This window comes from Nocardiopsis suaedae (assembly GCF_027706745.1).
GTDB lineage: Bacteria > Actinomycetota > Actinomycetes > Streptosporangiales > Streptosporangiaceae > Nocardiopsis_A > Nocardiopsis_A suaedae.
The window spans coordinates 1-50,954 of sequence record NZ_JAQFWP010000052.1 but is presented as its reverse complement, the minus strand read 5'-3'; the positions used below and the strand labels follow the sequence as shown (position 1 = coordinate 50,954).

Annotated in this window: 42 protein-coding genes; 18 read left to right on the top strand and 24 right to left on the bottom strand. The window is 73.9% G+C overall.

Going from position 1 to position 50,954, the window contains the following annotated elements; translation table 11 throughout:
- Nucleotides 1–91 precede the first annotated feature (91 nt).
- Nucleotides 92–1,573, top strand: a complete 1,482-nt coding sequence (locus tag O4U47_RS22830; RefSeq protein ID WP_270679990.1) for a S28 family serine protease — start codon at nucleotides 92–94, stop codon at nucleotides 1,571–1,573.
- Nucleotides 1,574–1,642: 69 nt separating this feature from the next.
- On the opposite strand, the gene O4U47_RS22825 is transcribed toward O4U47_RS22830, so the two are convergent.
- Both O4U47_RS22825 and O4U47_RS22820 read right to left on the bottom strand, forming a co-directional pair.
- Complete coding sequence (locus tag O4U47_RS22825) at nucleotides 1,643–1,984, bottom strand: hypothetical protein (protein ID WP_270679989.1); 342 nt, start codon at nucleotides 1,982–1,984, stop codon at nucleotides 1,643–1,645.
- A complete protein-coding gene (locus O4U47_RS22820; protein WP_270679988.1) occupies nucleotides 1,981–3,420 on the bottom strand; it encodes a sensor histidine kinase in 1,440 nt (479 codons plus the stop codon). The genes O4U47_RS22825 and O4U47_RS22820 overlap by 4 nt, the downstream gene beginning before the upstream one ends.
- A 277-nt stretch (nucleotides 3,421–3,697) precedes the next feature.
- On the opposite strand from O4U47_RS22820, the gene O4U47_RS22815 reads away from it, so the two are divergent.
- The gene (locus tag O4U47_RS22815) at nucleotides 3,698–4,159 is read left to right on the top strand and encodes an SSI family serine proteinase inhibitor (protein ID WP_270679987.1); all 462 of its coding nucleotides are present in this window, start codon (nucleotides 3,698–3,700) and stop codon (nucleotides 4,157–4,159) included.
- A gap of 94 nt (nucleotides 4,160–4,253) precedes the next feature.
- On the opposite strand, the gene O4U47_RS22810 is transcribed toward O4U47_RS22815, so the two are convergent.
- The gene (locus tag O4U47_RS22810) at nucleotides 4,254–5,558 is read right to left on the bottom strand and encodes a ricin-type beta-trefoil lectin domain protein (protein ID WP_270679986.1); all 1,305 of its coding nucleotides are present in this window, start codon (nucleotides 5,556–5,558) and stop codon (nucleotides 4,254–4,256) included.
- A gap of 587 nt (nucleotides 5,559–6,145) precedes the next feature.
- Between O4U47_RS22810 and O4U47_RS22805 the strand changes: the two genes are divergently transcribed.
- Genes O4U47_RS22805 through O4U47_RS22790 form a run of 4 tightly spaced genes read left to right on the top strand, consistent with a single transcriptional unit; the run spans nucleotide 6,146 to nucleotide 10,078 of the window.
- On the top strand, nucleotides 6,146–7,444 hold the full coding sequence (locus O4U47_RS22805; RefSeq protein ID WP_270679985.1) for an extracellular solute-binding protein: 1,299 nt from the start codon (nucleotides 6,146–6,148) through the stop codon (nucleotides 7,442–7,444).
- Nucleotides 7,445–7,452: 8 nt separating this feature from the next.
- Nucleotides 7,453–8,400: a carbohydrate ABC transporter permease gene (locus O4U47_RS22800; protein WP_270679984.1), complete on the top strand. Its 948-nt coding sequence runs from the start codon at nucleotides 7,453–7,455 to the stop codon at nucleotides 8,398–8,400.
- Entirely contained in the window at nucleotides 8,400–9,251 is an 852-nt protein-coding gene (locus tag O4U47_RS22795; protein WP_270679983.1) for a carbohydrate ABC transporter permease, read from the top strand. The genes O4U47_RS22800 and O4U47_RS22795 overlap by 1 nt, the downstream gene beginning before the upstream one ends.
- On the top strand, nucleotides 9,248–10,078 hold the full coding sequence (locus O4U47_RS22790) for an IclR family transcriptional regulator (protein ID WP_270679982.1): 831 nt from the start codon (nucleotides 9,248–9,250) through the stop codon (nucleotides 10,076–10,078). Before O4U47_RS22795 ends, O4U47_RS22790 begins: the two co-directional genes overlap by 4 nt.
- A gap of 12 nt (nucleotides 10,079–10,090) precedes the next feature.
- On the opposite strand, the gene O4U47_RS22785 is transcribed toward O4U47_RS22790, so the two are convergent.
- From O4U47_RS22785 to O4U47_RS22775, 3 genes are all read right to left on the bottom strand, one after another.
- Nucleotides 10,091–10,837 (bottom strand): TIGR03943 family putative permease subunit, encoded by a 747-nt coding sequence (locus tag O4U47_RS22785; protein ID WP_270679981.1) that lies wholly within the window; start codon nucleotides 10,835–10,837, stop codon nucleotides 10,091–10,093.
- A complete protein-coding gene (locus O4U47_RS22780; RefSeq protein ID WP_270679980.1) occupies nucleotides 10,834–11,907 on the bottom strand; it encodes a permease in 1,074 nt (357 codons plus the stop codon). The genes O4U47_RS22785 and O4U47_RS22780 overlap by 4 nt, the downstream gene beginning before the upstream one ends.
- 386 nt (nucleotides 11,908–12,293) lie before the next feature.
- Nucleotides 12,294–13,751 (bottom strand): alanine/glycine:cation symporter family protein, encoded by a 1,458-nt coding sequence (locus tag O4U47_RS22775; RefSeq protein ID WP_270679979.1) that lies wholly within the window; start codon nucleotides 13,749–13,751, stop codon nucleotides 12,294–12,296.
- Nucleotides 13,752–14,101: 350 nt separating this feature from the next.
- Between O4U47_RS22775 and O4U47_RS22770 the strand changes: the two genes are divergently transcribed.
- Entirely contained in the window at nucleotides 14,102–14,812 is a 711-nt protein-coding gene (locus tag O4U47_RS22770) for an alpha/beta hydrolase (protein ID WP_270679978.1), read from the top strand.
- 631 nt (nucleotides 14,813–15,443) lie between these two features.
- On the opposite strand, the gene O4U47_RS22765 is transcribed toward O4U47_RS22770, so the two are convergent.
- Entirely contained in the window at nucleotides 15,444–16,757 is a 1,314-nt protein-coding gene (locus tag O4U47_RS22765; RefSeq protein WP_270679977.1) for a DEAD/DEAH box helicase, read from the bottom strand.
- A 4,037-nt stretch (nucleotides 16,758–20,794) separates the two neighbouring features.
- Here O4U47_RS22765 and O4U47_RS31330 point away from each other — a divergent pair.
- Nucleotides 20,795–21,574: a CHAT domain-containing protein gene (locus O4U47_RS31330; RefSeq protein WP_408639013.1), complete on the top strand. Its 780-nt coding sequence runs from the start codon at nucleotides 20,795–20,797 to the stop codon at nucleotides 21,572–21,574.
- Between the two features lie 629 nt (nucleotides 21,575–22,203).
- A complete protein-coding gene (locus O4U47_RS22755; protein ID WP_270679975.1) occupies nucleotides 22,204–22,599 on the top strand; it encodes a DUF2203 domain-containing protein in 396 nt (131 codons plus the stop codon).
- A gap of 160 nt (nucleotides 22,600–22,759) precedes the next feature.
- On the opposite strand, the gene O4U47_RS22750 is transcribed toward O4U47_RS22755, so the two are convergent.
- The 6 genes from O4U47_RS22750 to O4U47_RS22725 all read right to left on the bottom strand — a co-directional run bounded on the left by O4U47_RS22750 (nucleotide 22,760) and on the right by O4U47_RS22725 (nucleotide 29,729).
- Nucleotides 22,760–23,413 (bottom strand): MBL fold metallo-hydrolase, encoded by a 654-nt coding sequence (locus O4U47_RS22750; RefSeq protein WP_270679974.1) that lies wholly within the window; start codon nucleotides 23,411–23,413, stop codon nucleotides 22,760–22,762.
- Between the two features lie 8 nt (nucleotides 23,414–23,421).
- Nucleotides 23,422–24,213 (bottom strand): enoyl-CoA hydratase-related protein, encoded by a 792-nt coding sequence (locus tag O4U47_RS22745; protein WP_270679973.1) that lies wholly within the window; start codon nucleotides 24,211–24,213, stop codon nucleotides 23,422–23,424.
- A gap of 20 nt (nucleotides 24,214–24,233) precedes the next feature.
- Complete coding sequence (locus O4U47_RS22740; RefSeq protein WP_270679972.1) at nucleotides 24,234–24,722, bottom strand: peroxiredoxin; 489 nt, start codon at nucleotides 24,720–24,722, stop codon at nucleotides 24,234–24,236.
- A 77-nt stretch (nucleotides 24,723–24,799) separates the two neighbouring features.
- A complete protein-coding gene (locus O4U47_RS22735; protein WP_270679971.1) occupies nucleotides 24,800–25,930 on the bottom strand; it encodes an alkaline phosphatase family protein in 1,131 nt (376 codons plus the stop codon).
- 32 nt (nucleotides 25,931–25,962) lie between these two features.
- Nucleotides 25,963–26,556 (bottom strand): DUF5998 family protein, encoded by a 594-nt coding sequence (locus O4U47_RS22730; RefSeq protein ID WP_270679970.1) that lies wholly within the window; start codon nucleotides 26,554–26,556, stop codon nucleotides 25,963–25,965.
- 455 nt (nucleotides 26,557–27,011) lie between these two features.
- The gene (locus tag O4U47_RS22725) at nucleotides 27,012–29,729 is read right to left on the bottom strand and encodes a bifunctional acetate--CoA ligase family protein/GNAT family N-acetyltransferase (protein ID WP_270679969.1); all 2,718 of its coding nucleotides are present in this window, start codon (nucleotides 29,727–29,729) and stop codon (nucleotides 27,012–27,014) included.
- 239 nt (nucleotides 29,730–29,968) lie between these two features.
- On the opposite strand from O4U47_RS22725, the gene O4U47_RS22720 reads away from it, so the two are divergent.
- Nucleotides 29,969–30,871 carry a carbohydrate kinase family protein gene (locus O4U47_RS22720; protein WP_270679968.1) on the top strand — a complete coding sequence of 301 codons (903 nt, stop codon included), beginning with the start codon at nucleotides 29,969–29,971 and terminating at the stop codon, nucleotides 30,869–30,871.
- Nucleotides 30,872–30,946: 75 nt separating this feature from the next.
- On the opposite strand, the gene O4U47_RS22715 is transcribed toward O4U47_RS22720, so the two are convergent.
- The 8 genes from O4U47_RS22715 to mbhE all read right to left on the bottom strand — a co-directional run bounded on the left by O4U47_RS22715 (nucleotide 30,947) and on the right by mbhE (nucleotide 39,317).
- A complete protein-coding gene (locus tag O4U47_RS22715; RefSeq protein ID WP_270679967.1) occupies nucleotides 30,947–33,109 on the bottom strand; it encodes a RecQ family ATP-dependent DNA helicase in 2,163 nt (720 codons plus the stop codon).
- 80 nt (nucleotides 33,110–33,189) lie between these two features.
- Nucleotides 33,190–33,576: a monovalent cation/H(+) antiporter subunit G gene (mnhG, locus tag O4U47_RS22710; protein ID WP_270679966.1), complete on the bottom strand. Its 387-nt coding sequence runs from the start codon at nucleotides 33,574–33,576 to the stop codon at nucleotides 33,190–33,192.
- On the bottom strand, nucleotides 33,563–33,841 hold the full coding sequence (locus O4U47_RS22705; protein ID WP_270679965.1) for a monovalent cation/H+ antiporter complex subunit F: 279 nt from the start codon (nucleotides 33,839–33,841) through the stop codon (nucleotides 33,563–33,565). Before O4U47_RS22705 ends, mnhG begins: the two co-directional genes overlap by 14 nt.
- The gene (locus tag O4U47_RS22700) at nucleotides 33,838–34,428 is read right to left on the bottom strand and encodes a Na+/H+ antiporter subunit E (RefSeq protein WP_270679964.1); all 591 of its coding nucleotides are present in this window, start codon (nucleotides 34,426–34,428) and stop codon (nucleotides 33,838–33,840) included. Before O4U47_RS22700 ends, O4U47_RS22705 begins: the two co-directional genes overlap by 4 nt.
- A complete protein-coding gene (locus O4U47_RS22695; RefSeq protein WP_270679963.1) occupies nucleotides 34,425–35,945 on the bottom strand; it encodes a Na+/H+ antiporter subunit D in 1,521 nt (506 codons plus the stop codon). Before O4U47_RS22695 ends, O4U47_RS22700 begins: the two co-directional genes overlap by 4 nt.
- Nucleotides 35,942–36,319: an NADH-quinone oxidoreductase subunit K gene (locus tag O4U47_RS22690; protein ID WP_270679962.1), complete on the bottom strand. Its 378-nt coding sequence runs from the start codon at nucleotides 36,317–36,319 to the stop codon at nucleotides 35,942–35,944. The genes O4U47_RS22695 and O4U47_RS22690 overlap by 4 nt, the downstream gene beginning before the upstream one ends.
- Nucleotides 36,316–36,915, bottom strand: a complete 600-nt coding sequence (locus tag O4U47_RS22685) for an MnhB domain-containing protein (RefSeq protein ID WP_270679961.1) — start codon at nucleotides 36,913–36,915, stop codon at nucleotides 36,316–36,318. Before O4U47_RS22685 ends, O4U47_RS22690 begins: the two co-directional genes overlap by 4 nt.
- Complete coding sequence (gene mbhE / locus O4U47_RS22680) at nucleotides 36,912–39,317, bottom strand: hydrogen gas-evolving membrane-bound hydrogenase subunit E (RefSeq protein WP_270679960.1); 2,406 nt, start codon at nucleotides 39,315–39,317, stop codon at nucleotides 36,912–36,914. The genes O4U47_RS22685 and mbhE overlap by 4 nt, the downstream gene beginning before the upstream one ends.
- A 483-nt stretch (nucleotides 39,318–39,800) precedes the next feature.
- Between mbhE and O4U47_RS22675 the strand changes: the two genes are divergently transcribed.
- From O4U47_RS22675 to cds1, 4 genes are all read left to right on the top strand, one after another.
- On the top strand, nucleotides 39,801–42,293 hold the full coding sequence (locus tag O4U47_RS22675) for a DNA gyrase/topoisomerase IV subunit A (RefSeq protein ID WP_270679959.1): 2,493 nt from the start codon (nucleotides 39,801–39,803) through the stop codon (nucleotides 42,291–42,293).
- A gap of 61 nt (nucleotides 42,294–42,354) precedes the next feature.
- Entirely contained in the window at nucleotides 42,355–42,861 is a 507-nt protein-coding gene (locus O4U47_RS22670; protein WP_270679958.1) for a beta-class carbonic anhydrase, read from the top strand.
- A 165-nt stretch (nucleotides 42,862–43,026) separates the two neighbouring features.
- Entirely contained in the window at nucleotides 43,027–43,353 is a 327-nt protein-coding gene (locus O4U47_RS22665; RefSeq protein WP_270679957.1) for a tetratricopeptide repeat protein, read from the top strand.
- A 131-nt stretch (nucleotides 43,354–43,484) separates the two neighbouring features.
- Nucleotides 43,485–44,615, top strand: coding sequence for an L-cysteine desulfhydrase Cds1 (gene cds1 / locus O4U47_RS22660; protein WP_270679956.1), 1,131 nt, complete (start codon nucleotides 43,485–43,487; stop codon nucleotides 44,613–44,615).
- 66 nt (nucleotides 44,616–44,681) lie between these two features.
- On the opposite strand, the gene O4U47_RS22655 is transcribed toward cds1, so the two are convergent.
- Together O4U47_RS22655 and O4U47_RS22650 are read right to left on the bottom strand one after the other, a co-directional pair.
- The gene (locus O4U47_RS22655; RefSeq protein ID WP_270679955.1) at nucleotides 44,682–45,413 is read right to left on the bottom strand and encodes an RDD family protein; all 732 of its coding nucleotides are present in this window, start codon (nucleotides 45,411–45,413) and stop codon (nucleotides 44,682–44,684) included.
- A 208-nt stretch (nucleotides 45,414–45,621) separates the two neighbouring features.
- Nucleotides 45,622–47,727 carry a DNA gyrase/topoisomerase IV subunit B gene (locus O4U47_RS22650; protein WP_270679954.1) on the bottom strand — a complete coding sequence of 702 codons (2,106 nt, stop codon included), beginning with the start codon at nucleotides 47,725–47,727 and terminating at the stop codon, nucleotides 45,622–45,624.
- Between the two features lie 417 nt (nucleotides 47,728–48,144).
- Here O4U47_RS22650 and O4U47_RS22645 point away from each other — a divergent pair, with 417 nt between their 5' ends.
- Complete coding sequence (locus O4U47_RS22645; RefSeq protein WP_017624129.1) at nucleotides 48,145–48,375, top strand: DUF7455 domain-containing protein; 231 nt, start codon at nucleotides 48,145–48,147, stop codon at nucleotides 48,373–48,375.
- Nucleotides 48,376–48,493: 118 nt separating this feature from the next.
- Here the strand turns inward: O4U47_RS22645 and O4U47_RS22640 are convergent, their stop codons facing one another.
- Complete coding sequence (locus tag O4U47_RS22640; protein ID WP_270679953.1) at nucleotides 48,494–49,219, bottom strand: GNAT family N-acetyltransferase; 726 nt, start codon at nucleotides 49,217–49,219, stop codon at nucleotides 48,494–48,496.
- Between the two features lie 105 nt (nucleotides 49,220–49,324).
- Here O4U47_RS22640 and O4U47_RS22635 point away from each other — a divergent pair, with 105 nt between their 5' ends.
- From O4U47_RS22635 to yaaA, 3 genes are read left to right on the top strand one after another with little or no spacing between them, the layout of a single operon-like run.
- Nucleotides 49,325–49,540, top strand: coding sequence for a type II toxin-antitoxin system VapB family antitoxin (locus O4U47_RS22635; RefSeq protein WP_270679952.1), 216 nt, complete (start codon nucleotides 49,325–49,327; stop codon nucleotides 49,538–49,540).
- The gene (locus O4U47_RS22630; protein ID WP_270679951.1) at nucleotides 49,537–49,965 is read left to right on the top strand and encodes a PIN domain nuclease; all 429 of its coding nucleotides are present in this window, start codon (nucleotides 49,537–49,539) and stop codon (nucleotides 49,963–49,965) included. Before O4U47_RS22635 ends, O4U47_RS22630 begins: the two co-directional genes overlap by 4 nt.
- 10 nt (nucleotides 49,966–49,975) lie before the next feature.
- Nucleotides 49,976–50,773 (top strand): peroxide stress protein YaaA, encoded by a 798-nt coding sequence (yaaA, locus tag O4U47_RS22625; RefSeq protein ID WP_270679950.1) that lies wholly within the window; start codon nucleotides 49,976–49,978, stop codon nucleotides 50,771–50,773.
- Nucleotides 50,774–50,954 lie beyond the last annotated feature (181 nt).

Below are 50,954 nucleotides of genomic sequence, written 5' to 3'. Positions count from 1 at the left end.
TGCCCCCCCCCACCGCGCCTGTCTAGGTTGGCTTGCGGTCGGGCGCCGACCGCGCACCGGCCGGACCGCCACCCGGACCATGAGGTGCCCCTTGCGCAGACCATCCCCCCGCCTCGGTGCCGCCGCGGCCGCCACAGCGGCCCTGCTCGCCGGTTCCCTCCTCGCCCCCGCCCCCGCGGCGGCCTCCCCGGCCTCCGGCCCCGCCGCCGAGCGGCCCGCCCCCTCCTCCGGAGACGTCCTGGACCGACTGCTCGCCATCCCCGGGATGCGGCTCATCGAGGAGAAGCCCGCCGAGGACCACCGCTTCTTCGTTCTCGCCTACACCCAGCCGACCGACCACGGCGACCCCGGCTCCGGCACGTTCGAGCAGCGCCTGACCGTGCTGCACCGGGGCGCCGACCGGCCCACCGTCTACTCCACCTCCGGGTACGACCTGCCCGCGGACCCCGAGCCGTCGCGCTCGGAGCCGACCCGCATCGCCGACGCCAACCAGGTGTCGCTGGAGTACCGCTACTTCGGCGAATCGGTCCCGGACACCGGGAACGACTGGTCGGCCCTGACGACCGGACAGGCCGCCGCCGACCAGCACCGCCTGTTCACCGCGCTCGAACCCCTCTACCCGGAGGAGTGGATCTCCACCGGCGGCAGCAAGGGCGGCATGACGGCCGTGTTCTACGAACGCCTCTACCCCGGCGACATGGACGGGGTCGTCGCCTACGTCGCCCCCAACGACGCCGACCGGCCCGGCGACACCGCCTACGAGCGCATGCTGGAGCGGGTGGGCCCGCGGGAGTGCCGGGAGGCGCTGAAGGCGGTCCAGGTGGAGACCCTGGAGCGGCGCGAGGAGATGGCCGGGCGCTACGAGGAGTACGCCGAGCGCCGCGGCGCCACCTTCGACCGGATCATGGGGTCGGCCGACAAGGCGCTGGAGGCGGTCGTCCTCGACCTGCCGTGGGGCTTCTGGCAGTACGGCGACACGGCGGACTGCGCGTCCGTGCCCTCGCCCGACGCGTCGGACGAGGAGCTGTGGACCTGGCTGGACGAGGTGTACGGGTTCGCGTTCTTCACCGACCAGGTGGTGGAGCGGTACGCGCCGTACTACTACCAGGCCGGGACCGAGCTGGGGGACCCGCGCCCCCGCGCGCCGCACCTGGACCGCCTGCTCCGCTACCCCGGCCTGGACGCGCGCGACCACGTGCCCGCCGAGGTGGAGATGGGCCCCTTCGACCCCGCCCTGACGCGGGGGACGGACCGGTGGGTGCGCAAGCGGGCGGAGAACATGCTGTTCGTGTACGGGGAGAACGACCCGTGGAGCGCGGAGCGGTTCCGCCCCGGCCGGAGGACCGAGGACAGCCACCTGTTCGAGGCGCCGGGGGCGAACCACTACGCGTCCATCTCGTCGCTGGCGCCCCGGGACGAGGCGGCGGCGACGGCGGCCGTGCTGCGGTACACCGGCGTCGGCGAGGAGGCGGACGGCGAGGCGATCGCGCCCTATGACGCCGAGCTCGACGGCCGGGGCGAACGCGGGCGCGGCGAAGAGGAGGCCGTGCCGACCCCGCTGCCGCGCATGTGAGGCCGTGCCCGCCACGGCCGCGCCCGGTGGCGGCGGGGTCCGCGCAGAGCGGACTCCGCCGCCCTCCCCTTACTCCTCCTCGCGGCGGATCCGGACCGCCTCCCCCTCCGGGCCGTCCGGTTCGCCGTCCTCGTAGTCGTTGAGCGGCGCGTCCCGCTCGCCCCTGCGCCTCTCCTCGGCCACCTCCTCGGAGATGCCGAGCTCTCCGGGGTCCTCATCGTCCTCGCCCGACACCTCCAGCTCGCCCTCGGGCGGGTCCTCGATGTAGCGCTCCCACAGGCCGACGTCGACCTCCTGCTCGTCGTCGCCCATCTCCGCCTCGCGCCGGTCCTCCTCGCGCCTCTCCCGACGGAGCCGCTCGTCGTCCCCGCCGAACCGCTCGGACTCCCACTCCGGGCCTCGCTCGGTCATCGCCCGTCCTCCCCATCGGCTTCCGTGCTTCCCGTACCGCCTCTATCCGCCGCGGCCCCGGCCGACGCGTCCCCGGCCAGCGGCAGCCGCATCACCAGCACCGCCCCGCCCAGCACCGGACTCGCGCCCGCGGTCAGCGTCCCCCCGCCCGACTCGGCGACCTCCCGGGAGATCGCCAGGCCCAGCCCCGACCCGCCCGGGTCCCTGCGCCGCGACTCGGCCAGCCGGGCGAACCGCTCGAAGACGCGCTCCCGGTCGGCCTCGGGGATGCCCGCCCCGTCGTCGTGCACCTCCATGACGGCCGTGTCCCCCTCGGGGCGCACCACCACGAGGACGTGCGCGCGGGCGTGCCGCTCGGCGTTGGCCAGCAGGTTGGTCAGCACCCGCCCCAGCCGCACCCGGTCGCCGCGCACCCGCGCCCCGGGCGACAGGTCGGTGCCCACCTCCACCGCCGACACCCGGCGCTCCGCCTCCGCCAGCACCAGCTCCGCCAGGTCGACCTCGGTGGCCCCGGCCGCCACGTCGGCGTCGAGCCGGGCCAGTTCCAGCAGGTCGCCGACGATGCGCTGGAGCCGCTCCACGTCCTGCAGCAGCCCCTCGAGCGAGCGCCGCGCCGCCCCGGGCTCGGGGTCCGGGTCGGCCAGCTCCACCTCCAGCCGGGTGCGCATCCCCGCGATCGGGTTGCGCAGCTCGTGCGAGGCGTCGGAGACGAAGCTGCGCTGGCGGTTCATCGCCCGCTCCAGCCGGTCGAGGGTGGCGTTCCCGGTCCGGGCCAGCCGGACGAGCTCGTCCCCCGTGGTGGGGATGCGCAGCCTGCGCCCGAGGTCGCCCGCGGACAGCCGCTCCAGGTCGCGGCGGATGCTCTCCACCGGCCGCAGCGCCCGCCCGGCGCCGCGCCACGCCATCCATCCGGTGGCGGCCAGCACCAGCACGCCCACCCCCGCCAGGCCGAACTGGAGGAGCGGCCCGGCGGAGCCGCGGGAGTAGGCCACCGCGGTGTAGACGATGACCGGGCCGTAGGGCTCCGAATCGGTCTCGATGCCGACGGTGCTCAGGCACTCCTGGTCCCTGCCGTCGGGGCACACGCTCTCCTCCACGAGGAAGTCGCCGTCGTCGGGCCGCGCGGAGATCAGCGGGGGGTCGCCCTGCACGGCCGCGCTCGCCGCGACCACCTCGCCCGCGGAGTCCACCACCTGGATGCGGAGCACTCCGGCGGTGGGCGGGACGGCGCCCTCGTACCCCTGGCTCTCGATGCGGGTCGCGACCTGGCGCGCCGCGGCGCCGGCCCGGTCGAAGCGCGCCCGCTCGCTCTCGTGCTCCACCCCGACCCCGACCAGGGCCAGGGCCAGCGCCAGCGGCGGGGTCACGATGAGCAGCGATCCGGCGGTCGCCCGCCCCCGGATCGAGCGCGGCCGCAGCCGCCGCCACATGCCCATGGGAACCCGCCCCTCGACCGACCGGCCCACCGATCGTCGCAGGAGGGGTTCGCGGCCCCGCACAGGACACGGGTGACGGAATGGGGGTTTTGTCGAGCTTTTACCGCCGACGGACACGCGGTGATTTCTCCGAATCACCGGCGCACAGCACATAGTCACGGTTCAATGACGGGCGGTAGTGGTCGCGCGCCGTGGACGGAGGGCGCGCGGCCACCGCGGCCCGGGCGTCGCGCCGGGCCGGACGCAGACCACTCATCAGACGAGGAAGAGGACAGCGATGCCGAACCTGAGGACGAGAACGGCCCTGGTGGGACTGGCCGCCGCGGGGACCGCCGCCCTGGCCGCCGCATCCCCGGTGCAGGCCGCCGGGCCGGACGGGGAGACGCAGAAGATCCACGAGGCGCAGGGGATCCTCGAAGCGCAGGAGGGCGGCGGCCCGGCCGCGCGCATGGTCCTGGAATGGGAGTACGGGGACGGTTCGGGCGGCGGGAGGGTGACCCTTCGCTGCCACCCCTCGGGCGGCTCGCACCCCGACCGCGCCGAGGCGTGCGAATCCCTGACCGAGGCGGGCGGCCGCTTCGAGCGGCTGCCCGACACGGGCGAGCCGTGCACGATGGAGTACCGGCCGGTCGTGGTCTCGGCCGAGGGGACCTGGTTCAAGCGCCCGGTCGACTACACCGAGACCTTCGGCAACCTGTGCAGGGCCAAGGTCGGCACCGACCGGGTCTTCGACTTCTAGGTCCTGTGTCGATGATCTCGACGAAAGTGCTGTCGTTCCGGCGGATTTGGCAACCCTTTCGTCGAGATCAACGCCTGGGAGGCGCCGCGAACGGTCAGGCGGGCACCGTCCACTGCTGGTTCTGGGCCCCGTTGCAGGTCCAGATCTGCAACCGCGTGCCGTCGGCGAGGCTCCCGCCGCGCCCGTCCAGGCACATCCCGGACCGCGGGTTGCGCAGTTCCCGCGTGGCCGGGGAGTACGTCCATGTCTGGGCGCCCGTTCCGTTGCAGTCCCACAACTGCACGTCCGTCCCTGCGGTGGTGCCGCCGCCCGCGACGTCCATGCACTTGCCGAAGGCGCGGACCGTCCCGTCGGCCGCCATGGTCCACTGCTGGGCCTGGTTGCCGTTGCAGTGCGCGACCTGGATCGGCGTCCCGTTGGCGGTGTCGGCCCCCGCCACGTCCACGCAGATGCCGGTGGGTGCGGTGATGGTGCCGGTCGGTTCCCCGGATCCGGCGCCGTTGTCGTAGACGCGGACGTAGTCCACGAGCATCCGCTGGGGGAACCGGGTGGTCTCGTCGGGGTAGCCGGGCCAGGTGCCGCCGACCGCGACGTTGAGGATCATGAAGAACGGATGGTCGAAGACCCAGCGGTCGCCGCCCAGGTCGGCGGGGGTGAGGGTCTGGAAGGCGACGCCGTCCACCGACCAGGTGATGGCGTCCGGGGTCCAGTCGACCGCGAAGACGTGGAAGTCGTCGGCGAACGCCCGCCCCTGGGGGTGGGCGTAGGAGGCGCCGATGCCCTCCCCGCCCGAGTAGCCCGGTCCGTGCACCGTGCCGTGGACGAGGCGGGGTTCGCGGCCGATGTTCTCCATGATGTCGATCTCACCGGAATCGGGCCAGGGGGTGTCGGGGAAGTCGTCCCCGAGCATCCAGAACGCGGGCCAGATGCCCTGGCCCTCGGGGATGCGGATGCGCGCCTCGAAACGTCCGTAGGCGCGCTCGAACCGGTCCTGAGTGGTCATCCGGGCGGAGGTGTAGGAGCCGTCGCTCTCCCTGCGCGCGGTGATGGCGAGGTGGCCGTTCCCGTCGAGCGCGGAGTTGGCCCGGCTGGTGGTGTAGTTCTGGAGTTCGGCGTTGCCCCATCCGTGGTCGCCGGTCTCGTGGCGCCACTTGGCGGGGTCGGGAGCGCTCCCGGCGGGCCCCTCGAACTCGTCGGACCAGACCAGGTCGCCGGGTGCGGCCTGCGGTTCCGGTGCGGACGGGGACGCGTGGGCCGTGCCCGGCTGCGCGGCCGGCCCGACGAGCGCCAGGACGGCGACGGCGGCCGCCGAGAGGACGACCGCGCCCGGGCGGCGCCGCGCGCGGGGCCGACGGGACCGGAGGGTTCGGGGACTTCGGGGGGCGATGGTCGGGTCCATCCGACGGCTCCAAACTGCGTACCCGGGCCTCGTGTTCGGCCTCCACTGCGTGGGGCCGTGCGCGGGTCGGCCCGGCTCGGCTGGGGGGGGAGGGGGGAAACATCGCGGGACCCATTCAGGTGACCGCGTGCCACCGGGACATCACGGAATGAATGGATGGCAAACCATACAGACTCCCCCAGATCGCGACAAGGGGGTTCGAAGAACGTATGGAAACGCTCCCACAGGGCCCTCGGGACACGTGCGAGGTTCCCAGGACCCGCCGCCCGGCCGACGGGCGCGAGCGGGGCACCGGCCCCGCCGCCACCGCCCCCTCCGCGGACCGCGACCAGGGCACCATCCGCCCTGCCGAGCCCACCAGCGCCGGTCACGGCTTGGGAGCCCGCGCACCCCCGCCTTCCCGCCCCACCCCCGGGGAGCCCAGACAGCACCGCCGTGACCTGCGTCGTCGTGCATAGTCGCCCCCCACTTGTGCACTGCACAACATTGAGCCCACCCTCTTCTGGGGATCTGTACACCTTCCTTACATTCATGGGCCACCGGCCTGTTCCGTCCGGTCTCACCCTTTTCCCCCGAAGGAGAACCCGATGCGACCAACCCGCCCGGTCCGCGCGGCCGCCCTCGTCGGGCTCGCCGCGGTACTGGCCGCCTGCGCCCCGGCCCAGACCGACGGCGCCTCCTCCGGCGCCGATGAGATGGAGGGCACCCTCCGCGTCTGGCTGTTCTCCGAGGTCGACCAGGAGCCCAAGGAGGCGGTCGTCGACGAGGCCGTCGCCGAGTTCGAGGACGCCCACGACGGCGTCACCGTGGACGTGCAGTACATCCCGGTCGACACCCGCGCCGAGCGCTTCCGCGCCGCGTTCAACGACCCCTCCTCCGCCCCCGACGTCGCCGAGTACGGCAACACCGACCTGGCCGGGTACGTCGAGGCCGGCGGCTTCCTCGACGTCACCGAGGACCTGGCGGACTGGGAGGGGCACGCCGACATCGCCGAGGACGTCGCCGCCACCGCCCGGGTCGGCGACGGCACCTACGGCGTGCCGTGGTTCCTCGGCGCCCGCGCCCTCTACTACCGCACCGACGTCTTCGACGACCTCGGCCTGGAGCCGCCCGAGACCCTGGAGGAGGTCGTGGAGGCCGGGCGCACCGTCCGGGAGGAGGACCCCGACATGCTCGGCGTGTCCACCGGGGGCGCCTACACCTACGGCTTCCTGCCCTTCGTGTGGGCCCACGGCGGCGAGATCGCCGAGGAGGACGGCGGCACCTACACCTCCGCCATCGCCTCCGACGAGGCCAAGGAGGGCCTGGAGCTCTACTCCCGGATCCTCTCCGACGAGGTGTGCCCGCCGCAGACCTGCGCCGAGATGGGCGGCAACGACAGCGTGCAGAACTTCGTCGCCGGGAACGCCGCCATGACCATCGGCGGCAACTTCAACCTCAAGGCGGTCCAGGAGAGCGACATCGCCGACGACGCCGCCGTCGTCCCGCTGCCGGGCACCGAGCCGGGCAGCATCGCCCCGGCCTTCGCCGGCGGGAACAACCTGGGCGTCCTCGCCGGGACCGACAAGCGCACCCTGTCGGTCGCGTTCATGAGGCTCCTGGCCGGCAAGGAGTACCAGCGCCGGATGTACGACGCGATGGGCAACCTGCCCACCTTCACCGACGTGCGCGAGGAGATCGCCGCCGAGGACGAGGAGATCGCCCCGTTCATCGAGACGATCGACGCCGGGACCCGGTTCGTGCCCGCCACGGGCGCCTGGGCCGCCATCGACGCCGAAGGCGTGCTGCCCACCATGGTGCAGCGGGTGGCCTCCGGCGACGCGGACGTGGACGAGGCCGCCGAGGAGGCCTCCGCCTCCCTCGACGAGGCCTTCGCCGGGGAGTGACCCGACGCATGGGCCTGCTCGCACCCGCACGCCGGGGCCCGGGGGCCGCCTCCCCCGGGCCCCGGCGCCGCTCCCTCGAACCGTGGATGTACCTCGTGCCCGCCCTGGCGGTCCTGGGCACGCTGCTCGTCTACCCGCTGTACCAGCTCGTCCTGGTCTCCTTTTACGACTACCGCCAGCCGCAGGTCACCGGCGCCGAGCCGCTGCGCTTCATCGGCCTGGAGAACTACGCCGACCTGTTCTCCGATGCGCGGTTCTGGGAGGTGCTGGGCAACACCGTCGTCTTCGCGGCCGCCTGCGTGGTGGGCACGCTCGCCGTCGGCGGGGGCCTGGCGGTCCTGGCCACCCGCCTGTCGCCGTGGGTGCGCACGCTGCTGTTCCTGGCGGCGCTGGGCGCCTGGGCCACCCCGGCGGTCACCGGCAGCGCCGTGTGGCTCTTCCTGTTCGACCCGCTGCTGGGGCCGGTGAACCAGGCCCTGGCCGGGCTGGGCCTGGAGGGCTTCACCGGGCACTCGTGGACCTACGGCAAGTGGTCCGCGTTCGGCCTGGTGTGGTCCCAGGTGGTGTGGTGCTCGTTCCCGTTCGTCATGGTCACCCTCTACGCGGGCATCCGCGCGATCCCCGAGGAGGTGATCGAGGCGGCGCGGCTGGACGGCGCCTCGACCGGCAGGATCGCCCTGTCGGTGATGCTGCCGATGCTGCGCCCGGCCATGACGATCGTGACCATCCAGTCGATCATCTGGGACTTCAAGATCTTCACGCAGATCTACATCATGACGGGCGGCGGCGGGATCGCCGGGCAGAACCTGGTGCTCAACGTCTACGCCTACCAGCAGGCGTTCGCCTCCAGCCAGTACGGGCTGGGGTCGGCCATCGGCGTGGTCACCACCGTGCTGCTGCTGTTGATCACCCTGCTGTACCTGCGGACCCTGCGCCGCCAAGGGGAGGTGCTCTGATGCGAGGCGTCGCGACGCTGCGCCGGATCCGCACGGACGGCGCCGGGCTGCTCATCGCCGGTGCGGTGGCGTTCCCGCTCTACTGGATGGTGCTGTCGGCCCTCAAGCCCCGCACCGACCTGGAGGCGGGCGACCCGAAGCCCTACACCCTGGAGCCGACACTGGACTCCTTCCGCCGCGTGCTGCTGGTGGACGGGTTCGGCCAGTACCTGCTGAACAGCCTGCTGGTGGCGGCCGTGGTGGTGGTCTTCTCCACGCTGTGCGCCTTCCTGGCGGCGGTGGCGCTGACCCGGTACCGGTTCCGCATGCGCACCACCCTGCTGATCATGGTGATCACCGCGCAGATGGTGCCGGTGGAGGCGCTGACCATCCCGCTGTTCTTCCTGATGCGCACCATCGGCGGCGCGGTGCCCGGCCTGGGCCTGAACCACCTGGGGTCGCTGATGCTGGTGCACACCGCGTTCGCGGTTCCGCTGGCGATCTGGATGCTGCGCGGGTTCGTCGCCGCGGTCCCCCGCGAGCTGGAGGAGGCCTCGTGGCTGGACGGCGCGGGCAGCCTGACCTTCGTCACCCGGGTGCTGTTCCCGCTGACCGCCCCCGGGGTGGTGGCCACCAGCATCTTCTCCTTCATCATGACCTGGAACGACTTCCTGTTCGCCCGCACCTTCATCATCTCGGCGCAGGAGAACCAGACACTGCCGATCGCGCTGCTGTCGTTCTTCAAGCCCGACGAGAACGACTGGGGAGGGATCATGGCCGGGTCGGTGCTGATGACGCTGCCGGTGCTGGTGTTCTTCCTGTTCGTGCAGCGCCGACTGGCCTCGGGCCTGGGAGGAGCCGTCAAGGGATGACCGCCGAAGCCGCCCCCCGCCGCAACGCGTCGGTGTCGCTGCGCCGCGCCCTGGCCATTCTGGAGTTCGTCCGGTCCACCCCCGCGGCCAGCGGCGGGGCGACGCTGACCCAGCTCGCCGAGGGGGTCGGGGTGAACAAGAGCTCGGTGCTGCGGCTGTCGGCGCCGCTGCTGGAGGCGGGCCTGCTGGCGCGCGACCGGGACAGCGGCCGGTTCCGGCTGGGCCCGGCGGCGCTGTCGCTGTGGCAGGCCTACCTGGACCAGCTGGACCTGCGCTCGGTCGCCTCGGACCACCTGCGGCACCTGATGCGGCGCACCGGGCACACCTGCCACCTGGTGCTGCTCGACGGGCACGACGTGGTGTACGCCGACAAGGTGGAGAACACCACGACCGTGCGGATGGCCTCCCGGATCGGCGCGCGGATGCCCGCCCACCGCACCGCGGTCGGCAAGGCGATCCTCGCCTTCGCCCCGCCCGACCTGGTGCGGGACGTGCTGGACGAGGGGCTGGCCGCGGCGACGGCGCGCACCGTCACCGACCCGGAGGTGTTCGTGGAGGAGCTGCGGCGGGTGCGCGAGCGCGGCTACGCCATCGACGACCGGGAGAACGAGCCGGAGGTGCGGTGCGTGGCCGCCCCGGTGTTCGACCACAACCGCGACCCGATCGCCGCGATCAGCGTGTCGTCGCTGGTGAGCCGCCTTCCGGCGGCGCGGGTGCGGCATCTGGGCCCCCAGGTGGCGGCGGTGGCCGCGCGCATCTCCGCCGACCTGGGCGCCCCCGCGGCGCCGCTCCCGCGTGGGCCGGGCGCCGCACCCGGGCGGGAGTGACGGGGACCCGCCCTACTCGTAGGGGTCGGGCGGGTTCTCCACCTCTTCCATCTCCTCGACGGTGAACCGGTGGTCGCGCACCTCCTGCAGGTCGCCCTCGGGCTCGTCCCACGTGCCGCGCACCCGCCACCAGCTGTCCTTCTCGGGGGCGGGCTCGTCGGTGATGAGCACCCGGTTGACCACCGCGTCGGCGGCGCAGCACGCCATTTCCAGCCGGGCCAGGTACCACCCCTCGCCCTCCGGATTGGGCACGGTGAACCCGGTCAGCTCGATGGTCTTCCCGGACATGGTGCGCTCCTCGTCGGTCCAGGCCCGCGAGACGAACTCGCGCATCTCCAGCTCCACCGGGCCGTCCCCCGCCTCGGCGAAGGGGTCGTCGCGGTACTCGCTGAGGTCGACCCGGTCCGGCGCCGACGAGGCGCCCTGGGCGCTTGCGGTGTAGGCGCCCAGGGCGGGCGGGGCCACCACGAACACCGACACCACGGGCAGCAGCAGGAGCCAGGCCACCCGGGGCCCGCCCTCGGCGCCGTGGCCGTGCCCGCAGGCGGCGGCGTCGTCCGCGTCGGCGCCCCGGGCGGCCGCCCGGAGGTCGGCGGCGATCACCAGGACGCCGAGGACCACCAGCACGGCCCCCGCCGCGATGAGGAAGGGGCGGAAATAGCCCTGCACGTAGTTCAGGTACAGGTCGGAGGCGAGCGTGGTGCCCAGCGCCGCGGCGCCCAGCAGCACCAGGACCAGGCCTTGCGCGATCCGGTTCACAGGAGCAGCCCTCCGATCAGGAACGTGAACACCAGTGCGGCGGCGAGGGTGAGGGGGACGAACCGGCGCACGAAGCCCCAGCCGAACGTGCCCGCCTGCAGGGCGATGAGCTTCAAGTCCACCATGGGGCCCACCACCATGAAGGCGAGCTGGGCGGTCGGTGAGAACGCGTTGAGGCTGGCGGCGACGAAGGCGTCGGCCTCGGAGCAGATCGACAGCAGGATCGCCAGCACCGCCAGCACCAGCACGCCGACGACGGGCAGGTCGCCGACACCGTTGACCCATTCGCGCGGGACGGCGACGTTGAGCGTCGCGGCGGCGATGGCGCCGACGACGAGGAAGCCCCCGGCGTGGATGAGGTCGTGCACCATCGAGTCGCGGAAGACCTCGGCCTTGGTGGCGTCGGGGGCGTGGGAGTTGCGCGGCGGGCGCAGCCAGTCGGTCTTGCCCAGGCGCGCCCAGATCCAGCCGACGACCACGGCGGCGCCGAGCGAGGCGAGCAGCCGCGCCACCCACACCTCGGGGCGGCCGGGGAAGGCGACGGCGGTGGCCACGAGCACCACCGGGTTGATGGCGGGGGCGGCCAGCAGGAAGGTGAGCGCGGCGGCGGGGGCGATGCCGCGCTTGATGAGGCCTCCGGCGATGGGCACGGAGGCGCATTCGCAGCCGGGCAGCACGGCGCCGGACAGCCCGGCCACGGGGACTGCGGCCATCGGGTTGCGCGGGATGAACCGGCGGTAGAAGGAGGCGGGGACGAACGCGGTCAGGGCCGCCGACAGGGCGACGCCGAACACCAGGAAGGGCAGCGCCTGGAAGGAGATGGCGGTGAAGACGGTGGCCCAGGCGAGGAAGGCCTCGTGCTCCATGCCTCCGGCGAGCCAGGCGTTGGCCGCGGCCATGGCGGAGATGAGGACCGCGAAGAGCCAGACGGTCGCGGCGCGCCGTGGGCCCCGGGGGCGCCCCCATTCCGGCGGCGGGAGCTCGTCCCCGGAGCCGTCCCAGTCCGCGACGATGGAGTCGCCGAGTGAGGAGGCCGGCGGCCGGGACGGGCCCGGTGGGCTGTCGGACACGTGTGCACTCCGTATCGGGTGGGCTGGTGCCGCGGTGCGGCGCGCGGTACCCGGCGCATGCTACCGAAAACGGTTATCGTCCGCGCTCAGGGAGGCGGCGCGTTCCCGCGGCGCCCGTCGGTCGTGTGTGCGCGCCCGCTGGGCCGGGGGCGGTCGCCGCGGCCGGTCATCGTCGACCCGCGCGGCCCGCACTCCGCCGGGGCGCGGTGGGGGTGGGCACGAGGGTACCGGGTCCGCGGCCCGGAATGTGGGCCTTCCCCGGAATCAGCGGCCCGTCGTCGGCGTCCCCGGTGTCCCCGGCGTCCCTGCACGCGAACGGCCCCGGTCCGCGTCGGGACCGGGGCCGTACCGAGGCCGGGGCCGTGCCGGGTTCGGCGGGGCGGTGCCTAAAGGCGGTCGCCGGGCTCGCTGGCCAGGTCGGTCTCGCTCTCCCAGCACTGCACGCCAGCGACGCCGGGCAGGCGGTCGCGGGTGAACACCGGGTCGCGCCCCTCCTTGCGCTGGGCGGTGTAGTCGCGCAGCAGCAGGAAGGCGATGCCCGCCAGCGGAGCGATCGCGATCAGGTTGACCGTGGCCATGACGCCCTGGAACACGTCGGCCATGGTCCACACCAGGTCCAGCGGGGCGACCGCGCCCGCGAACACCATGGCCAGCACCAGCACCCGGTAGCCGACCATGACCCCGTTGGAGGCGGACATGAAGCGCAGGTTGGACTCGCCGTAGTAGTAGTTGCCCAGCACCGAGGTGAAGGCCAGCAGGAACAGGATGACGGTGAGCGCGTGCACCGCCCACACGCCCAGGTTGGCCTCCAGGGAAGCCTGGGTGAGCGAGGCGCCCTCGCGCTCGCCGTAGGAGGGGTCGGCGACCAGCACGATGAAGGCGGTGATGGAGCAGATCAGCAGGGTGTCGAAGTAGACGCCCAAGGTCTGCACCAGGCCCTGCTTGACCGGGTGGCTGACGGCGGCGGTGGCGCCGGCGTTCGGGGCCGACCCCAGGCCGGCCTCGTTGGAGAACATGCCGCGGCGCATGCCCTGCACGATGGCGGCGCCGATGCCGCCCGAGACGAACTCGCGGGCGCCGAACGCGCCGGAGACGATGTCGCCGAGCACCCGCGGGATCTGGTCCAGGTTCATGGCGACCACGACCAGGCCGATGACCAGGTAGGCCAGGGCCATGACGGGCACCAGCAGCTGGGCGACGTGGGCGATGCGGCGCACGCCGCCGAAGATGACCGCGGCGACCAGGATCGCCAGCACGACGCCCACGCCCCACAGCAGCCCCGGACCGGCCTCGACGCCGAAAGCGGCCACGGAGCTGGAGATGGAGTCGGCGATGCTGTTGGACTGCACCGAGTTGAAGATGAAGCCGAAGGTCACGGTGATGACGACGGCGAACACCAGGCCCATCCAGCGGGCGCCCAGGCCGTACTGCATGTAGTAGGCGGGGCCGCCGCGGAAGCCGGTGCGGTCGCGCACCTTGAACAGCTGGGCCAGGGTGGACTCGACGAAGGCGGCCGAGCCGACCAGGAGCGCCATCAGCCACATCCAGAACACGGCGCCGGGGCCGCCGAGGGCGATGGCGGTGGCGACGCCGACGATGTTGCCGGTGCCCACGCGCGAGGCCGCGGAGATGGCGAAGGCCTGGAAGGAGGAGATCGCCTTCTTGCCGTCGGCCGCCGTGGGCGGCTGCCCGCGCAGCACGCGGAACATCTCGGGGAACAGGCGGATCTGCACGACCCCCGAGCGCACCGTGAAGTAGACGGCGAGGAGGAGCAGGAAGGGGATGAGCAGGTAGCCCCAGAACACATCGTTCACGGAGACGATGGCGTCGTTCAGTGCGTCCACGCGGTGGAGTTCTCCTTCGAGGCGGGCACGGCGCACCGCCCGGGGTTCCCGGGTGGAGGCTGTGCGGCCGGCAGCGACGGTGCGGCCGCCCGATGGGGAGGCCGGCGCGAGCGGCGGCCCCCGGATCCCCGTGGGCGTCCACCGCTTCCATCATGGGTGCGCAGGGCGTTCGACCTGATCACCGACACGCTGAGCGATACGGGGTGACCCCGCACACAGGAGACTGTACACCCGAATCAGACTTTTCACTCACAAGGGCATATACCTCGGGATTCCCCTGGTGGCGGGTTACCGGGGCACGGCGCGCGGGAACCGCTCCCAGCACAGGACGGCGAGGGTGAGGAGCGGCTATGGACGGCGACGGCGCCTCCCATCTCGGACACGGGCGGAGCTGGGCCTGCGTCGGGCTGATGGTCGCCGGGTTCACGGGCGGCGGGGTCGCGCTGGCGTTCGGCCCGGCGTGGCCGTGGGTGGCGGTGGGCGCCGCTGTGTTCGTGCTCGGGGGGTGCCTGGCGCTGGCGCTGGGGATCATGGACGACACGGTGACCGAGGAGCAGCTCGTCCACGACGCCGGCGGGGAGGGGGCGCGGGCGGCGGACTCCGGCACCGACCCGGAGGAGCCGACGGCCTCGTACGCCGCGGAGGCCGCCGGCGGCTCTTACGTCACGGACGGCACAGACGGTTCAGGCGCCGCCGGTACGCCCGCGGTGGACGCATCCCCCGAGGCCGGGGGCCCAGACCCCGCGGCCCCAGGCGGGGAACCCGGCGACGTGTCCGGTGAGGCGCCCGATGACGCGTCCGCACCCCAGGCCGACGCGGCGCCGCCGCCCCCGCGCGAGGAGGCGACGCCGGAAGAGCTGGGACGGTTCTGCCTCGCGGCCATCCGGCGGGAATTCGGCCCGCCGGGACGGTCCCCCGAAGGCGACCACATGAGGTGGAGGGTGCAGGACGCGGTCTGGCGCCTGAGGGACCTGCCTCCTGAGGAGGGCGAGCACGAGGATGCCCGCAGGTCCCTGGCGGAGGTGCATCAGCGGTGCGTGGAGTTCGGCACCGGTCGCTGAGCGCGCACCCGGCATCTCCAGGCGAGAGGCACCGGCCACACCGTCGGAGCGCCACAGCCTCCCCCGGTCCGGGCGGGGCGCGTCCATTGGAGGGACGCCACTCCCATCCAGCCAGGCCGACACGGTCGACACGGCCTGAGGACAGGGCGGACCGCCAATAGCTCCGCGAGGGCCCCTCGGGCCGCCTCGACAGCTCAACAACACCGAAAGGTCAACGCGACCAGCACCCAAGTCCCGCTCGCACAAGGCCCCGAACACAGCCCCAGAGACCCCCACAGTCACGGCCGTCCAACGGACGCCCCCAGCAACCTCCAGGTCAGACCACCACGGGACCTGGGCACCGGCGACGCCCCTAGGTTCTGTCTGGAGTTCCCCTCGCCCGGCCCCTCCGTCGCTGATCTCGGGGAAGTCGGGCTTATGGCGGCGCTCTTAAGCCCGACTTGCCCGAGATCAACGGGGACAGGCCCTAGGAGCATCGTCCCCCTCCAATCAGGGCAGCGCCCTGACCAGCGTCCTGCCCGTGGGCGGACGGCCTTCGGCCGTCCGCCGACAGCGGCCACTGCCGCCGGAGGTCACGCCACGCGTCCGGCCACCATCGGCGCCGGTCCCCGCCGGAGGGGCCCCGGCCCGGTCAGCCGCCGGAGCGGCGGGCGCCTTCGCGGCCTCCCCTGGGACGGCGGCCGTTTTCGGGGCCGTTGCGGCGCGGACCCCGCCGAGGGCCGCGGCGGCGCGGGCGCTCGGGCTCGGGCGGCTCCACCCACGGCACGCCGGAGGGCTGCTGCGCCCCGGTGACCTCGGACAGCAGGTCGTCGCCGGGGTTGACCAGGTGCTGCTCGGCCTGCACCCCGGCCTCACCGAGGAGGCGGCGCGCGACCCGGCGCTGGTTGGGCTGGACGATCGAGACCACGCGGCCGGTCTCGCCCGCGCGGGCGGTGCGCCCGCCCCGGTGCAGGTAGTCCTTGTGGCCGTTGGGGAGGTCGACGTTGACCACCAGGTCGATCCCGTCGACGTGGATGCCCCGGGCTGCCACGTCCGTGGCGACCAGGGCGCGGATGCGGCCGTCGCGGAACTTGGCCAGGGTCTTGCTGCGCACGCTCTGCGACTTGCCTCCGTGCAGCGACGCCGCGGGGACCCCGGACCCGGCCAGGCGCTCGCTGATGGTGTCGGCCCGGTGCTTGCTGCGCACGAACAGGATGGTGCGCCCGTCGCGGGCGGCGATCTCGGTGACGACCCGGTCCTTGTCGCGGGGCAGGACCCGCAGCAGGTGGTGGTCCATGGTGGCCACGCGCGCGGTCGGCGGGTCCACCGAGTGGGTCGCGGGGTCGGACATGTAGGCGCGGACGAGCTTGTCGACGTCGCCGTCGAGGGTGGCCGAGAACAGGAGCGTCTGGGTCTCGGGGCGGACCCGGTCGAGCAGGTCGCGGACCTGCGGGAGGAAGCCCATGTCGCACATCTGGTCGGCCTCGTCCAGGACCAGGGCCTCCACCGCGCCCAGGTCGCATGCGCCCTGATCGATCAGGTCGGTGAGGCGGCCGGGGGTGGCGACGAGCAGGTCGACACCGCGTCTGAGGGCGGTGATCTGCCGACCGTAGGGGGTGCCGCCGACGACGTCGCCGATGTACGCGCCCACCGCGCGGGCGTAGGGCATGAGCGAGTCCCGGACCTGGTGGGCCAGCTCGCGGGTGGGGACCAGCACGAGGGCGCGGGGCCGCTTGGGGGCGGCCCGCCGGGCGGAGGCGCGGACCAGCAGCGGCAGCCCGAAGGCCAGGGTCTTGCCCGACCCGGTGCGCCCGCACCCGAGCACATCGCGCCCGGAGAGGGCGTCGGGGATGGCGGCCGCCTGGATGGGGAACGGCCGGGTCACACCGTTGCGCTCCAGTGTCCGCACCAGCGCCTCGGGCAGGCCGAGGCCGTCGAACGCAGGGCGCGCCGCAGTGTCCGTCAAGTGGCGTCTACCTTCCTCGTCGAAACGGCGACGTTCCGGGGAAGGCCCCGCACCGTGCGGGGTGGCACGGGAGGACGGCCGAGCGGACGCGCCGGATGCCGCGCCTCGGAGCCGGAGTCCGGCCGGGCGCCGAGCGGCCCGGCGCGCCGGATGCGCGCAGTGAAGATCGACCGCCGGGGAGCAGCGTACTAGAAGGCCCCAGGCCGCACGCCCCGGCCCCGTTCACGGAGGTGGACGGGAGGTGATTCGCGCGGTTCGGGAACGTTCACCCCACAGGCCGTCCGGCCGCCGCGGCCGGCGGCCCCTCGGCCCGACGCCACGACCGGCGGTCTTCGTCCCGACATCACGACCGGCGGCCCCGCCCGGAAAGCGCCGGAAGGCCCGGCTGGTCCTCCGCCCCCGGGCGTGTGCGTGGTCACCGTGACGGGCGGCGACGACAGAAGCCCGGTGGTTCCCCGGGCCTGCTCGCCGAGCGCCGGGCTGCTCGCGGTCCGGGGTGGGCGGCGGCTCGGCCGGTACCCCGCTCCGGGCTCCAGCCGGGTGGCGGGTCGGCGGGGTGCCAAGTGGAGGGCAGCAACGACGCAGGTCAGCGGACCTACCGGTAGCGCTGTCGACCGCCGGGCGCGTGCGTGGTCACCGTGATTAGCGGCAACGGCGGAGCTGGTACCCCGCTCATGGGCCCCGGCCGTGTGGCAGTCCGCCGGGGTGCAAGGGAGATGGCGGCGACGGCGGAAGCGGTCCGGTTCCCCGGGCCTGCTCGCCGTCCGCCGGGTTCCTCGGGGTGCGGGTGGGCGGGCGGCTCGGCCGGTACCCCACTGACGGGCCCCGGCCGGGCGGAGGGCGCATACCGGGCATACCGGTCGCGGTGGGGAGGGGGCGGCGATCCCGTGCGGCGGATCCACCACCCGATCACGCGAGAAGCGTCTCTTTCGCCACGCTGGACACCCCAAGAGGATGCGTGGCGCCCGGAAGGCGGGTTCCGGTTCTCCGGCATACGCCCATTCGCCCGGATTCGCGGCCGATCTCAACCAACGTGCACCCCTCCGGCGAGATCCTCCCGCATGGTGAGACACAGAGGCCGGGGTTCGCGCCCTCCGACGCCCGGCCGCGCTCCCGCCGGGCCCACCCCGAACCCGGCAACGCCATGACCTGGGCGAACACTCCCCGTTAAGAGGTGAGAGGGCCGGGAAACGCGCTCTGCGACACCCGCGCGGGTCCCGGGCGTACGAAGTCGACGATTCCAGAACACGTTCTGGAAACGGAATGCCCGGTTCGCGCCCGCATGGGGTGTTCGCTTCGGGTGCCGGAGCAGGCCCAGGGGCGCCTGGGCGCCCCCGCCGGGCACCCGGGGCTCACTCCGGACCGATATCAGCTACCCGCAGTGACGACAGGGGCGGCAAACGGCTCCGGTGTGCCGTTTGGGGTCCTCCTGGAGGCAGAACGTGTTCTGGAATCGCGATGACCGTGCACCCCCACCGCCCCCACTGCCACCTCGGGCGTCGAAGGAGGCGAGGGAGGGGCCCCGGCACCCCGAGAACCGGACGAACCGGACAGCGGACAGGTAGGGGCCGGACCGGAACCCCCGATTCAGGCGCCACGGGCGGCCCGGGCCCATCCCGCGTGGCGGATCCGCCACCCGATCACGCCAAAAGCGCCCCCTCCGCGATGATCTCGACAAAAGTGCTGCCAAAACCGCCGGAATGACAGCACTTTCGTCGAGATCATCGCGAGGAGGGCGCCCCAGCGGCCCGACACCCGGCCAGGGCCCGTCAGCGGGGGACCAGGTCTGCCACCGCCTCCCCAGGCCGCGAGCGACCCGGCGCCCGGCAAGCGGGGCCGGGGGGACCACCCGGCTCACCCCGTCGCCGCCGAACACGGTGACCACGCACGCACCCGCCGCCCGACAGCGCCGCCTCGGGAGGCGCCGGCCTCCGGCGTCGTTGTGTTCGGCGTCGCCGACGCTCTGGCCCGGGGGCGGGCTCGGCTGGTCCGGTATCGCGCCAAAGGCTCCGGTGTCCGGCATCAGGGGTACGGCCACGCACCTCGCCTGTCCTCACGGCATGTCGGGCACCTCACCACCCCCTCCCCCACCTGCGGCGACGGAACCTGGTGGCCAGGTTCGCCGATGCCGGGGCCCTTGTGACCTGGGCTTCTCCCGTCCAGGCGACCGGTTGTTCCCCGGCCTCCGGTTTCGGTCCGGCGCCCGGCGCCTTGTGCCCGCACACCCTCGCAAGGGAAATGCGGGGATTCACCACCCTTCGCCGCCCGGAGTCATCCACGACCCGCCCGATCGGGCTCCCCGCGCGGCCTTCGGGTTGCTAACAAGGGCTCTGGAGCGCATCGCACCGGTCTTCCGTGCAGTGTGCGCCGGTATCCGTGTCTTCCGGACCGACCGGTCCATCCCCCGGCGAGAGGTACCGCCATTGGAGAGCCCGCGCCCCCGACGACCGTTCGACACGACCGACGACCCCGCGACACTCGTCGCCCGCGACCCCGTCACCGCACGCGCCCGAGCGGAGGAGGTCCTCGCGTCCGCCCCCGCCCCCGACGCACGCGCGCACGCCCTGTGCACGATCGGCATCTGCCAGCACGAGGAGGGGGACCCCGCCGCCGCGCACCGCACCCTCCGGCTCGCCGCGGCCGCCTCCGGCACCGTCGGCCCGGAGGCCGCCGCCCTCGCCCGCCAGGCCCGGCTGGCCATTCGCGCCCTCCGCGGAGGGCCCGGACTGTCCGGACCCGCACTCGACCGGCGCCCCGACCCGGCCGCCGCCCTCCTCCGGTGCGGCGTCGCCGACGCACAGCGGGGCCACATCCCGCGCGCCGTCGCCGCCCTCGACGCCGCGCTCGAACGGGTCGGCCCGCGGACCCCCGAGCGGCTGCTGCCCGCCCTGCTCGCCAATCGCGGCCTCGCCCTGGTCTACGCCGACCGGCTCGGCGAGGCCGCCGACGACCTCGCCCGCGCCCTCGCCCTGGCGGACGCACGGCACCTGGGCTACCTGCGCGCCGCCGTCCTGCAGAACCTCGGCTGCCTGGAGTCCCGGCGCGGCGACACCGCCGAGGCCCTCCGCCTGTTCGACGAGGCCTCCGCGGGGTCCACCCGCTCCCGGCGGATCGCCCTGCGGATCGACGGCGCCGACGCCCTCCTCGCCGCCGGCCTGCCGGAGGAGGCGCGGCTGCGGCTGGAGTCCTTCGGCGGCCCCCGCGCGGCCGGTCCGCTGCTGGGCGAGGCGGCGGCCCTGCTCGTCGACGCCAAGCACCGCCTGGCCCGCGGGGACCGGCAGGCCGCCCTCGCCCAGGCGCGCCGGGTGCGCGCCCGGTTCGCCCCCGACTCGCTATGGGCGCACCTGGCCGGGACGGTCGAGTGGTCGGCCCGCTGCCTGTCGGCGTCCGAGCCGTCGGCGGGCGTCCGCCACCGCACGGCGGCGCGGTGCGCGGTCTACGCGCCGACCGGGGCCGCGGGGGCGGTGCGCCCCACCCGCGACCAGGCCGCCGCTGCCGCCCTGGTGGACGCGGGCCGACACGCCGCGGCGCTGCGTCGGCTGGCGGCGGACCGCCCCGGGCACGCCGAGGCGGCCGGGCACACGCGGCCGCGGGAACGCGCGATCGCCGCCGAGGGCGCGCGCCGGGCCCTGGCGGAAGGGCGCGGGGAGGACCTGCTGGCCTGGCTGGAGTACGGCCGGTCCGGCCGGGGCGCCGCGGCCTGCCGGGACCAGGCGTGGGCCGGGCTGCTGGAGCGGCTGCGCGACGCGTACCGGCGGGCCGAGGAGGGGGACGACGGGGCGCTCCTGGAGATCGGGCACTGGTCGTCCCGGCTGGCGGCCGCGCAGTTGCACCGGTGCCGGTCGGCGCCCCCGCGCGGCGCCCGCGTCCTGGAGGAGCTGCGCGACCGGCTCGGCGGGCGGGCGCTGGTGTCCTACGCCGTCGTGGACGGGGACTGCGCGGCGGTGGTGGTGGCCGACGGCCGGGTGGACGCGCACGTCCTGGCCCCGGCGGCGCGCGTTGAGGAGGAATGCGCGAAGTTCGCGTTCGACGTGCGCATGGGCGCCTTGCGAGGGGAGGAGGAGAGCCGGGGTGCGGCGCTGTCGGCACGCCTGCTGGACGGGATGCTGCTGGGGCCGATCGCGGAGGCGCTGGGGGACCGCCCGGTGGTGGTGTGCCCCGCGCCGGTGGCCCAGGAGCTCCCCTGGGGGCGGCTGCCCGCCCTGCGCGGCCGGGAGGTGTGCGTGGCGCCGTCCGCCCGCTCGTGGCTGGACGCCGAGACGGTGGCGGGGTGGGCACAGGCCGCGGGACCGGCCGTACTGGCCTGCGGCCCGCGGGTGCCGGGGGCGGCCGCCGAGGCCGCGCGGGTGCGGGAGATCCTGCATAGGGCCGGGGTGGCGACACGGTCGTTGGAGGGGCCGGAGGCCACCGTGGCCGAGCTGCGCGGGAGCCTGCCCGGGGCGAGGGTGGCCCACCTGATCGGGCACGGAGGGATGGCGCCGGAGACGCCGATGCTCGCGGCCCTCCTCTTCGACGATGGGCCGCTGTTCGCCTACGACGCGGAGATGCTTCCGCAAGCGCCGCGTTTGGCGGTGCTGTCGGCGTGCTGGCTGGGGATGTCGACCCCGGCACCGTCCGGCGCGCCGCTGGGCATGGGGACGGCTCTGCTGTCGCGCGGGGCGGGGACCGTCGTGGCCTCGGCGGTCCCGGTGCGGGACTGGGAGGTCAAGGGGCCGATGGCGGACTTCTACACGGCCGTGACGGCGGGAACGGCCCCGGCCAGGGCGGTGGCGGACCACCTGGCCGAGCACGGCTTCCTGTGCATGGGCGCGGGCTGACCCCGTGAACGGTCGGCGGGCGCGGACCGGCCGGCACAGCCGGCTCCCCCGCGTCCGCCGTCCCCACCGGCGTCCACTGGAGTGGTGTCATTTCCATCACCCCAGGTCACCGCGGTCGACACGACGTCGGAGGCGGGAGCGGCCCGCCCCGCCGCGCGGCTCGGAGAGAGCCCCGCGGGGCGGCGACGGCGACGGTACATGCGGCGCCCCTTGGGGGTGTGGCTTCCGGTGGCCGCGTCCGCCTCCGGCGGGCGGTGGTCGGGGCTGGGCCCCAGGGGCGGGCCTGGGCCCCAGTGGGGCGACCTGCACCGCTCCAGCGGACACCGTCACACGACGGAGCGGTTGGTGTCCGCTGGAGCGGTGGGCCCTTCGGCGGGCGCTCTGCTCCCCCGCCTACGGGCTTCGTGCGCGTCCGGCTACAGGTCGGGCGACGGCCAAGGGCGGATCGGTGCGCGATCACCAGGGTCGACCGGTCGGCTCGGGCCCAAGCCATGGCGGGAGGTCCCAATCGGCGGCGGCGCCGGTCGGGGCTTCCCGTTTCGGCGACCGTTCGGCGCCCCACTGCACGATCGCCGCCCCTGCCCGTTCTGCGCCACCGCAACGGGGCCGGAACGCGTAGCCTTCGGACCATGACCCACGAGAACGACGACGCCCCGGAGCATCGGGAGTTCACCCTCGACGAGGTCCACGCGCTCATGCCCGAAGTCGTGGAACGCGCCGGTGAACTCGTCACGCTCCGCGCCGACATGGCCGAGCTCGCCGCCGACCTGCGAATCGCCGGGGACTCCGCGTTCGGCGGGCGGGCCGAGCTGAAGGGGATGGAAGCGCGCTTCAGCGAACTCCAGTCCTGGTTCCCCGACAACGGCATCGAGGTCAAAGGGCTGGCACCGATCCTGCTCGACTTCCCGGCCATGCTCGACGGGGCGTCCGTGCGCCTGTGCTGGCTCGAAGGCGAGACCGCCCTCGGCTGGTACCACAGGAGCGAACTCGGCTTCTTCGGGCGCCGCCCCCTGCCCGAGCACTGACGACGCAGAGGGCGCTGACGGCGCGGACGACGCACAAGGCACCGCCGCGCCCCGGCCGAAGCGCGCCGGCGCCCCGCCGGGGAGGCCCCGTGCGCACCGGGGGCGCGGCGTCCGGCCGCCGCGGCGCCTCCATCGGGCCGGGCCCGGCGGCGCCGGGGGCTCACCAGCCCCGCTGCCGCCACTCGTCGAGGTGGGGGCGCTCGGCGCCGAGGGTCGTGTCCTTCCCGTGCCCCGGGTACACCCAGGTCCGGTCGTCCATCTCGGCGAAGACGCGCTCCTCCACGTCGCCGAGCAGCGACCGGAAGTCCGCGTCCGACCACGTCTTGCCCACCCCGCCGGGGAACAGGCTGTCCCCGGTGAACAGGTGCGTCCCCCCGTCGGGGTCGTCGTACCGCAGCGCGATCGACCCCGGCGTGTGCCCCCGCAGGTGGATCACCCGCAGCGCGCACTCCCCCACCGGGACGTCGGCGCCGTGCTCCACCGGGTCGTCGACCGACACCGGGAGGTGGTCGCCGTCGCTCGGGTGGGCCACCGTGCGCGCACCCGTCACCCCCACCACCTCGGCCAGGGCCTGCCAGTGGTCCGGGTGGCGGTGGGTGGTGATCACCCGGGCCAGGCCGCCGTCGCCGACCAGGTCCACGATCCGGTCCGCCTCCGCGGCGGCGTCGATGAGCACCGCTTCACCGGTCCGCTTGCACCGCAGCAGGTAGGCGTTGTTGTCCATCCGCCCCACGGCGAGCTTGCTGATGGTCAGTTCTGCCAGGTCGCGTACATCGGCCGGTCCGCCGACCCTGGTATCTCCGGAGTAGGTCACATCTCCCATTACAACACCCACCGCGGTCCGCGCTTCTCGAAGAAGGCGCTGCGGCCCTCGGCCGCCTCCTCCCCCGCGAAATAGCTCTCCGACAGTTCGGTCATCCGGGCGAACTCCGCCGCCCTCTCCTCGGCTCCGCGCCCGGCCAGCAGCGCCTTGGCGCCCGCCAGCGCGCCGGGGGCGGCCGCGCGCAGCCCGTCGGCGGCCCGTTCCACGGCCGCGTCCAGTTCCGCGCGCGGGACGGCCTCGGTGAGCAGCCCCGCCGCGACCGCCTCGCGGGCGCCGAACACCTCGCCGGTCAGCAGGTACCGGCTCAGCGCCCGGTCGTTCAGCCGCTGCCGGACCGGGACCGAGATCACCGCCGGGACCAGGCCGATGCGCACCTCGGTGAAGGCGAACCCGGTGTCCTCCGGCGCGATCGCCATGTCGGCCGCCGCGACCAGGCCGAGACCGCCCGCCCGCGCCGTGCCGTTGAGGCGGGCGACCACCGGCTTGGGGGCGTCCATGATCGCCGAGAAGACCTCCCCCATGCCGGGCGCCCCCGGGTCGGGGTCGCGCCCCGCCAGCCGCTCGGCGACCTCCTTGAGGTCGGCGCCCGCGCAGAACACGGTCCCCGCCCCGGTCAGCACCACCGCGCGGACGGACGCGTCGGCCATCGCGGCCCGCAGTTCGGCCAGCAGGGCGGTGCGCAGCGGCGCGGACAGGGCGTTGCGGTTGCGCTCGGAGTCCAGGGTGATCGTCGCGATCCCGCGGTCGGTGGTGCGCCGTACGGGCGGTCCGCCGCCGTCGGCCTCGGGCATCGGGTCTCCTTCCGTTGCGGTCATCCGCCCGCGGCCCCGGCGCCGCCCGCCTCGCGCAGCGCGGCCAGCGCCCCGTCGGCGTGGGCGTTCATCCGGATCTCGCTCCTGACGACGTGCAGGACCCGCCGGTCGGTTCCGATGACGAAGGTGCACCGGCGGGTGGGCGCCAGCGCCGACAACCCGGGGGCGGCGCGGCGGACGCCGTAGGCGCGGGCCGCCGTCCCGTCGGTGTCGGACAGGAGGGGGAAGCCGAACCCGTGCATCCCCGCGAAGGCGCTCTGGCGTTCGACGGCGTCCGCGCTGATCCCCGCGCACCCCGCGCCGATCCGGGCGAACTCCTCCGACAGGTCGCGGAAGCGGCAGCTCTCCGCCGTGCACCCGGGGGTCATCGCCGCGGGGTAGAAGAACAGCGCGAGTGGGCCGTGTGCGAGCAGCCCGTCCAGGTCACGCACGCGCCCGTCCTGGTCGGGGAGGGAGAACCCGGGCGCGGTGTCGCCGATATCAACCACGGGCCGCAATCTAGCCCACCCGCCGCCCGGCCACCACCCTCGGCCGCCGCCCGTGTGGAGGGCCGCGGCCCGGCGGCTCACGCGCCGATGGTGGTGTACCTCAGCAGCGGCACCCGCAGCTCCTCCGGGGTCAGGGAGCCGTGCTGGCCCACCAGGGCGCTCTCGACCGGCTCCGCCCGGGGCGCCACCAGCGCGCACGACCCCGTGGCGACCGCCAGGACGTCCCCGATGCGCTCCCGCACCCCGTCGTCCACCCTGCCGAACAGGCCCGCCTCGACCGCCTCCTCCCGGGTCATCACCCGGGCGCGGCCCTCCAGGCGCTCCGCCCAGGCGTCCCGCACGTCCGGCGCGGCCCCCGGCCGGGTGTACACCTGCCGCACGCGCGCCTCCCCCGCGAGGACGCGCACCCCGCGTACGAGGTCCGGGTCGGCCTCCACGTCGACCCGGCACCCGGGGCCGGTGTCGACCATGCCGTGGTCCGCCGTCACGTACAGCGCGGCGTCCGGCGGGAGCGCGTCGGCGACCTGCTCGGCCAGCCGGTCGACGTGGCCCAGGTGCAGCCGCCAGTAGTCGGAGTCCATCCCGAACATGTGCCCGTAGGCGTCCAGGTCGGCGTGGTAGACGAAGACCAGCGACCGCTCCCCGGTGGACATCGCCGCCCCCGCGCGCACGGCCAGCTCGGTGATGTCGTTGGCCGGGAGGTAGCGGCTGCCCCGGGCCGAGGCCCGGCTGAGCCCGCTGCCCTCGTAGGCCCCGGCGGCGACGTACCCGGTGGCCACCCCGGCGCGCTCGGCGCGCTGGTACACGGTGGTGCGCGGCTGCCAGGACTCCGGGTCGACGTCGGCGTCCCAGCGCAGCTGGTTGAGGACGGTGTCCTGCCCCGGCACGGCGACCCTGTAGCCGACGACCCCGTGGTGCCCGGGCGCCAGCCCGGTGCCGAAGGACGTCAGGCTGGTCGCGGTGGTGGTGGGGAAGCCCGCCGTGATCGGCGCGGCCCGCCCGATCAGGGACGCCAGGAAGGGGGCGCGCTCACGGTGGGCGAGCAGCGCCTCCCAGCCCAGGCCGTCCACCAGCAGGACGCAGGCGCGGCGCGCCGGGGGCAGGCCGAGCACGTCGGGCTCGCCGTGCACCCCCAGCGAGGCCAGCACGGACGGGGCCAGGTCGGCCAGGGACGCGGTTCCGTAGCCGGGGACGTCGAAGGGGGTCACGGGCTTCCTCCAGGCTCCGGTGACGGACCGCCTCAGCGGGAGGCGGCCTCGGCCAGCACCGAGGCGAAGTTGAGCATGGTGGCGACCGCCTCCGGCCCGTCGGCGGCCTGGCTGACCCGCAGGGTCAGGGGTTCGGCGGTGATGGCGCCGGTGTAGCCGTGGTCGGCCTCGCAGGTCTCGTCGGCGCAGGCGGCCGGCTCCAGGTCGACGTGGGCGACGGCGCCCCAGTTCACGCTCAGGCTGATGTTCAGGACCAGCTCGGCGGGCAGGGTCCCGGCGACGTGGTTGGCCGGGTCGGCGACCACCCGGGTCAGGGCGACCGACTGGATGTTGTCGAGCCTGATGGCGTCGGTGGTGGTGGAGGCCTGCGGCCGGTCGGCGCCCTCCGTCGCCGGGTGCTCATCGGTGTGGCAGACCACCAGCCGCGTCGCGGTGAGCAGCAGGACGGTGATGTGCCGCCGCATCTCCATCGCGGGATCGAAGGTGGCCTCGTGGTGGACGACGAAGGCGTCGGCGCCCTCACTGCCGAGGGCGGCGGCGACGGCGTCGGTCACCAGGCCGGGGTAGTACCCGCTGCGCTCGATCTCCGAGCGCCAGTCGGTGGACACGGCACGCGTTTTCCTCATACCCCCATCCTGCCCTCTCCCGCAGACAGATCGCACCCTGGTCGGCCCGGTCGCGGCGGGTCGGAGGCGGGCGGGCGCCCCATGGGTAACGCCCCGGCGGGGCGGGTACGGGCGGGGGCATGAAGGCGAAAGCGCGCATCCGATTCCGGACGCCCCGCGGGCACAGGCCCCGCGGAACGGTCCCGCCGCTGCCGAAACCGCCGCCGCCTGGTCCGGGGCCGGCGCCGCCGGGCCCGACCCCCGTGCCGCCGGAACCCCCGGTGCCCGACCCGGACCCGGGGCCCGGCCCCGGACCGGATCCGGGCCCAGGCCCCCTTCCGCCCGACCCCGAACCGCAGCCCGAGCCCGCCTGAGGCGGCCCCGGCCGGCCAGGGGTTCAGACGTTGATCTCGACGAAAGTGTTGCCAAATCCGCCGGAACGACAGCACTTTTGTCGAGATCATCGACGAGGGGGACTAGAACGCCACGCCGCGCAGCCTTCTCGGGCCCGAGTCCGGGCGGATGTCGGGGGCCTCGCGGAGCCACACCCTGGCCCCCAGGACGTGCGCCCCCTCGGCGTTCACCGTCACCGGGTCCAGGTCCATGTGCCCGATCTCCGGGAACGCGTCCGCCAGCCGGGACACCCGCACGAGCAGCTCCTCCAGCGCCTCCACGTTCGGCTGCTCGGCCAGGGTCGTCGCCCCCGCGGGCAGGCCGAACAGCAGCGGGGCCGCCCGGACCGCGTGCACCAGGTCGCTGGCGTCGGCGTGGGTCAGCGGCGCCAGGCGGAAGGCCCGGTCGTCCAGCAGCTCGGCGGTCACGTCGGCCAGGCCGAACCCGACCACCGCGCCGAACGAGGGGTTGTCCCCCGCCCGGACCACCGTGGGCACGCCGGGCACCACCATCCGCTGGACCACCAGCATCGCCTCGTCGCCGAGGCGGCCGTGCAGCGCGGTGAAGGCCCCCCGCACGTCGTCGGCGGTGCGCAGGTCGGCGCGGATGCCGGTGCCGCCCGCGCGCAGCCGCAGGTCGGGCGCGTTGGCCTTGACCACGACCGGGTACCCCATCTCCTCCGCGGCCGCGACCGCCCCGTCGGCGTCGAAGACCGGCATGTCCGGCCAGACGTCGATGCCGTAGCAGGACAGCAGCTCGCGGGCGGTCTCCGGGGGCACCGCCGCCTCCTCGCCGTGCACCGGCTCGCTGGTGAACCACACCGGCCGCGCCTCCTCGCCGCCGCCGCGCTCCAGCGCCCGGTCGATGACGGCGCGGGCGCGCGCCCCGTCCACGTCGGCCAGCTCGGGGTGGCGCCCTGGGTCCCGCTCGCGCCAGAGCGCGTACCGGGTGGCGTGGGCCAGCGCGCGCACCGCGTCCTCCGGGGCGAGGTAGGAGGGCACCGACCCGCGGGCGGTCTCCCCCTTGTCGTTGACCTGCCGCAGCTCCTCGGGGAGGCCTTGGTGGCCCAGGTAGGTGGTGAGGATGGGCTTGTCGGAGGTGGCCGCCTTGGAGCGCATCACCGCCGCCACGTCGTCGGAGATGGGCGTCAGCGCCGGGATGAAGACGACGATGACCGCGTGCACCGCGTCGTCGGCGAGCGCTTTGGACAGGGCCTGGTCGATGTCCTCGGCGGTGGCCTTGGGCCCCAGGTCGACCGGGTCGTGCGGCTTGAGCCCCTCGCGCATGCAGGCGTCCTTGACCAGCAGCCCCAGCGAGTCGGAGTTGCCGAGGATGGACACCCGCGGCCCGGCGGGGAGCGGCTGGTAGGCGAAGAGCTGGGCGACGTCGAACATCTGGGTGATGTCGTCCACACGCACCACCCCGGCCTGCTCGAACAGGGAGGTCACCGCGTAGTCGGGCAGCGAGAGCGCCCCCGCGGCGTGCCCGGTGGGCACCCCCGAGGAGCCGCCGCTGCGCACCGCCACCACCGGCTTGTGCTGCGCCAGCCGCCGCGCCAGCCGGGTGAACTTGCGCGGGTTGCCCAGCGACTCCAGGTACTGCAGTACGACCTCGGTCGCCGGGTCCTCCTGCCAGTACTGGATCAGGTCGTTGCCGGACACGTCGGCCCGGTTGCCCGCCGACACGAACGTGGACAGGCCGATGCCGCGCTCGGAGACCCGCTGGAGGATGGCCCGCCCCAGCGCACCGGACTGGGAGAAGAAGCCGATGGGGCCCCGCGGCGGCACGTACGGCGACAGCGTCGCGTTCAGCGACACGGCCGGGTCCGTGTTGGCGATCCCCAGGCCGTTGGGGCCCACCACCCGCATGCCCTCCGCGCGCGCGGTGGTGACCAGGTCGTCCTGGCGGGCCTTGCCCTCGGGCCCGACCTCGCCGAACCCGGAGGTGACCACGACCAGCCCGTGCACCCCCTTGCGGGCGCACTCGCGGACCACGTCGGCCACCATGTCGGCGCGCACGGCCACCACGGCCAGGTCGACCGGGTCGGGGATGTCGAGCACGCTCGGGTAGGCGCGCACCCCGGCGACCGCCCGCGCCTCGGGGTGCACCGGGTAGACGGGCCCCTGGAAGTCCCCGGCGAGGAGGTTGCGCAGCGCGGTCTGCCCGACGGTGTGGGCGGTGCGGCTGGCGCCGATGACCGCGACCGACTCGGGGAAGAGCAGCCGGGCGATGGAGCGCGACTCGGCGCGCTGCTCGCGGGCCCGCATGACCTCTTCGGAGTGGTCGGTGGGCTCCAGGTCCAGGGTGAGGCGGATGACGCCCTCGTCGAAGGTCTGCTGGGCGGTGTAGCCCGCCTCCCGGAAGACGTTGATCATGCGCCGGTTCTCCGGCAGCACGTCGGCGATGAAGCGGCGCACGCCGCGTTCACGGGCGGCGGCGCCGATGTGCTCCAGCAGCACGGAGGCCAGACCGCGCCCCTGGTGGGCGTCCTCGACGAGGAAGGCCACCTCGGCCTCGTCCTCGCTGATCTTGTCGTAGCGCACGACGGCGACCATCACGCCGGAGATGGTCGCGATCAGGCCGACCCGCTCGTCGTAGTCCACGTGGGTGAAGCGTTTGACGTCGCGGTCGGACAGGCGGGGGTAGGGCGCGAAGAAGCGGTAGTAGATGGTCTCGGGCGACAGTCGCGCGTGGAAGGCGCGCAGCAGGTCGCCGTCCTCGGGCGTGATCGGGCGGATGTGGGCCGTCCCGCCGTCGGTGAGTACTACGTCGGCTTCCCAGTGGTTCGGGTATGGCTGCACGGATTTGAGCCTAAGGGAGATCGGCCGCGGTGTGGGGAACGCCGCACCTCTTTCGGAGGACGTCCGGGCGGTGCCGCTTCGTTACCTCTCCGTACCGGAGAACCTGTTAACGTCTCTGTCCATACGCTCGCAGGCCCGCGCGCACGGGGTCGGGGGACCGGGGCGCCGGCGGGCCGGGAGGCGCGTACGGTCGGGAGTTCTCCCCCGCTCGGCGGGGACGCAAGGTGGTGGTGGACGCAATGGCACGAGTCGTCGTGATCGGTGACCTCATGACCGATTCCGTCGCGCGGGCGTTCTACCCGCTCGCGCGCGGCAGCGACACCCCCGCCTCGGTCCTGACCTACGGCGGCGGCTCGGGCGCCAACGTCGCCGCCTGGCTGGCGCTGGAGGGCGCCGAGGCCACGTTCGTGGGGCGGCGCGGCTCCGACATCACCGGCCGCACCCGCGAGATGGAGCTGATGGGCTACGGGGTCGACTCGCGCCTGGTGATGGACCCCGAGCGGGCGACGGGCACCTGCGTCGTGATGATCACGCACCGCGGCGACCGGACGATGCTCAGCGACCCGGGGGCCAACGCCCGCCTGCAGCCCGAGGACCTGCCGCGCGACGTGTTCGGCCCCGACGGGCACCTGCACGTGTCCGGGTACACGCTGATCAACGAGGACTCCCGGCGGGCGGCCCGGATGGCGCTGCGCATGGCGCGCGAGTCCGGGATGTCGATCTCGGTCGACGGCGGCTCGCACGCCCCGCTCAAGCGCGCGGGTGCGGAGAACTTCCTGGACTGGACCAACGGCGCGCGGCTGCTGTTCGCCAATACCGACCAGGCCGAAGTGCTGACCGGCCGGGACGACCCGGAGGCCGCAGCCAAGGTGCTCACCGCGTGGTTCCCGTCGGTGGTGATCAAGCTCGGCGACGAGGGCGCGCTGTGGGCGGCCAAGGGCCGTGACGAGACCGTCCGCGTCCCCGCCGAGCCGGTGGAGCCCTCCCCCGGGTCGATCGGCGCGGGCGACGCGTTCATGGCGGGCTTCCTGCCGCTGTGGCTGTCGGGCAAGCACCCGAAGGACGCCCTGGCCCGCGCCCAGCACCTGGCCGCCCGCGCGCTGCACATGCCGGGCGCCCGCCCCGACCTCGGCGACGTATAGCCGATCCCCGTTGATCTCGGGGGAACGACGCTACCGGCGCGGTTTCAACGCCGTATCCCCCGAGATCGACGACGCCTAGGACGTCGAGGCCAGCGCCAGCGGGAGCACGTCTTGGGCCCCCGCGTCCTTGAGCAGGCGCGCCGCCACGGCGAAGGTCCAGCCCGTGTCCGTGTAGTCGTCCACCAGCAGCACCGGCCCGTCCAGAGTCCCCAGCGCGTCCCGCACCGGGTCCGGCACCTCCAGGGCCTTCCACACCGACGCCAGCCGCTGCGCGCTGTTGTGCCGCCGCGTCCCCGGCCCGTCCGGGTCCGTGTAGGCCAGGGTGCCCACCGGCGCCAGCCGCCCGACCCGGGACAGCCGGGACGCCAGGTCGGCGATCATCGCCGGGCGGGTGCGCGAGGGCATCGTCGCGACCCCGGCCGGGCGCCGCTCCCACGGCCAGGCCGCAAGCACGTCCACCACGGCTTTGAAGGCCGCCTCGTCCACGGGCGCGTCCGGGGCATCGTCGGCGAGCAGGCGGCGCAGCGCCGTCCCCCAGCCGATGTCGGTCAGGCGCGCCAGCGCCCGCCCTTCGGCCGCCCTCTGCCCTTCGGGGATCTTGCCGGAGGCCTGCACGCCCAGCGCCGCCATCCCGGTGGGCCACTGGCGGCGCGGCGCCACCGGGACGCCCGGCCGGTCCAGGTGGGCGGCGGCCTCCCGGCGGCGGTCGGCGTCCACGTCGGCCGACCAGCGCCGCCCGGTGCAGTTGTCGCACCGCCCGCACGGCGCCGCCCCGGGGTCGTCGAGCTGGCGGCGCAGGAACTCCATCCGGCACCCGCCGTGGCCGATGTAGTCGAGCATGGCCTGCTGTTCGCGCTCACGGGCGGCGGCCACCGCCCGGTAGCGCTCGGCGTCGTAGTCCCACGGCTCCCCCGTGGCCTCCCAGCCGCCGCGCACCCTGCGCACCGCGCCGTCCACGTCGAGCACCTTGAGCATCTGCTCCAGCCGGGAGCGGCCCAGGTCCACCTCGGTCTCCAGGCGGGGCAGGGACACCGGCCCGCCGGCCGCCTGCAGCGCCGACAGCGCACGGCGCACGGTCTCCTCCGCGGGGAAGGACAGCCCCGCGAAGTAGGCCCAGATCTCCCGGTCCTCCCGGCCGGGGAGCAGGATCGCCTCGGCGGACTCCACGCCGCGCCCGGCGCGCCCCACCTGCTGGTAGTAGGAGATGGGCGACTGCGGGGCGCCCATGTGCACCACGAACCCCAGGTCGGGCTTGTCGAAGCCCATGCCGAGCGCGCTGGTGGCGACCAGGGCCTTGACCTTGTTGCCGAGCAGCTCCTCCTCGGCGCGGCGGCGCTCCTCGGGCTCGGTGCGGCCGGTGTAGGAGCGCACCTCGTAGCCGCTCTCGGCGAGAAAGGCGGCGGTCTCCTCGGCGGCGGCGACGGTCAGCGTGTAGATGATGCCCGACCCGGGCAGCTCCGGCAGGTACTGGGCCAGCCAGCTCCACCGGGACGCCCCGTCGGGCAGCTCGACCGCGGCCAGGCGCAGGCTCTCCCGGTCGAGGGCGCCGCGCAGCACCAGCGGCTCCTCGCCGTCGCCCGCGCCGAGCTGCTCGGCCACGTCCCGGGTGACGCGCTCGTTGGCGGTGGCCGTGGTGGCCAGGACCGGGATGCCGCCGGGCAGTTCCCGCAACAGGGTGCGGATGCGCCGGTAGTCGGGGCGGAAGTCGTGCCCCCAGTCGGAGACGCAGTGCGCCTCGTCGACGACCACCAGCCCGGCCCCGGCGGCCAGCCGGGGCAGCGCCCGGTCACGGAAGTCGGGGCTGTTCAGCCGCTCGGGGCTGACCAGGATCACGTCGACCTCGCCGGCCTCGATGGCGGCGTAGGCCTCGTCCCACTCGGCGGTGTTGGAGCTGTTGACGGTGCGGGCGCGGATCCCCGCCCGCTCGGCGGCGGCGATCTGGTTGCGCATCAGCGCCAGCAGCGGGGAGATGATCACGGTGGGACCGGCGCCCTGGGCGCGGCGCAGCGCGGTGGCCACGAAGTAGACCGCGGACTTGCCCCAGCCGGTGCGCTGCACCACCAGGGCGCGGCGGCGCCCTTCGACCAGGGCGGCGATGGCGGTCCACTGGTCCTCGCGCAGCCGGGCGTGGTCCCCGGCGAGGGCGCGCAGGTGGGATTCGGCGGCCTCGCGCAGGCCCGGACCGGCGTGCGGGGCGTCCGGGGCGGTGGAGGCGGCGGGGTCGTCGGAGGGCACCATGCCCTCCTTGCTACCAGAGCGGGGGCAGCGCCCGGGGCGCCCTCGCGGGCCTGTGGACGGACGGGGGCCGTGGAGGGGCGTCACTCCCGCTCGCCGCCGGGCTCCCTCCCGGCCTCGCCCGTCTCCGCCCGGCGCTTCTCCAGGGCCTCCTCCAGCTCGTCGGTGACCAGGTGCTCGGCGACCACCATTCCGCGGCTGTAGGACACCCTCCCCAGGGTCTGCGCCAGCACCGGCATCGTCATGAACTGGAAGACCGCCACCAGCGCCAGCGGCAGGGCGGTGCGCACGTCCGGAAGCTGGAACGCCGCCCCCGCCAGGATCAGCAGCAGCGCCACCGTGTCGGGCTTGGTCGAGGCGTGCATCCTGCCGAGCAGGGTCGGGAAGCGCACCATGCCGATGGTCCCCGTCAGCGCGAACAGCGCTCCCAGGGGCAGCAGGAGCGCGGTCGCCCAGTCAGCCGCGGTCATGGGCCCTCCTCTCGGCGAAGCGCGCGGCGGTCAGGGTGGCGATGAATCCCAGGAGGGCGATGCTCACCATCACCCCGACGTAGGAGGTGTCGCCCCGCACCGCCACCTCCAGCGCGATGAAGCACACCAGCAGCACCGACACCGTGCTCAGCCCGATCACGCGGTCGAGGACCGAGGGGCCGCGCACCAGCCGGTAGACGGCCAACAGCACGGCCGCGGCGAGCATCGCCCCGGTCACCATGAAGGACACGTCCAGAGCGTTCACCGTTCCCCCTTCCCCGCGGCGCCGGCCGCGTTCATCGCGCGCTCGGTGGCCTCGAAGTCGGCGATGTCGGCGGCGGAGCCGAACGCGCGCACGAACAGCTCCTCCATGCGCCGCACATCGCGGCGGAGCCGCGGCACGTCGCCCTCCCCGCGGATGGGGACTCCGTGCACATAGATCACGCCGCCCTCCCGGTCGAGTTCGATGGTCTGGCTGCCGGTGACCAGCGACAGGCCTCCGCTGACCATGGCCATGAGCAGGTCGGAGTCGGTGCGCAGGGGCACCGCGACGATCGCCCCGCGCACCCGGCCGGGGCGGTCCAGCGCGTAGTAGCCCATCTGGACGCTGGAGGTGAACAGGTCGAGGAGGATGCGCCCGGCCAGCAGGGCCGCCCACAGCGGGCGGAAGCGCAGCCGCACCGGCAGGTGCGGCAGCTTGGCGGCGGCGTAGCAGCCCGCCCCCACGGCGAACCCCGCGATGAGCGTGCCGGGGCTGGTGTCGCCCCACAGGACCGCCCACATGGCGGTCAGCCACAGCACCGTGGGCAGGCGGCCCAGCAAGCGCACGGCGCTGCCGCTCAGCGCGTTCATGATGCACCTCCTAGAACGGCCTGCAGGTAGGCCTGCCCGCTGACGAGGTCCTCGGCGGCGGTGAAGGCCAGGGCGGTGAGCGGCCCGGACACCGCGGCCAGGGCCAGGCCCAGGACGACCATGGTGCCGGTGGCCCCCGCCATCAGCAGGGCGCCCCCGGAGCGGCGCCCCTGGAGGCGCTCGCCCGCCTCCACCACGTCCGGCAGCGGGACGCCCCAGAACGCCCGCACCCACACCCGGAAGATCGCCATCAGGGTGAGCAGGCTGGTGGCGACCCCGGCGGCCACGCCGGTCCAGGCGAGCCACCCGCCCGTCTGCGCGCCGGCCTCGAACAGCGCCACCTTCGCCACGAAGCCCGACATCGGCGGCAGCCCGGCCAGGCTCATCGCGGGCAGGAAGAAGAACAGCGCCAGCACCGGGGAGATCGCGGTCAGCCCCCGCAGCGCGCGCAGCGAGGTGTGCCCCACGTACTGCCGGATGAGCCCGTTGACCAGGAAGAGGCTGGCCTGCACGACGATGTGGTGCACCAGGTACACGATGACCCCGGCCAGCCCGGCCGCGCTGCCCAGGGCCAGCCCGAAGAGCATGAACCCGATGTGGCTGACCAGCGCGAAGGACATGATCCGGTTGACGTCGTCCTGCACCAGGGCGCCGAGGATGCCCACGATCATGGTGGCGATCGCCAGCCACATGATCACCGGGGAGATGTCGTCCCGGGCGAACAGCAGCGTCTGGGTGCGGATGACGGCGTACACCGCCACCTTCGTCAGCAGCGCGGCGAAGATCGCCGAGATGCGGGTGAGGGCGACCGGGTAGCTGTCGGGCAGCCAGAAGTGCATCGGCACGATGGCCGCCTTGATCCCGAACACCACCAGGAACAGCAGCGCCAGGACCGTGCGCAGCGCGTCCGGCGCGCCGCCCAGCCGCACCGCGATGTCGGCGAGGTTCACCGTCCCGGTGAGGCCGTAGACCAGCGCGATGCCGGTCAGGAACAGGATCGAGGAGGTCAGGCTGACGACGGTGTAGATCATGCTGGCCCGCACCCGGGCGCGGGTGGGCGCCTGGGTGATCAGCGCGTAGCTGGCGGTCAGCATGATCTCGAAGCCGACGAAGAGGTTGAACAGGTCCCCGGCCAGGAAGCTCAGGCAGACCCCTGCGGTGAGCACCAGGTAGATGGGGTGGAAGACCGCCGGGGTGGCGCGGCTCAGACCCGCGGTGTCCTGCCCGATCGCGTACAGCAGCACCACCAGCAGCACCACCGAGGAGACCAGCAGCAGCAGCGCGGTCAGCGGGTCGGCGGCGATGGTGATCCCGATGGGCGCGGGCCAGCCGCCCGCCTGGGAGGTGAGCACCGCGCCGTCGGCGGTGCGCCGCACCAGTTCGGCGGAGGCGAGCACGACCAGGGCCAGGGCGGCCACGGCGACGGCCTGCTGGCCGCGCCGGTAGGAGCGCAGCAGCAGCGCCGCGGCGGCGCCCAGGACGGGGACGAGGAAGGGGGTCGCCAGGAGTGTGCTCACGCCGACTCCTCCGGTTCCTGGAGGCGGCTGATGCGGCGGTCCTCGAGGTCGTCGGGGACCTCGTCGTCGCCGTCGCCCAGCCACACCCGGTAGGCCAGCGCGAGCAGGAACGTGGTCACGCCGAAGGTGATGACGATGGCGGTGAGCGCCATGGCCTGGGGCAGGGGGTCGCTCATCGTGGAGGCCTCGCCCGGCAGCAGCGGCGGCAGGGTGATGGCCTTGTCGGTGAGCATGAGGGACAGGTTGGCGGCGTGCCCCAGCAGCAGGATGCCGAAGACGACGCGCATCAGCGAGCGCTGGAGCAGCAGGTAGAAGCCGCAGGAGTAGAGGACGCCCACGGCCAGGATCAGCACGAGGCTCGGTGCCGGTGTCATCGGGGTCCTCCCTTGCTCCGGGCGCGGCGGCGTCGGCGCCCCGCGCGCGCTTCCTCCTCCTCGGCCTCCATGCGCGCCCCCAGCGCGGCCACGACCGACAGGACGAGGCCGACCACGATGAGGAACACGCCGGCCTCGAAGGCCAGGTAGCTGGCGAATTTGACCTTGCCGAACACCGGGAGCTCGGCGGTGTGCTTGACGACCTCCAGCAGCGCGCCGCCGCTGAACAGCGGCAGCCCGGCGGTGATCCCGGACAGCAGCAGCCCGCCGGCCAGCAGGGTGTTGGGCCGGAGCGGCATGCCCGCGGCCAGCTCGTGGCGGCCGCCGGCGATATAGCGCAGCACGAACGCCATGCTGGCCACGAGCCCCCCGGCGAACCCGCCGCCGGGCCGGTCGTGCCCGGAGACCAGCAGGAACACCGAGAAGACCAGCACCGAGGGGACGAGCAGCCGGACGGCCACCTCCAGCAGCACCGACCGGGGGCCGAAGGCCGGGCTGACGACGGTGCTCAGCCAGCGCTCGCGGGGCGCCTCCCACCCCTCGGGGGGCGTTCCGGCACCGGTGGGGGCGGCGCCCCCGTCGGAGACCTCGCTCATCGGGCGCTCCCCTCCTCGTCGGCCGGCGGTCCCGGAACCCCGGGCACCGCCTCGGGGGCCTCGGCGGCGGGCTCGTCGATGACCCGGTCGCGCCGGTTGAGCAGGACCAGCAAGGCGACCGCCACGGCGGCGGTGGCCAGCACCACCACCTCGCCGAAGGTGTCCAGGGCCCGGAAGTCGGCCAGGATCGTGTTGACCAGGTTGCGCCCCCCGGCCTCGTCGGCCGCCCCGGTGTAGGAGGCCCCGACGGGGGGCTCGGTGCGGGCGGAGGTGGCCAGCCACAGCGTGAGTGCCACGAAGGTCCCGGCGGCGCCGGACAGCAGCACCATGAGCCGCTTTGGCCATCCGGGCGGGCGCACCGAGAAGGTGGCGGGCAGGCGCCGCAGCACGAAGACGAGGATGACCGTGGTCAGCGTCTCCACCAGCACCAGGGTCAGGGCCAGGTCGGGGGCGCCGTGCAGGACGAAGAGCCCGGCGATGGCGAACCCGGTGGCGCTGAGCAGGATCAGCGCGGCGAACCTGCGGTGTTCGCGCAGCGCGGCGATGGCGGTGACCGCCATGACCACGGCCACCAGCGCCTCCAGCGGGCTGTCCCACAGCCGCAGGTCGTTTCCTGCGGGCAGGGGCGCATCGCCGATCACCAGCGCGCGGACCAGGCCCACACCGGGCAGGGCCAGCATGGTCGCCAGGATGATGCCGAGGTAGGCGGGCAGCGAACCGGTCTGCAGGCGCCGGGTGACGCTCAGCGCGACGGCGTACACGGCGTGGACGGCGAAGTGGTAGCCGATCTCGGCGTTGGGTCCGCGCGGCATCGCCTCCTGGACGCGTTCCACGATCGCGCGCCAGTGGAACAGTGCCGCCCCGGCGGCGATGACCACCGCGGTGAGCAGCAGCGGCATGCTGAGCCCGTGCCAGAGCGCGAGGTGGTAGGGGGCGCCGTGGTCGTCGTAGGCGGCGGCGTAGGTCTGCGCGATCGGGTCGAGGGCCTTGGGGTAGGCGCCGAACACCAGGCTGAGTGCGCCGAGGGCGACGGGGGCGGCGACGAAGGCCGCCGCGGGGCGGTGGAAGCGCGGCTCCTCCACACCGGGCTTGACGGCGAACGCGCCCCACCAGAAGCGCGCGCTGTAGGCGAAGGTGAGCACCGAGGCCAGGACGATCCCGGTGAGCATGGCGACGGACGCCCAGGTCGGCAGCTCCCCGGCATGACCGGGCAGGAACGCCTCCAAGGCGGCCTCCTTGGCGACGAAGCCCAGGAGCGGCGGCAGCCCGGCCATTGAGGCCGTGGCCGCGCCCGCGGCCACGGCCAGCACGGGCATGCGGCGGCGGAGCCCGGTCAGGGCGGCAATGCTGCGGGTGCCCGTCTGGTGGTCGATCACGCCGACCGTCATGAACAGCGCGGCTTTGAAGAGGCCGTGGGCGAGCAGGGCGCCTTCGGCAGCGACGGCGGAAGTGTAGGAGCCCATGCCGCCCAACAGCATGAGGAACCCGAGCTGGCTCACGGTGCCGTAGGCCAGCAGCAGCTTCAGGTCGTCCTGGCGCAGCGCGCGCCAGCCGCCGAGGAGCATGGTCGCCAGGCCGAACGCCAGCACCAGCGCGCGCCAGGGGTCGGTGTCGGCGAACCCGGGGGCCAGGCGGGCCACCAGGTAGACGCCGCCCTTGACCATGGCCGCGGCGTGCAGGTAGGCGCTGACGGGGGTGGGCGCGACCATGGCCCCGGGCAGCCAGTAGTGCAGCGGCACCTGGGCGGACTTGGCGAAGGCCCCGGCCAGCACGAGCACCAGCGCCACGGTGGCCGCGGGGCCGCCGGGGGGCGAGGCGACCAGCTCGGAGATCCGGTAGGTGCCGCCCGCCTGGCCGAGCAGGACGAACCCGATGAGCATCGGCAGGCCGAGCCCGGCGGTGGTGAGCAGGGCCTGCAGCGCGGCGCGGCGCGCCCCCTCCTTGCGGTCGTCGTGCCCGACCAGCAGGAAGGAGGTGACCGAGGTCAGTTCCCAGAAGATGTAGAGCGCGAACAGGTTGTCGGCGGTGACCACGCCCAGCATGGCCCCGGCGAACAGGGTCATCGTCGCGGCGAGGCGGCCCAGGCCGCGCTCGCTCCGGCGGAAGTATCCGGCGCTGTACCAGAAGATGACCGCGCCGACGCCGCTGACCAGCAGGACCATGGCCAGGGCGAGGGCGTCGAGGCGGAAGTCGAGGTCGATCCCCAGCGCGGGGACCCAGGACAGGCGGGAGGCGGCCGGGTTCCCGGCCAGGACGGCGGGCGCCTGGGCCAGCGCCCAGGCGGCGGCGAGCACGAGCGGGGCGCTCGCGGCGAGGAAGGCGCGCGCCCCCAGGGCGCGCACGAGCGGGGGGAGCACGGCCGCGGCGGCGGCGTGCAGGGCGATGATCAGCGGCAGCAGCATGGACCTCGGAGTGGGCGGCGGGGTCGGGCGGCGTCGGGCACGGGTCGGCGGGGCGGGGCGGTGGATTCGGGGACACCAAGGTTAGCGGCGGCGGACCGGTCCGGCTTGACTCCCACGCGATGGCGTGTAACATCCGCCCAAAATTTTCCACTATGCGAAATAGTCACTCTCGGTGATTTCTGGCCGCCACCAGCGCGTTCCCCTCCGGGGCCCAATCCGCGCGGCACCGCATTCCCGAATCGCACGTGGGAGATATCACCCCGCCGACCAGGCATCGGCGCACCCCCGCACCCCGCCCGCACCGCCTCCTGGGAGGTCACACAACGTAGCGCCGAGCGGCCCGATCCACCTGCCGCCGCCCCCGCGAAGCGGTGCCGCAATGCGGCGTTAACGGAACCCTAACGGTGATCTGCACCCCACTCCGGGGGCCGCACGGGGCGCCCCGGTTCGCGATGGTCCCCGGGTCGGGCCAGAATTGGCGGCATGGCCCGTTCAAGCACTCCCTCTCCGCCCGAGGAGCTCGCCGAGAAGATCATCGACATCGACGTCTCCGAGGAGATGCGCGGCAGCTTCCTCGAATACGCCTACTCGGTGATCTACCAGCGCGCCCTGCCCGACGCCCGCGACGGGCTCAAGCCGGTGCAGCGGCGGATCCTCTACCAGATGAGCGAGATGGGGCTGCGCCCCGACCGCGGGCACGTCAAGTGCGCCCGCGTCGTGGGCGAGGTCATGGGGCGGCTCCACCCGCACGGCGACGCCGCCATCTACGACGCCATGGTGCGGATGAGCCAGTCCTTCGCCATGCGCGTCCCGCTGGTCGACGGGCACGGCAACTTCGGCTCCCTCGGCGGCGACGACGCCCCGGCCGCCATGCGCTATACCGAGGCGCGCATGGACCGGGCCGCCCAGATGATGGTCACCTCCATCGACGAGGACGTCGTCGACTTCCGGCCCAACTACGACGGCCAGGAGAACGAGCCCGAGGTCCTGCCCGCCGCCTTCCCCAACCTCCTGGTGAACGGCGCCTCGGGGATCGCGGTGGGCATGGCCACCAACATGGCCCCGCACAACCTGGGCGAGGTCGTGGCCGCCGCCCGGCACCTGCTGGCCAAGCCGGAGGCCCCGCTGGAGGAGCTCATGGAGCTCGTCCCCGGGCCGGACCTGCCCACCGGCGGCACCATCGTGGGCCTGGACGGCATCCGCGACGCCTACGCCAAGGGCCGCGGCACCTTCCGCACCCGCGCCACCGTCTCCATCGAGAAGGTCTCCCCCCGGCGCATGGGCCTGGTCGTCACCGAGCTGCCCTACAGCGTCGGCCCGGAGAAGGTCGTGGCGCGCATCAAGGAGCTGGTGCAGGCCAAGAAGCTCCAGGGCATCGCCGACCTGAAGGACCTGACCGACCGCAACCAGGGCCTGCGCCTGGTCATCGAGCTCAAGAACGGCTTCAACCCCGAGGGCGTGCTCGCCGAGCTGTACCGGCTCACGCCCATGGAGGAGTCGTTCGGCATCAACAACGTCGCCCTGGTCGACGGCGAGCCGCGCACCCTGGGCCTGCGCGACCTGCTGCAGGTCTTCGTCGACCACCGCCTGGAGGTCGTGCGGCGGCGCAGCGAGCACCGGCGGGCCAAGCGCCGCGAGCGGCTGCACCTGATCGACGGCCTGCTGGTCGCGCTGCTCAACATCGACGCGGTCATCGCGCTGATCCGCGACTCGGAGGACACCGCCGACGCGCGCACCCGCCTGATGGACACCTACGAGCTGTCCGACACCCAGGCCCGCTACATCCTCGACACCCCGCTGCGCCGCCTGACCAAGTACGACCGGCTGGAGCTGGAGAAGGAGGGCGAGCAGCTCAAGAAGGAGATCGCGGAGCTGACCGCGATCCTGGAGTCCGACGCCAAGCTGCGCAAGGCGGTCTCCAAGGAGCTGGCCGAGGTCGCCAAGGAGTACGGCACCCCGCGCCGCACCGTGCTGCTGGAGAGCGACGGCGCCGCCCGCACCTCCGCGGTCCCGCTGGAGGTGGACGACGCCCCCTGCGCGGTGCTGCTCGGCGCCGACGGGATGCTGGGGCGCAGCAAGGGCGCGGCCGTGCCGCGGATCTACGACGGGCTGCGCACCCGGCACGACGCGGTGGCCTGCGCGGTGCCCGCCCGGCTGCGCGGCGACATCGGGCTCGTGACCGACCTGGGGCGCGCCATCCGGCTGCCGGTGGTCGAGGTGCCCGAGCTGCCCGACTCCGGGGAGGACGCGCCGCCCCTGGCCTCGGGCCTGCCGGTGGGCGAGTTCGTCGCCCTGGAGCCCGAGGAGCGGGTGATCGCCCTGGCCTCCATGGACGGCGACGGGCCCGGCCTGGCGCTGGGCACCGAGCAGGGTGTGGTCAAGCGGGTCGTGCGCGACTTCCCCACCAACAAGGACGACTTCGAGGTCATCACGCTCAAGGACGGCGACCGCCTGGCCGGGGCGGTGCAGCTCGCCACCGGCGAGGAGGACCTGGCGTTCGTCGCCTCCACCGGCCAGCTGCTCCGGCTGGACGCCTCGTCCGTGCGCGAGCAGGGCCGCCCGGCCTCCGGCGTGGCGGGCGTCAAGCTCGCCGAGGACGCGCGCGTGCTCTGGTTCGGCGCGGTCGCCGTCCCCGAGGACACCGTCGTGGTGACCGTCGCCGGGGCCTCCGGCGACGGCGCCCTGGTCGCCGCCGAGGGCGGATCGGCCAAGGTGACCCCGTTCGAGGCCTACCCGGTGAAGGGCCGGGCCACCGGCGGCGTACGCTGCCACAGGTTCCTCAAGGGCGAGGACGCCCTGGTGTTCGCCTGGATCGGCCGCGCGCCGGCCCGGGCCTCGCGGGCCGACGGCGGCCCGGTCCGCCTGCCCGACATGGACCCGCGCCGGGACGGCTCGGGAGAGCCGCTGATGCGCGCGATCGCCACGGTGGGCAGCGGGCAGCACGACACCGGGTTCCTGGAGCGCCCCGGGGAATGACGCGAACGGAGCGCCCGGCCGTGAGGGGCGGCCGGGTCCACATCCATGGGAGGAGTCCGCTGTGACCACCAATGCCTTCGACGACGTGATCGGCGCGAACGCCGAGTACGCGCGCGACTTCGCGCTGGCGGGGCTGCGGCCCGCGGCCGCGCGCGGTCTGGGCCTGGTGACGTGCATGGACTCGCGCATCGACCCGCTGGCCGCGCTGGGCCTGGAGGTCGGGGACGCGAAGATCCTGCGCAACCCGGGCGGCCGGGTCACCGACGACGTGCTCACCGCGCTGGTGCTGTCGGCGTACCTGCTGGAGGTCGGGCGTGTGCTGGTCATGCCGCACACCAAGTGCAAGATGGCCTCGGTGTCCGGCGACGACGAGGTGCACGAGCTGATCCGGCGGGAGCACGGGGTGGACACCCGGAGCATGGAGTTCCACACCGACGACGACCAGATGGGGGCGCTCAGGCACGACCTGGAGCGCGTCCGGCACCACCCGCTGCTGCCGAAGGACCTGCCGGTCGCGGGGGCGCTGTACGACGTGGACACGGGCCGCGTCGAGCTGGTCGACGCCTGAGGCGCCCGGTGGCGGGCCCAGCGCCCGCCCGGCGGACTCCGTTCGGGCGGCGCCCCCCGGTACCCGGGGCGCCGCCCCGCCGCTCCCCCTTGAGGAACTGGGAATACGGCGCTCTGCGCGGTGGTTGTGACGCCCGACGGCGGACAACCCATGAGAGGTGCGCTGATGCAGGGTTCCACCTACGAGACCTTCACCGTCGGCCGTTTCTACTTCGAGATGGGCGACCCGATCGCCGCCGCCCGGGTCCTCGCACCGCTGGCCGATGAAGAGCCCGAGAGCCGTTCCGTCCTGGAGCTGCTCGGGCGTGCCTATTTCCATTCCGCCCAGTTGCAGAAGGCCGAGCAGACCTTCCGCCGGATCGTCGACCTCGACCCGTGCGACAGCTGGGCGCACATCGCCCTGGCCCGGTCGCTGGAGCGGCAGAGCCGCGACGACGAGGCCGCCGCCCACCGCAGGATGCACGCCGCCATGTCCGGTGGGTCCCTCGACTGACCGCGCCGCGCCGGTCGGCCGTCCCGCCCCCCGCCCCAAGGGCTGGGCCCCTCTCCGCGAGGGGTCCGGCCCTTTTCCGCGCCCCGGTACGGCCCCGCACGTCACGGGCGGACGGCGTTAGGCTTCCCTGCATGGACGGATCCTCTGCCCACGGCCCCGGCAACGGGCCCGTGGACCGCTCGTGCGCGCGTACCCGGGGCTGGGTCGACGAGGCGGTGCGCCGGGTGGTCGCCGACGCCAACCGGTCGGCCGACACCCACCTGCACGCCTTCCCCCTGCCCGAGGCGTGGGGCATCGACCTGTACCTCAAGGACGAGTCGGTGCACCCCACCGGCAGCCTCAAGCACCGGCTGGCCCGGTCGCTGTTCCTCTACGGTCTGGCCAACGGCTGGATCCGGGAGGGAACCACGGTGGTCGAGGCCAGCTCGGGGTCGACCGCCGTCTCCGAGGCCTACTTCGCCCGGCTCATCGGGGTGGACTTCGTGACGGTGGTGCCCCGGTCCACCAGCCCCGAGAAGATCGCCCTCATCGAGCGCTACGGCGGGCGCTGCCACTACGTGGACCGGCCCCCGGAGATGTACGAGGAGGCCGAGAAGCTGGCCGCCCAGACCGGCGGGCACTACATGGACCAGTTCACCTACGCCGAGCGGGCCACCGACTGGCGGGGCAACAACAACATCGCCGAGTCGGTCTTCGAGCAGCTCTCCATGGAGCGCCACCCGGTCCCCGAGTGGATCGTGGTGGGCGCGGGCACCGGCGGCACGTCGGCGACCATCGGCCGCTACCTGCGCTACCGGCGGCACCACACCCGGCTGGCGGTGGTGGACCCGGAGAACTCGGCGTTCTTCCCCGGGTGGGTCACCGGGGCCGGCGACTACGCCACCGGCATGCCCTCCCGCATCGAGGGGATCGGGCGGCCGCGCATGGAGCCGAGCTTCGTGCCGGACGTGATCGACGTGATGGTGCCGGTGCCCGACGCGGCGAGCATCGCGGCCATGCGGCACCTGGACCGGGTGACCGGCCTGTGCGCGGGCGGCTCCACCGGCACCAACATGTGGGGCGTGTGGCAGCTGGTCGCCCGGATGCTGCGCGAGGGCGTGCGCGGCAGCGTCGTCACCCTCATCTGCGACGGCGGTGAACGCTACCGGCACAGCTACTACGACGACACGTGGGTGGCCCGGCAGGACATGGAGCTGGAGCCCTACACCGGGGCCATCGAGCGGTTCCTGGCCACAGGCGACTGGGAGCCGCCCGCGGAGTGACCCCGCGGGCTCCGCTCCCCGCCGGTCCCTCGCGCCTGAGGCGGCCGGGCGCGGCGCCCGGCCGCCTCAGGCGCGCACCACGTAGGCCTTGGCGGCCATGTCGCCCACCCGCTGGTTGCCCTCGCTGGCCAGAATGACGATCAGGCCCACCAGGCCGTAGAAGATGCCGTCCACGATCAGCAGGATCCAGCGGATGAAGTGCTGTCCCATGGTGGCCTCGGAGCCGTCGGCGGAGACGACCCGCAGCCCCAGCATCTTCATGCCCAGCGTCTGGCCGCCGGCCTTGGCGGGCCAGATCACCCAGTAGCCGATGTAGATGAGCACCCACAGCACGATCACCAGGATGCCGAGGAACACGGCCAGCCCGGGGTTGCTGGGCGACCCGTCCGGCTCGGTCGGCATGAAGGCCAGCGGAATGAGCACGGCCATGGCCACGAGCGGGATGATCGACGACAGGATGCCGTCGATGATGTACTGCCCGACCCTGCGGCCCACCACGTCGACGTCGCCCGGGACGCCCGCGGCCGCGGGCGGGCCGTAGCCGCCGTAGCTCTGCTGGGCGGGGCCGGGCGCTCTGTAGGACGGTTGTCCGGCCCCGTAGCCGGGCTGTCCGTGCTGCCCGGGCGGTTCCTGGGCCCACTGCTGCGGCTCCTGGGGCGGCTCCTGCGGCTGGGGCTGCTGCGGCCCGGACGGCCCGCCGGGGCCTCCGATTCCTCCGCCGCCTCCATAAGGGCTCTGCCCGCCCTGCGGCGGCCGTTCATGGCCCCCCGGTTCGGGGTACTGCTGTCCGTCGCTCATCGCTCACCATCGTTTCGCGTTCGCCCCGCCCGGGCCCGGGCGAGTTGCGTCACTTACGGTGATTCAAGCACGACTGAGCGTAAAAATATAGCGCATCGACGCCGATGGCAGGCCGATTCCCGGAGCCGCCTCCGGCCAGGGGCCGCACACGGGCCCGGACGCGGCGGCGCCCCTGCGCCCGACGCGGGCGCAGGGGCGCCGTGCGCCCTCAGGCGTCGATGCGGTCGAGGTCCAGCTCCTGGGCGCCGTCGGCGATGAACTTGCGGCGCGGGGCGACCTCGTTGCCCATCAGCAGGTCGAAGACCTTGGCCGCCTCCTCGGCGTGCTCCACCCGGATGCGGCGCAGGGTGCGGTGGCGCGGGTCCATCGTGGTCTCGGCGAGCTGGTCGGCGTCCATCTCGCCCAGACCCTTGTACCGCTGCACCGGCTCCTTCCAGGTCTTGCCCTTCTTCTCCAGCTCCAGCAGCGTCCGCTGCAGCTCGGAGTCGGTGTAGGTGTAGATGTAGCGGTCCTCGGGCCGGGACCCGCGCTTCTTGCGCACATTGGTCAGCTCGATCCGGTGCAGCGGCGGCACCGCCGCGTACACCCGCCCGGCCTCCAGCATCGGGCGCATGTACCGGTAGAACAGCGTCAGCAGCAGGCAGCGGATGTGCGCGCCGTCCACGTCGGCGTCGGCCATCAGGATGACCCGGCCGTAGCGGGCGGCGTCCAGGTCGAAGGTGCGCCCCGAGCCCGCGCCGATGACCTGCAGGATGGCCGCGCACTCGGCGTTCTTGAGCATGTCCCCCACCGAGGACTTCTGCACGTTGAGGATCTTGCCGCGGATCGGCAGCAGCGCCTGGAACTCCGAGTCGCGGGCGAGCTTGGCGGTGCCCAGCGCCGAGTCGCCCTCGACGATGAACAGCTCGCTGCGGTCCAGCCCCTCGCTGCGGCAGTCCACCAGCTTGGCCGGGAGCGCCGAGCTCTCCAGCGCGTTCTTGCGGCGCTGGGTCTCGCGCTGCTGGCGGGCGGCCAGGCGGGCCTTGGCGGCGTTGACGGACTTCTCCAGCACCGTGCGGGCCTGCTGCTTGTCGGCGCGCTTGGTGGAGGTCAGGAAGGTCTTGAGCTCCTTGGCGACCACCTGGGACACGATGCGCGACGCCGCCGAGGTGCCCAGGATCTCCTTGGTCTGGCCCTCGAACTGCGGCTCGGGCAGGCGCACCGTCACCACGGCGGTCAGGCCCTCGAGGACGTCCTCCTTGGTGACGGCGTCGTCGTTGGCCTTGAGCAGCTTGGTGGCGCGGAGCTGGTCGTTGACCACCCGCACCAGGGCGCGCTCGAACCCGGCCAGGTGGGTGCCGCCCTTGGGGGTGGCGATCACGTTGACGAAGGAGCGCACGGTGGAGTCGTAGCCGGTCCCCCACCGGAGCGCGACGTCCACGTCGAGGGTGCGCTCGACGTCGGTGGGGGTCATGTGGCCCATCTCGTCCAGGACGGGCACCGTCTCGGTGAAGTGGCCCTGGCCCTGGAAGCGCAGCACCGAGGAGATCGGCTCGTCGGGGGCGAGGAAGGAGCAGAACTCGCCGATGCCGCCGTCGAAGCGGAACTCCTCGACGAAGGGGGGCTCGCCCTCGGTGCGCTCGTCGCGCACGGCGATGGTCAGCCCCGGGATGAGGAAGGCCGTCTGGCGCGCCCGGTCCAGCAGCGCCTCGCGGGCGATGTCGGCCTCCTTGAGGAAGATCTGCCGGTCGGCCCAGAACCGGACGCGCGTTCCGGTGGTGCTCTTGGCGACCTTCTTGCCCTTGTGCAGGCCGGAGGCGGCGGAGAAGGCGGCGTCGGGCCCGGCCTCCTCGAAGGCGCCGGGGATGCCCCGGCGGAAGCTCATGGAGTGGGTGCGCCCGTCCCGGTCGACCTCCACGTCCAGGCGGCCCGAGAGGGCGTTGACCACCGAGGCGCCCACGCCGTGCAGGCCGCCGGAGGCGGTGTAGGAGCCCGACCCGAACTTGCCGCCGGCGTGCAGCTTGGTCATCACCAGCTCCACGCCGGACAGCCCGGACTTGGGCTCGGCGTCCACGGGGATGCCGCGGCCGTCGTCGCGCACCTCCACCGACCCGTCGGCGTGCAGCACCACGTCGATGCGCGAGCAGAAGCCGCCGAGGGCCTCGTCGACCGAGTTGTCGATGATCTCCCACATGCAGTGGGTGAGCCCGCGGCTGTCGGTCGAGCCGATGTACATGCCGGGGCGCTTGCGGACCGCCTCCAGGCCTTCCAGGACCGAAAGATGCCGTGCGGAGTAATCCTCGGGCTCGTGGACGGCGGCGGTAAGGGCGGTCACCTGGACGTCTCCTGCTTCGTCGGACAGGGCACGCGGGCGCCCTCCAGGGGCGTCGCGTGCGCGGGGCGCGGGCGGGCGGGAAGGCTTCTCCCCGCGGGCGCCGGGGCTCGGGCCAGCCTATCCGCGCGCGGGGACATCGCCGGGCCGACCTTCCCGGACCGGCCTCCCCGACCGCGGCGGTGCGGCGGGGCGCGTGCGGGCTGCGGCGCACGGCCGGGCCCAAGCGACAGTACCACCTCTCTACCACGGGCCTCCGGCCGCGCCATCGCCCGCCCCGCACGGCGTGTCGCCGGTCCGTATCCCGGCCCGCGGCCCGGCCGATTCCGCTGTCGGCGTACAGAAGACCTGGTTGGGAACGTCGAGGGCCGGTTAGATGTTGTGCTGAGGTGACTAACGCCGAGCATTGAGGAAGGCGAAGTGACTGGAACCCTTGCCCCCACTCAGCCGCTGACGGCCGCCGACCGCTGCGACCGCTGCGGTGCGCAGGCCTACGTCCGGGTGCTTCTCAACTCCGGCGGCGAGTTGCTGTTCTGCGCGCACCACATGCGCGAGCACGACGACGAGATCCGCAAGATCGCCGCTGAGATCCAGGACGAGACCAGCCGGCTGCAGGAGACCCCGGCCACGACCCCCGATGAGGAGCGTTAGGAACTCCCGACCCCTGGCAGACCTGAGGCGGCGGCCCGACCGGGCCGCCGCCTCGGTGTCGTTCCGGGGCGGTGCGCACCGCGCCCGAACGCCTTCCGCGGTGTGGCGGCGGCGGGGGTCAGTCCGGAGCGACCCGGTACCGGTAGCCGCCCGTCTCCGTGAACCCGGCCCGCCCGTAGGCGCGCACGGCCGCGGTGTTGTCGGCTTCCACCACCAGGTAGGCCTCGCGTGCCCCCTTGGCGTGCGCCCAGGCGAGCAGGGCGTCCATGATGCGGCCCGCACGGCCGCGCCCGCGCTCGGCGGGCACCGTGGCCATGGTGAAGATCCCGCAGCGGCCGCCGCCGACGGTCACGCTCCCCCGCGCGGCGCCGTCCGCGTCCACGGCGTACCCGACGACGGGCGCGCGGCCGAGGATGCGCAAGGCGCCTCGGGTGCGGTCTGGGCCCTCGCCGACGGATTCGGCCACGGCGCGCCACCGCTCGCCGGGCGCGGGGAGCACGCCGATGCCCTCGGGCGGCGCCGGGGCGGAGCCGAGCGGACGTGTCATCAGGAGCGTGCTCTGCTCGGCCCGGTAGCCGCGCGCTTCGAGCGCGGCGTCCGCGCGGGCGACGAGGGCTTCGTCGCCCCCGGGGTCGCCGCTCCACACCTGGACGCAGGGGGTGATGCCGCGGTCGCGGTAGAACGCCTCCATCCGCTCGATGCGGGGATCGGGGCCGGCGGGGAGCGCGGAGTTGGCGCGGCGGGTGATCCCGGCGTCCGCGCCGAGCCGCCACCCGTCCCGCACCTCGACCTCGGCCGCCGGCCAGTCCTCGGCCAGCCGCGCCGCCCATGTGCCGATGGCCATGCACACTCCCACTAGCTCTGCCGCTACGACCCTCCAGAGGATATACTCAGGAGTGCACTGGATATACGCATGGAGTGCGATCCCCCCGGAACGGAAGGAACGGACATGACGAAGATCCTCGTCGACGTCGACGACGAGGCACTGGAGGCCGCCGCCAAGCGTTTCGGCACCAAGACCAAGAAGGACACCGTCAACACCGCGCTGCGCCGCGCCAACGAGGACTACGAACGGGCGGAGGCGCTGGTGGGCCTCAAGGCTCTCGCCGATGAAGGGGGCCTCGATCTGGAACTCCTCAACGACAAGCGCAACTATCGCCGATGACCCCGGCCGTCTTCCTCATCGACACGAGCGCCCTCAACCGCCTGATCCAGGAAGTGAAGAGCCAGGAGCTCCTCCCCTGGCGGGACGCCGCGAACAAGGCCCTCATCGCGATCTCCCCGATCACAGAACTGGAGTTCCTCCACAGCGCTCGGTCAGGCAAGGACAGGCTGCGGGCCGCAGCCTTCCTCAACTCCGCGCTCCTACCGGCCGCACTCGACGAGGAGCACGCCCGGCGCGCCTTCGCGGTGCAGCGGATCCTGACCGAGCATGGAGAGCACAGAAACGCCGGCACCGTCGACCTGCTGGTTGCCGCATGCGCCGAGATCAGCGGACTGACGTTGCTGCACTACGATCGGGACTTCGAGACCATCGCGGAACACACCGGGCAGCCCACATCCTGGCTGGCACCGCCCGGTTCGCTGTGAGAGGGAGTCCATGCTCATCCTGCTGCCCCCGTCCGAAGGCAAGGCGACCGAGGGGGACGGTCCCGCGCTGGACCTCGCCGAGCTGTCGCTGCCCGAGGTGAACGGGGCACGGGAGGCGGTGCTGGAGTCCCTGGAGGCCCTGTGCTCCGGCCCTCGCGAGCGGGCCATGGAGGTTCTGGGCCTCTCCCCCGGCCAGGCCGACGCCGTCGACCGGAACCGTGCGCTGCGCACGGCGCCCACACTGCCCGCCGCCCGGCTGTACACCGGTGTGCTCTACGACAACCTGCGCTTGAGCGCGCTGCTGGCGGGACCGGCGGCGGCGCGCACGCGCGAGTCCGTGCTGGTCTTCTCCGGGCTGTGGGGCACGGTGGGGATCGGCGACCCGCTGCCGCCGTACCGCCTGTCGATGGGCGTCAAGCTGCCGCCCTTGGGCGCCCTGGGCACCTTCTGGCGCTCACACCTGGCGGACGCGGTGGCCAAACGCGCGGAGGGGCGGCTCATCGTGGACTGCCGCTCGTCGGCGTACGCGGCGGCGTTCAAGCCCTCCGGGGAGGCCGCCGACCGCACGGCGGCGGTGCGGGTACTGAAGGAGACCGTGAAGGGCGGCGAGGTGAAGCGCAGCGTGGTGAGCCACATGGCCAAGGCCACGCGCGGGGCGATCGCCCACACCCTGCTCGCCGAGGGGCGGGCGCCGGAGACGCCTGCCGAGCTGGCCGAGGCGCTGAACGACCTGGGGCACACCGCCGAGCTGACGGCCCCGGCCAAGGCGGGTCGCCCGTCGACGCTGGACGTGGTCGTCCGCGACTGACCCCCGCGATGATCTCGACGGAAGTGCTGTCAAAATCGCTCGTTCGGCAGCACTTCTGTCGAGATCATCGCCAGGGTTGAGGGTGGTGGTGGGTGACGGAGAGGCCTGCGCGGCGGAGCCGCTTCCGTTGAGGGTGGTGGTGGGTGACGGAGAGGCCTGCGCGGCGGAGCCGCTTCCGTTG

Coding starts and splice junctions, on each gene's coding strand:
- O4U47_RS22825 (WP_270679989.1), bottom strand. CDS start 1,984: ATGACCGAGCGAGGCCCGGAGTGGGAGTCCGAGCGGTTCGGCGGGGAC.
- O4U47_RS22820 (WP_270679988.1), bottom strand. CDS start 3,420: ATGGGCATGTGGCGGCGGCTGCGGCCGCGCTCGATCCGGGGGCGGGCG.
- O4U47_RS22815 (WP_270679987.1), top strand. CDS start 3,698: ATGCCGAACCTGAGGACGAGAACGGCCCTGGTGGGACTGGCCGCCGCG.
- O4U47_RS22810 (WP_270679986.1), bottom strand. CDS start 5,558: ATGGACCCGACCATCGCCCCCCGAAGTCCCCGAACCCTCCGGTCCCGT.
- O4U47_RS22805 (WP_270679985.1), top strand. CDS start 6,146: ATGCGACCAACCCGCCCGGTCCGCGCGGCCGCCCTCGTCGGGCTCGCC.
- O4U47_RS22800 (WP_270679984.1), top strand. CDS start 7,453: ATGGGCCTGCTCGCACCCGCACGCCGGGGCCCGGGGGCCGCCTCCCCC.
- O4U47_RS22795 (WP_270679983.1), top strand. CDS start 8,400: ATGCGAGGCGTCGCGACGCTGCGCCGGATCCGCACGGACGGCGCCGGG.
- O4U47_RS22790 (WP_270679982.1), top strand. CDS start 9,248: ATGACCGCCGAAGCCGCCCCCCGCCGCAACGCGTCGGTGTCGCTGCGC.
- O4U47_RS22770 (WP_270679978.1), top strand. CDS start 14,102: ATGGACGGCGACGGCGCCTCCCATCTCGGACACGGGCGGAGCTGGGCC.
- O4U47_RS31330 (WP_408639013.1), top strand. CDS start 20,795: ATGGGCGCCTTGCGAGGGGAGGAGGAGAGCCGGGGTGCGGCGCTGTCG.
- O4U47_RS22755 (WP_270679975.1), top strand. CDS start 22,204: ATGACCCACGAGAACGACGACGCCCCGGAGCATCGGGAGTTCACCCTC.
- O4U47_RS22745 (WP_270679973.1), bottom strand. CDS start 24,213: ATGCCCGAGGCCGACGGCGGCGGACCGCCCGTACGGCGCACCACCGAC.
- O4U47_RS22730 (WP_270679970.1), bottom strand. CDS start 26,556: ATGAGGAAAACGCGTGCCGTGTCCACCGACTGGCGCTCGGAGATCGAG.
- O4U47_RS22720 (WP_270679968.1), top strand. CDS start 29,969: ATGGCACGAGTCGTCGTGATCGGTGACCTCATGACCGATTCCGTCGCG.
- O4U47_RS22715 (WP_270679967.1), bottom strand. CDS start 33,109: ATGGTGCCCTCCGACGACCCCGCCGCCTCCACCGCCCCGGACGCCCCG.
- mnhG (WP_270679966.1), bottom strand. CDS start 33,576: ATGACCGCGGCTGACTGGGCGACCGCGCTCCTGCTGCCCCTGGGAGCG.
- O4U47_RS22700 (WP_270679964.1), bottom strand. CDS start 34,428: ATGAACGCGCTGAGCGGCAGCGCCGTGCGCTTGCTGGGCCGCCTGCCC.
- O4U47_RS22690 (WP_270679962.1), bottom strand. CDS start 36,319: ATGACACCGGCACCGAGCCTCGTGCTGATCCTGGCCGTGGGCGTCCTC.
- O4U47_RS22685 (WP_270679961.1), bottom strand. CDS start 36,915: ATGAGCGAGGTCTCCGACGGGGGCGCCGCCCCCACCGGTGCCGGAACG.
- mbhE (WP_270679960.1), bottom strand. CDS start 39,317: ATGCTGCTGCCGCTGATCATCGCCCTGCACGCCGCCGCCGCGGCCGTG.
- O4U47_RS22675 (WP_270679959.1), top strand. CDS start 39,801: ATGGCCCGTTCAAGCACTCCCTCTCCGCCCGAGGAGCTCGCCGAGAAG.
- O4U47_RS22665 (WP_270679957.1), top strand. CDS start 43,027: ATGCAGGGTTCCACCTACGAGACCTTCACCGTCGGCCGTTTCTACTTC.
- cds1 (WP_270679956.1), top strand. CDS start 43,485: ATGGACGGATCCTCTGCCCACGGCCCCGGCAACGGGCCCGTGGACCGC.
- O4U47_RS22655 (WP_270679955.1), bottom strand. CDS start 45,413: ATGAGCGACGGACAGCAGTACCCCGAACCGGGGGGCCATGAACGGCCG.
- O4U47_RS22640 (WP_270679953.1), bottom strand. CDS start 49,219: ATGGCCATCGGCACATGGGCGGCGCGGCTGGCCGAGGACTGGCCGGCG.
- O4U47_RS22635 (WP_270679952.1), top strand. CDS start 49,325: ATGACGAAGATCCTCGTCGACGTCGACGACGAGGCACTGGAGGCCGCC.
- O4U47_RS22630 (WP_270679951.1), top strand. CDS start 49,537: ATGACCCCGGCCGTCTTCCTCATCGACACGAGCGCCCTCAACCGCCTG.
- yaaA (WP_270679950.1), top strand. CDS start 49,976: ATGCTCATCCTGCTGCCCCCGTCCGAAGGCAAGGCGACCGAGGGGGAC.